Origin of the sequence: Olivibacter domesticus, from assembly GCF_900109575.1 — a bacterium.
Lineage (GTDB): Bacteria > Bacteroidota > Bacteroidia > Sphingobacteriales > Sphingobacteriaceae > Olivibacter > Olivibacter domesticus.
Window position 1 is genome coordinate 230,686 of sequence record NZ_FOAF01000001.1, and the last position, 57,671, is coordinate 288,356.

The following is a 57,671-nucleotide window of genomic DNA, read 5'->3' on the forward strand; positions in this document are numbered from 1 at the left end:
AACAGAATTCGGCCATTATTAATATGACCATCTACCCTGAACCTTAATAATAAATTTATGCACCTAAGATTTCTACTCACATTCGCGCTTTTAGCGAGTTTACTTATTGCTTGTAAAAAAGAAGCAGGTCCCGACGAGATTATATTGAAAAGCTACGGGACGATCAAATATCATTTAACAGATAACGAGGGTAAGCCTGTTACTGATGCAACCGTCAAGCTTTTTCAGCGCTTTGGTAACGAAAATATGCAGCTTTATGAAAAGAGAACGGATGCGAACGGCTTGGTGGATTTTGATAAGCTGAACCATGGAACTTATGGCGTATCAACTGAAAAAGCAATGGTGGGAGCCGCCGAATATGTAGTTAACCATACGTTTCAAGTTAACTCAGGTGTGGACACAACCATGACGACGGATATCACAAGCTTTGGTAACGATATTACGATCTTCGCATACGAGACTGATTATTGGAATACAGATCGCCGTGACCCATTGGCTAACTATGGTGTGGTAACAATTCAATCTTACCTAGGCGGATTTAATGAATACCAAGTAACGCCTGAACTGGAGAGGTTGGCATTTGCAATCGGTTACACAGATAATAATGGAAAATTGTTAATTAAAAGAGTGCCTGCTGCTTTTCCATACACCTTTTATATCTTCGATAGATCGACGAAAAAAATCATTGGTTCTTCAATTATCTCAACCGGTGGATGGGGTCATAATATAGACTTGGATTTACCTATTTATAAAAATTAATCTTACTGAATATGATATACAACTACCTTTCTAAGATAAGACTTGGATGTTTATTATTTCTCTTTTCGCTGATGCTCGCTTCCTGTTCTAAGGATGAATTGACGGAGGTATACCTTAAAACGAGTGGAAACTTGCAGTTGAAAGTAATTGCTCCGGATGGTAAAGGCCTGCCTCAGGTGCCTGTTAAATTTGTACAGTATTATGAGGGTGGGATGACCCCAGGTTTACGCAACGATACAACTAATGCGGAGGGCCTAATTGAATATGGAGAGGTGAATGCGGCAACATATGGCTTTTCAACGCCAGAATTTACTTACGGAAAAAAAAGGTATATAATTGACGGAAATGCACAGGTGGTGGGCGGTATTGATAAGGTAGCAGAATTAAAGTTAGCAGATTATACGACGAGGCTCACGGTGAAAGTGCAGCAATCGTACAGTGACACAACAGGGGTTGCAAACCAAGATGTATTAGTAGGTGCCAATGCTTGGCAATTTGCTAATGATGTACAGGCTATGATGGACGCGACTGCGATGGTAGGTAAAACAAATGAGAAAGGTCTGATCGAGTTTGATGTGCCTACAAGAATATACCATTGGATTGTGCTTTTTGATGCCACCAATTTATACATTAGAAATCATTACGAGATGACTTTTGGCATAGAATCGAAAAAGGAGTATGTCACTTTTGTTGCTGATCCATATTGGAATTAGGAGTTTTTGTCCGGGTCATATAGCTATGGAAGGGTAGGATACCTTGCTTAACCGCGAGTTCGTTGTACTTGTTCTGATTTCCTGTTTGGCCGCATTTCCTATCGCATGGTGGGTGATGAACGACTGGTCGCAAGACCTAACGCCGTATCTGGGTATATTTAACATATTGTGGCGAAATTGAAGAAAGGTAATGTGCCCTATCAAATCAATTCTTAGTCTTAAAATTATGTAAGCTTTTCCTAAAACTACATAATATTATACTTCGATTATGGCGTAGCTTAACTGGTATCTTTTCGGGAAAAATCTCAAATGCAACGCTTTCTGCAGTTGGGCTATCTAATAATATACGTACTGTAACGGACTTTGCAAATGCTTTTCTCCTATAATCTATAATTTTCTAAAGGCAAATAATTTGTAATTGATACCTGGTTGCGGTAAACAAAAAGTCATTTTTCTTCAAATCATGTTTTATCCATCTGTTAATTGTATAAGTCTGGAGCGAGTCTGTGGTGTTTTTCTTAAATTCGTGTAATTTCAATAAATACAGCGAAACATGGAATATAGATTTTTAGGCGGGTCGGGACTTCAAGTGCCGGTTTTAAGTTTTGGAACAGCTACTTTTGGTGGCGGTAATGATTTTTTTAAGGCTTGGGGAAGTACGCAGGTGGAAGAAGCCAAACGGCTGATCGAGATATGCCTTGACGCGGGTGTGAATTTGTTTGATACCGCTGATATCTATTCGGACGGACTTGCCGAAGAAGTGCTTGGGAATGCCATTGCCGGGAAACAACGCGATCAATACCTGTTGTCTACAAAAACTACTTTTACTTTTGGAAAGAGTCCTAATAACCAAGGCTCTTCGAGATTTCATATCTTAAGACAGATAGAAGGTAGCTTAAAGCGACTGAAGACGGATTATATCGATATTTATCATATGCATGGCTTTGATGGGGTGACACCAGTAGAAGAGACCTTAAGGACATTGGACGATTTGGTGCAGAGTGGAAAAGTGCGTTACCTGGCGGCCTCTAATTTTTCGGGTTGGCATTTGATGAAATCATTGGGGATTTCTGAAAAATATGGTTGGAATAAATATGTGGCACATCAGGTATACTATTCGCTAGCAAACCGCGAGTATGAGTGGGAATTGATGCCTTTGGGGTTAGATCAGAAAGTCGGCGCCATTGTTTGGTCACCTTTGTCTGCGGGCAGGTTGGGTGGCAAATATGGTCGGAACAAACCGATCCCAAAGGATAGCCGGGTGTCGCAGGGGGGAAGTCCGGTACCGGAAATGGTGCTGAACGAAGAAGTTTTCTATAATACCATCGATGCCTTGCAGGAGATTGCCGAAGAAACCGGAAAAAGTGTTGCACAGGTAGCCTTGAATTGGTTGTTACAGCGTCCTACGGTTTCTAGCATTATTGTTGGAGCCAGAAATGAAAAACAATTAAAGGAAAATCTCGGTGCCATTGGTTGGAACTTGTCCAGCGACCAGGTGAAAAAATTGGATGCGGTGAGTGTTGTGCCGCCTATTTATCCATATTGGCATCAATGGCAGAATAAAACTTTAAATCCGACGCCGGATTTTTACCGGAATGCTTAGCGAGGCACTTATTTTCTCTTTATTGGCGATTTGTATTTCTTGCCTCGGTTTATTTGGGATTGCTTTCTATGTCGCTGAAACACGTGTCAAGGAAATTGGTATACGTAAGGTATTGGGCGCGTCTGTTGCAGGGATCAGCGCCATGCTGTCCAAAGATTTCATTAAACTGGTTGTTATTGCCATTTTATTGGCCTCACCGAGGTCTTGATAACAAGATCAGACGAGGGAGTGCGGAGATTATTGCTTTTATTTCCCGCATAATTTGCGGAGAATGTATATATATCAGTTTCATGCCTGGCCCAATTTTATCTGGGATACGGATGAGCTGTCAGCAATAGCGCATCTTTGGTTTGTAACCTTACATCCCTTTGAAGATGGTAATGGTCGAATATCTCGTGCGATAGCAGATATGCAATTGGCTAGAGCTGATGGAGTTCCGGAACGTTTTTATAGCATGTCTGCTCAAATTAGGAAGGAGCGTAATAAATACTATACCATATTGGAGCGAACACAATCTGGCGATTTGGATATTACCGAGTGGCTAAAATGGTTTATTGAATGTCTGGGGCGTGCAATAGACGCTTCGGATATTGTCTTAAATTCCGTGAAGAGAAAGGCTAAGTTGTGGATGTTGCCCGTGTCTCAAACATTTAATGATAGGCAGCGGATGATGTTAAACAAATTGTTGGAAGGATTTGAGGGAAAACTGACTTCTTCCAAATGGGCAAAAATTGCTAAATGTTCACAAGATACTGCTACGCGGGATATACAAGATCTCATAGCAAAGGGTATTCTGGTTAAGGATGAAGCAGGGGGAAGGAGTACAAATAAATTACCTTTTAGCATTTTGATCATACGTCTCCTGACCTTGGAATCGTTCTCACTGGAACAGCCTAACATATCATGCATCGATCTACTACACTTTCAACGAAGTAGAAGCCATTCAATTTGCTTATCGGCCATAAGGAGGCAATGTTGTAAAGATAGACGATACATCATGGTTCATCTTTGTGAATATAAAAATGAATTACCTCGTACTCTGTAGTAAATAAATGGCTAAAGCGATCGCCAAAATTATCAGGGCAATCGTAATATAGAGGAATATCCTGGATGAAGGTTTAAACTGACCGGCCAACAGCTGTGATTGGGTAGTTTTGAACCGATAATAAGCAAGCACAGCCATAATCATACCGGCAACAACTAACGCTATACCAATAATGGCTGAATACCCGTGGTTTGGAATGCGCACATCTGTATCAATTATCAGCGCAAGCTGCTTGATAAATAAGGAGAATTTTACCACAACGAAACCTAAGCCAATAGTGGCAATGCAGGTGCGTATCCAGGCTAAAAAGGTTCGTTCATTGGCCAGATGATCATTCGGAATAGGCTTTCTTTCATTTTCCATGTATAGAAGTTTTTTAGAAAACAGATTAAGAGGCGAGCTGTTTGAAAAAAACAGCTCGCAGTAATAGACAATGTTTTTATTCGACGGTGCTGCCTTCCTTTACCTCGTCGTTTGCATGTAATAAGATCCGGTCATTAGCCTTTAGGTTACCGAAAACTTCTACCGAATCGTTGGCGGCGATGCCTTCTTTTACATCTACAAAGATGGCTTTCTGGTCGGTTACCTTGACAATATACTGCCTTTCTGTTGAACGTACCACACTGTGATTGGGCACCAGCAGGGAGCTTGCTCCTGATAATAAGGGGATGCTTACTTCACAATACATGCCGGGTTTGAGGCGCTGATCTGTATTGATGACGTCTATTTCAATGGCTTCTGACTGCGTTGAACCGAGCATATTGGCCGAGCGACTGATCTTACCTTGGTAGCGCTTACCTGGCTGGCTATTGAAGATGTAGGATACAGGTTTGCTGAGATCAACTTTATCTACATAGTTCTCCGGGATATGGACCTCGAGTCGCAGCTTGGCGATATCTTGTAGAATGAACATGGGCTGTTCGTTGCTTTTTCCTGGGCCTACCAGCGCTCCGGAAGAGACATTCCGTTGCACCACCATGCCGCTAAAAGGGGCGTGGATGCTGAGATAAGATTGTACCATCTTCATGGCTTCTACATTCGATTTTTCTGACATGGCAACGGCCTCATCACCTTTCATTTTTGATAGGGCATTGTCTAAATCGAGCGGCGATACAGCCCCTTCTTCCAAAGAGGCTTCCTTAAGCCGTCGGTATTTTTCCCTGCTGGCATTGGCGGCTTCGTTTGCTTGGATATAACGCGAGTTGGCTGATTGTAGCTGTGATAACATTTCCGGTGCTTCTAACACTACCATCAATTGACCTTTTTCTACGATGCTGCCACGGTCTACAAAAATCTGATTGACAAAACTATTGACTTTGGCGAATATGTTGACTTCGTTGAAGGGTTTAAGCTGTCCGGGAAGACGCACGGAACTGGCGAGCGACTTTTCGGTTACTTGCCCTATTTCATAACCGCTTTTTGTTTGCTGTCCTTCTTTTTGAGCCGAGAGGTTAACAGGTTTATTTTGACCTCCACATGCCGCTGCGAGCAGAGCAAAGGAAAGGATATAAAGTTGTTTGTTCATCGTTAATTGTTATGAATGATGTTTGTTACTAATGGATTACTTGGTTTATGTGCATTGTCAATTGCGTTGGGAAGCAAGGAAGGAGATTGAAATCCGGCCTTCCCTTTAGCCCAGGCAAATACGAGCGGAAGAATAAAGAGTACCGCAAAGGTGGATGCAAAGAGCCCCCCAATGACGGCGCGTCCTAAAGGCGCTGCTTGCTCTCCGGCCTCACCCATACCCATTGCCATGGGGATCATGCCTGCAATCATGGCCAAACTGGTCATCATAATCGGCCGAAGGCGTGTAGAAGCACTAAACAGGGCAGCCGTTTCTGCATGTTGATGATGCAAACGGAGTTGTTCTGCATTAGAAACAATAAGTATTGCGTTGGCTACCGAAACACCCGTTGACATGATCATGCCCATATAGGATTGAAGGTTAAGGGTAGATCCGCTCAGGAGTAGAAATACCAGTGAACCGAGCACCACTGCCGGAATAGTGGCAAGGGCGGTGAGCGAAAGTTTTGCCGACTGGTAATTGGCCGCGAGTAACAGGAAGATAACCAGAATGGCAAACCCTAAGCCTAATTGTAAACTTTGAAGGGTTTCGTTCAACAGTGTTGCCATCCCCTTCAATTCTACGGTTACGCCCCGCGGTGGTGCTTCGAACTGATCGAGTACCTGCTGTACCTGTGCGGTGGCCGATCCTAAATCGATACGGTGCAGATTAGCCATAACGGTGAGGTACCGGCGCGGGCCCTGCCGGTCGAATTCCCCCGCTTCATAGGACGTGTTAAAGGAGGCAATATCTCCTAAGGTGGGCGACCGCTGGCCTTTTACCAACGAAATTTCACGCAGCTCATCCATGGTATTCATTACATATTCGGGAACTTGTACCTGCACTTGATAGGTGTAAGTGTTTTTCTCATCAAGCCATTGTATTTTCTCGGTAAAACGGCTCGATGAGGTACTGGCGGTAACGGAACGGGCAATATCAGTCATTTTGAGCCCGAGCTGGGCAGCTTTCAGCCGATCGATGTGGATGGAAACAGTTGGTATCTTCAGGGGCTGTGCAATTTGGACATCCCGGAGGTCGTTAATTTGTTTCATGCCTGCTTCTACCTTGCGTGCGTAAGCTTTCAACTGATCCATATCTTTTCCGGCTATTCTTACCTCAATGGGTGTGGCAGCTCCTTGGCTCATAATCTTCTCCGTCATATCGATTGGTTCAAAATTGACCCGTAGATTGGGAAGTTTATAAGCTATGTTTTGCCGAAGGGCGTCTTTTAACTCGTCAGTATTGATGTGGTATCCTTTTTTCAGGTTCACTTGAATGACGGCTTCATGTGTGCCGGTATTGAAGACGTACAGGTTGCTGACGCCGTAGCTGCTGGGCACTATACCTACGTAGGCTGACGTGATGGCTACCTGCCCGTTTACAGTACTGTCGATAATGGCGAGTACTTGCTTTACTTTTTCTTCGGTTCGCTCCAAACGGGTACCGTCGGGCTCTTTGATCCGTAGCTGAAATTGACCATTATTTAATTTTGGCATCATGTCTTTGCCGATATACATAAAAGCGAAAGCCGTGAGCAGTATCGTGCTGGTGAGATAAACGAAGGTAGTAATACGCTTTCTTTTCATCAGACCTCTTAAAATGTGGAGATACTTTTTCTGTATCCTCTCAAAGAGCGATGTATGCGTGGATGCTGTTTTGATATGGTCTTTTAATAACCAGTTGGCTAATATGGGCACCAGTGTTTGTGCCATGATGTAAGAGGCTATCATGGTCAGCCCAATGGCTAACGACAGCGGCAGGAACATGGCCTTCGGGATGCCTTCCATAAGAAAGGATGGTGCAAAGACCGCCAGAATACACAGCAAGATGAGAAATAGAGGAAGCGCAATTTCCTTGCACGCATCGTAGATTGCTAAGCGCTTTGGCTTGCCTGCCTCTTGATGCTGGTGGATACTTTCTATCGTGACCGTGGCTTGATCAACCAATATACCGATAGCTAAGGCTAACCCGCTTAAGGTCATGATATTGATGGTTTGATTAAAGAGGCTAAGCAAGAGCACGCCAATGAGCACCGAGACCGGAATGGTTATGACGACAATTAGACTGCTTCGCCAGTCTTTCAAAAAGAGCAACACCATGAGGCCGGTTAAGAGCGCACCGAGCCCGCCTTCGGTAAGTAGGCTCTCTACCGAATTCATCACTGCTACGGATTGATCAAATTCGTAAGAAATGGTAACGTCCTCCGGTAGGAGGCTCTGTATCTCGGGTATTTTCTCTTTCAGGCCTTTTACAACCGACCAGGTAGAAGCATCGGCGGTTTTTACAGCCGGTATGTACACAGAACGGCGACCGTTAATAAGGGCATAGCTCACGGTTACATCGGACGCGTCTGCCACGCGTGCCACATCTTTGATATAAATAGGGACACCGTCTTTGGTAACCACAGGAATATTACCGAATTCGTCTACATCTTTTATGAGAGAATTGATGGTGGTAACATACATATTGTTGTCCATGCGCAGGTTTCCCGAAGGGGACATGACGTTAAATGCGGCGAGCGCCTGTACCACCTCATCGGGTGTTAGGTTGTAACTGCGCAATTTGTTGGGGTTCACGCTGATGGTAATGGTTCTGGAGTTGGCACCAAATGGAGGAGGAGCGGAAAGTCCGGAAACAGCGGAGAAGCTTGGTCTTACCAGGGTGCTGGCCATATCGTAGATTTCTTTTAGACTACGATTTTTTGACGAGAGCACGAGTTGCCCTACAGGCAGCGATGATGCATCGAAGCGCACTACTTGCGGAGGCAAAGCACCAGGTGGAAAGAATTTCATAGCACGGTTTACCTGCAGCGCTACCTGGGCAGAGGCTTCGGCCATGTCGGTTTGTTCGTAGAAACTGAGCTTGAGCAAGGTAAGGCCCTGAATATTTTTGGCGCTGATGTTTTTGATACCGGTAACATACAGAAACTGGTCTTGAAGACGGGAGGAAAAGAAACCCTCCATCTGCTTCGGCGACATCCCGCCGTACGACTCGATGACATAAATAGTAGGCGAGTTGAGCCTCGGGAAAATATCGATGGGGATTTTGGTGGCCGCTATGATGGAGAATATCAATAGACTGACGGTAAAGATAATAACCGAAATAGGCCTTTTTAATGCGTTTGTTACTAATGACATGCGATAGATCAATTAAAGAGGTGAAGAAATGGGTCGACGTTGTTCTGCGCAATAACCTGGTGAAACAGTGCTAGGTAGTAATTGTATTTCGCTGTTACGTAGTCGGTTTCAGCTCGATAAAGCATGTTTTGCGCAACATTCAGCTCTACAATATCTGTTAGCCCGTTTTTATACAAAGAAAACTTCTGCCGATAGGCAGCATTAGCTGCTTTTACCTGTCGCGGTATTTCACCCAAACGCTCTTCGGAAGCACTTACTTCGGCCTTCGCCTGTAGAATGTTGGTTTGCATGTTCACCTGTTCTTCGGCTAGCTTTTTGTTGGCACGCACTGTTTGCCTTTCGGTAAGGGCTAGATCGAGCCGCTGCCGGCGCCTGTCAAACAAATTGTAGCTGATACCTAAGCCTACCAGGTAGTTGCTGCGCTGCATGCCGATACCTCGGTTAAGTGGAAGGAATTCATCGACACTGTTAACGCTGCTGGCACGTCCCCATACAGCTGCCGACAGAAAAAGCTTTGGAAGATAACTTTTACGTACCAGCTCTTCTTTGAGCTTTTGATTGTCAACAATGGATCGATAGTAGCTAATGAGCGGATGCTGATTTGTTTGCTGTAGCTTTGAAGGTAAGGTGGTGATTTGCTCGAACAGCACATGTTCGGCTGCGGTATCGGGAATAACCTGCTGTGCCTGGAGTCCACTCACTGCAGCGATCCTTATTTTAAGCTGGTTCTCTTGGTTCTTAAGATCAATTTGCTGTAGCCTGGCCCGTGAAAGCTCCGCTTCTGCCATACTGGTATCAACACCGGCACGAATACCACTCTTGGCTAATGCTAAGATAGAACGATGTATTTCAATATTCCGTTCGATGTTTCGCTGTTGTATAACTGATAAGTCATTTAGCTTCAGGAGTTGAAGGTAACTGTAAATGGTAAATGATTGCAAATCGAATTGCGCTTGGGTGAACTTGTTGGCTTCTACGGTTAAGTCCCCTTCCGCAAGGGCGCGTTGTGCCCGATAGGCACCAAAATTGGCGAATTCCCACTGAAAGGCAGCAATGCCCAAACTGGAGCTGACGGCGTGGTATTCGCTGTTTTCACGTACACCGCGATTATTGGTGGGCACGATACCAAAGCCAAAATATGGGCCTGCAACGTTGTTGTTAGATCCTAGATCTGTTTGGTAAGATAAGTGGAGATCTGGTGAGCGGTTATTCGCTGTTTTCTTTATCTGACTCTCCCGAATGGCTAAAGTTGCCGCATCTGTTTGTAAGGAGGGGGCATGTTGTTTCACGAGCTGCAATAGCTGGTGAAGTGTAATGGGGGCAGGCTTCTCCTGGCCATAGCAAAGCAGTATGCTACATAGCATGCTATAGCCAAGCAATGAAAAATGCTTGAGCATATGTACGTTGTTTTAGTATGAATGAGAGATGTTAAGGTGATTGCCCTGACGGAGGCTTCACCTACTGAAAAAATAAAGTGGAATGGGGGCGCATCATAGCGCTAACTGCTCGAAAATGAGGTATTGTTTAGTGGGCCAAAACCGATAGATTGAACATTGCCGTAACTGAACTAGCCAGTTGGCTAGCTGGTCTGTATAGCGTTTAAGGTATTGTAAAAGATAACCAAAGAGTAGGGGTAGTAAGCTAGTTTTTCCGCTTTGCATTGCAATATCATTCTCGCAAAGCATATCATCAAAATACTCTTGCTTGCGCTTACTGAATGATTTTATAATAGTAATTAGCTCATTAGAAGATAGGGGTTGTGCTTTAGCATACAGATGAAAACCAACTATTGGCTTCACTGAAAATAATAATGCTATCGTTAGCAAAAGAAGTTTTGAAAAGATGTTCTTTGGCATGTTGATCGGCGCTAATACTATTTGCTACGGCCAAAGATAAGTATCCTGAAATAAATTGCGTAATATATTAGAAAAATATAATATCAAATTTCCTATCGCATGGTGGGTGATGGATGACTGGCTAGGTAATTATGAGTACCGTACGGAGCTGCGCTGGTGGGTATTTGCTTTGGTCGGGTTAGGCGCATCGATCATAGCACTTTTTACCGTGAGTTCACAGGCTATTAAAACTGCCCTTGTGAATCCGACAAAGAGTCTTCGAGAAGACTGACCAACAGTAAAGTAGCCCCTTAAGGGTACGTAACTTTTGTTGGCAAATCCATGTTGGAGCAATTGGCTTACACCTGAGAGCCGATAACCAGGGTCAAGTGGATGTTCCTGATGCTCTTCTTTGGTACCAGTTCTCTAATTGGATTTCTTCCAATTTGTTGAAATGTTTAGTATTGTCAGTTACTAATATCAATCCATACTCAATTGCTGTTACACCAATAAGTAGGTCAAAATCATCGTGATGAGGTGTCCCTAATTTGCGAAGTCGAACTTTTTCTTTTGCATAACGATTGATAGCTCCGAATATTGGAACGATTGACAGCCCATTAATGAAGTCGTCAACTGCTTTATGTGATTTTTTTTGGATTGTTGCTATTTTCGGCACCATAACGTAGCTCGGCTACAGTTACTTCGGAGATGAAAAAATTGCTTCTGCCTTTTTCTCTAATAATTCGAGCTAAATCCAGTTTTCCACGTAAATAGAAAACGCATATACTCGTGTCTAACAGGTACTGCATTAGAAACTAATGTCTTTTTTGCGAAATTTCCTTGCTGATCTGATTTCGTCGACTAAAGTCTCCGCCTCTTCACTAGCAGAAAATGCACCAAACGATTTGTAAAAAGCCGTTTCTTTTGTGTCTTTGTTTTTTCTTATTGATTTAGTAAGGCTTTCTATCAGCTCCAACTTAGTAACAGCATCTAAACCATCAAACAGATTGGAATAACTCTTTACGATATGCTTGGAAACAGTGGACATATATACTTTTTTAACTAAATCAAAGATAATGAAAAGTATTCATTACACGAAATGCTGGTAAATAAGACCAAAACAAAAGCGTTAAAGTAATTTTTGACACGAAGGTTTTTTCCATCCCTATTTTGATAGCTATGTTGGGCTTCCAAAAACCTAAACTTTTTCCTGTCTCATACCCTTAAGAATACGGGCCCTATGTTGGATGCCCCATTCGGCAATGACTTGCGTTAATTGCTTTAATGACTCTCCGTACTCCGTAATCTCGTAGGCTACGGAAACAGGCGACGTGGCTAAAACATTTCGTTTGATCAATCCGTTAACTTCGAGCTCTTTTAACTCGCGGCTCAACATTTTGCCGGAGATGCCTCGAACCTTTTTCAATAGCTCGGAATAGCGCATGGGGTGGTAGCACAGGCAGGCGATAATAAGCACCTTCCACTTGCCGCCTAAGATTTCCATAGTATCATAGATGGCCAATACGGTCTGGCTACATTCTTCTATTAGTTGATCTTCTGATTTCATTGTCGTCCCTTGGTTACCCAAATGTCACTGTTACTTTTTGTCACTTGGTGTCAAATTTAAATATTTCTCCTATACCTTTGCATCACAAAACATAAAAAATTATACAATGGAACTGATTAATCATTTAAAATGGCGTTACGCCACCAAAAAATATAATACAGAAAAAGTTAGCGAAGAGAAAGTTAATCAAATTTTAGAAGCCATCAACCTAACCGCTTCATCATGCGGAATACAGCCCTATCGGGTTTTGGTGATTTCCAACCCGGAGATAAGGGCTCAATTGGGTGCAGGTTCTTTTAACGGGCAGATTGTAAATTCTTCTCATTTATTGGTGTTTGCAGCTTTCAATGAGATCTCTATAACATATATTGAAGAATATATAAAAATGGCTGAAAAACAACGGAATTTACCCGAAGGTGGAATGGATGAATTCAGCAAAAAACTGACTGGCTATTTCAGTGCGAATACACAGGAAGCAAATGCGATTTGGGCTAATAAACAGGCTTATATCGGATTGGGTACGGCTTTGGCTGCGGCTGCGGAGTTGAAAATAGATACTACACCAATGGAGGGCTTTGATGCACAGCAATTTGATGAGATTTTAGGGTTAAAGGCGAAGGGATTGCATGCAGTAGTGCTGCTCTCCTTGGGCTATCGTGATACCGAAAATGACTACTTTGCCAATCTGGCAAAAGTAAGGTTACCAATCGAAGAATTCTCAGCTTTTGTGGGATAAAAAAATCAATGTGATGTTTTGAGTTTGTATTGAAGAGGGGATTGCCTCAATACGCTATAGCTATAGTATCCTAATAAAAAAACTTTTTACCATATGGTAAGCGGATTCCCCGTAATAAGTTCGAAATTTAACATATGAAAGAGTTTATCAATTACGTATTGCAGTTTGGGAATTTGAACAAGCAGCAAACTGATTTCATTCTGAGCAAAGCAAAAACACTGGAGCTTCATAAGGACGACTATTTTTCTGAAGCCGGAAAGATCCCCAAGCACGTCGGATTTCTTCTTGAAGGTGTTATTCGTTTCTGCTACTACAACAACAAAGGCGAAGAGATCACGCATTCATTCATTGACGAGAACAATTTTGTTTCGGATCAACAAAAGTTTGAGGCACAAATGGTAGCTTCCGACTATGTACAAGCAGTTACCCATTGTAAATTGCTTGTCTTTTCAAAGAAAGATTGGGACGAGATCGGAAATACAATTGTTGGCTGGGACGCTATTATAGGTCTGATCACAAAAAATTGTTTGTTAAAAGCAATTGAAAGAAGGAGCCCGCTGGTTTCAGAAGATGCTACCACACGTTATTTATCGTTCATTGAACAGTTTCCCGGCCTTGTTAATCGTGTGCCGCTTTCTCATGTAGCTTCTTATCTGGGAATCACCCAACAATCATTAAGCAGAATAAGAAGAAATATCCGTTGAGATTACGAGTTTGTTTAAACTTTTTACCAAATGGTAAATGCATCCCATTTCTGGATACCGACCTTTGTATCATTAATTAAATAGATAAAAAAATGAGCAAAAAAGTCGTATTAATTACGGGAACAAATAGTGGATTTGGATGGCTTACAGCTAATAGCTTAGCTGCTTCGGGGCATAAAGTGTATGCTACCATGAGAGACATTAATGGAAAGAATGCTGATAGGGCAAAAGCCCTATCACAGGTAGCAAATGTAACCGTTTTAGATGTCACATTAACAGATGAAACAAGTGTTAAGAACGCTTTTGACACGGTTATAACGAAGGAAGGGACCATCGATGTGTTGGTAAACAATGCAGGTGTTGCAATGTTCGGTGTGGCTGAAACTGCTACCCCGACCGATGTGCAATGGATGTTTGATGTCAATGTGATCGCCCCTTGGAGATTGATGAAATTGGCTCTACCTTTTATGCGTAAACAATCGGAAGGGTTGATCATCAATGTTTCGAGCGGGTGGGGTAGATTCTCTCCTCCTTTTTCTGCAGTATATGGTGCTTCAAAATTCGCGTTGGAAGGTTTAAGCGAAGGTTTGCATTATGAAGTAAAACCCTTAGGCATCGATGTAGCCATTATTCAACCCGGCGCTTTTCCTACTGAGATGTCCCAAAAGATTCAATCTGGTTCTGACGCATCAGTTATTGATGATTATAAAGTGATTGCTGATATTCCCAATAAAATGTTTACCGCCATTGGTCAAATGTTTGAAACTGCAAATCCAAATCCACAAGAGATTGCAGACGCAGTAGTAAAACTGATCAATTTGCCTAAAGGACAGCGGCCATTAAGAACAGTGGTTGACCCAAGTACAGGGGAAATTATCAAAGCGGCTAACGATGCTGTAAGAGTTGAATATACAAAGGTTTTAGCAGCATTTGGAATGAAAGAGCTGTTGGGTTCGCAAGTATAAAAGCTTGATGTTTGCAGCGGAAGCTTTTATGGACCTCACCGATCGCGAGTAGGCAAACAGTGCGCAACGTAAAGTCTAATTCTGTGAATAGTATACGGAATGAGTGATAGCGAATTCCTATCTTAGCACATATGGAAGAAATGCTTCGGCGACATATAGAGCAGGTAGTACGCCTGAGCGATGAGGAATATGCCTTTGTGCGGCAGCACTTCAGCATAAAATATGGTAAGAAAGGTGGATTGCTGATTGACAAGAGCGAACCGGTGCGCTATGTATACTTGGTCATATCCGGTTTGCTTAAGCTGGTCTATCATGACAAAACGGGCCGCGAACATATCATTTCTTTCGCAATGGAAGACTGGTGGGAGACCGATTATCCGGCTTGGTTTTCCCGGCAGCCAGCGTCACTGAGCTTACAGTGTATTGAAGATACACAGGTATACTGCCTTTCATTGGACAGCTACCAAACCATTTGTGCCAAGTTACAAAAAATGGAGCATTTTTTCCTGCAGAAAGCGAACAGGGGGCACATGGCTTCTCAGGAGCGCATCCTTTCATTCCTCACGGCTACCCCACGTGAAAGGTATGAGCAGGTGTTGCGCAAACAGCCTACATTGCTACAACGCGTGCCTAAGGTGCTACTGGCTGCTTATCTAGGTGTATCTCGTGAAACCCTTAGCAGGCTATGGCGTAATAATAATAGAACGGCTGGCTAATCTGTCAAATGTGATCCAAGTCACACCTCATCGCATACAATTTTCTCATTTTTGTCAGGACAGAAAACAAAAAAATCATGGAAAAAAGAGTGATCAATCCCTGGACTTGGCAGGACGAACTTAGCTACGTACAGGCCGTAGAAGTGAAAAAGACAGAAGGAACATTGTACGTTGCCGGGCAGGCAGCGGTACATGCCGATGGCACATCCAGCAATGCGGATATGCGTACTCAGCTTGGGTTGGCGATACAGAACCTTGAAACCGTAATCAGTGAAGCAGGTTATGAGTGCCGTAATATCGTTAGGCTGACGGTTTACACAACTTCCTCTGAAGAGTTTATCAAAAATTGTTTTGACATATTCAAAGATTTCGTAGCAAGACACGGAATGAAACAGGCGGTTACGTTGCTGCAAGTGGTTGCGCTGAACGAGACGTTGAATGTAGAGCTGGAAGCCACCGTGGTAAAATAGGAGTGATCGCTCCTTTTTTGAAGACATCATCGAAACCGCCTTGTATGTGTTAGACTGACCGAGGAATGATCTCCGTTTTGGCTTCAAAGAAACAAGGGATAAAATCAACGTTTATCCCTTGTTTGTTATGTCTACAAATTGACACCCTGCATGCCGGTTGCGTCATACCGCGCGCCTGTTTCGACTCCTAATGGTATGATGGTTTCCAGTCTGGCAAGGCCTTCTGCTGTAAGTACTACTTAGGTAGCGGCACCGGTACCGAATTATTAGCTGCGTTAAGTAAATCCCTATCATATATCCCATGTTTTAGTATTTTTTCTGAACCGTCTGAAGTAATTCATGCGGATATTCCAGCGCTATCTTGCTAGCATCGTCCAGCTCGCTGAGGTGGTTTTGCAACAGCTTCAAATGGATAGATGCTAACGATGGAAGGAGTTGTTCGGTGGTTCTGGCTCCCAGAATAGGAAATACATTTTTGCTCAATACCCAGGCAAGTGCCACCTGAGATAGGCTCGAGTCGGTTTCCACTGCGATTGTTTCGAGTATATCAATGGTCACATTTGTCCGATCATCGTCGTCGCTTTCGCCAATAGATGCACTTAAACGGCCGGGCGAACCCTTACGATATTTACCTGTTAATAATCCTCCGGCCAGTGGAGAATAAGCCATGACTCCCAAACCGAAATGTTTAGCCATTGGAGCAAGCTCTCGTTCTGAGGCCCTTTGTGTGAGGTTATATTCGTACTGGAGCGCTGTTAATCGAATCTCTTTGGCGATGATGGCAACTTTCCAAGCAGGGAAATTAGCCAATCCGGCATAGAGAATTTTACCCGATTTGACTAGGTCTTCCAAACCGCGGGCAATTTCCTCAAGCGGTGTAATGCCATCATCATAGTGCGGCATGTAAATATCAATGAAATCGGTTCCAAGACGCTTAAGACTGCCTTCTATAGCTTGATGCATAGATTTACGGTGATTTCCGAAGTTGGCCACCGCGGGCTCTTTCAGTGCAGATCTGGTGTATTTCGTGCATAAGATAAAGTCGTGCCGCTTTTTGCTAACGAATTTTCCTACAATCTCTTCGGCTTCGCCCTGCTGATACAAATCTGCTATATCGATAAAGTTACCACCGGCATTGACATAGGTGGAAAGCATTGCGATCGCATCTGTATATGTTGATCCATAGCCTGAGCGGTTTCCGAGCATTGCTCCACCCATAATCAATTGACTCACGGGTAATCCACTTTGTGTTCCAAATAATTGATATTTCATCTGTTTGCTTTTTTGCTTGTTATCCGCCAAAGTAAACTACAGACAAAATTTAAATCAAGTAGGGCTAAATTTAGCCGTATTGGCTTTGACATGGAGATGACTTATATTTGTCAAATGTATGAACGTAAACTCCCTGTTCGATTAGAATGCGGGCTTCATCTTTTCATGGAAATCATGAGCGGAAAATGGAAGATTAACCTGATATGGTGCATACATCAGGGAATTAATCGACCAGGAGAGCTGCATCGCACTTTGCCCAATGCTTCACGCAGACTTTTAGATGATCAGCTGGCGCAACTGGTGGCGCATGGGATGCTCGTCAAGAAGGTGTTTGATGTGAAACCGTTTAAAGTGGAATATGCGCTGACTCCTTTGGGACAAACCTTGATTCCTGTGATCGAAAATACGGCTAGATGGGGTGAATCATATCGTAGTGAATTGGAAGAAAAAATACAGAAAAATCCCAGTTTTAGGGGAGAAAGAAGTTAAGAAAGTAAAAAAGCTGTAACAGCTTTCAAGCCTTTAATCATCCCAATAGTCTTCATCATTTATCATCCTTTTCGTGACGTTGTGCAGCTTGCAGCAAAACTTCTTTCTTTTCGTATTTGTTTAAAATAAATTTGAAGATGTGTTACCGTAAAAATGTAGCTTTACGGGTTACCTTAAAAGCAAGAAAAGGACATCTTTTAAAAGATAATTTATAATGAGGAAATGTAAAGAATTTATGAAGATAAAACTAATCGTTGCTATTTCTGTCCTGATGATATTCGCATCCTGTACATCACAACGGGCGGTTGATTTAAGGGATGAAATTACGGCCAATGACGAACAGCTGAAAAATATCATGGTCAGCAAAGGGAGTGCAGAAGAAGAAAAATTGAATTGTTTGATAAATAAGGATTTTGAGGGGGCATTAGGGGCGATTGATAAACAGGAACAGCAATTTGACTCCTTGATAAAAAAGACTGCAGCCTTTTCAGTAGAAGGGGTGAAAGGGGGAGATTCGTTAAAGGTAGCGGCCATTAATTATTACCAAGCGCTAAAGATTTTACATATGGCCGACCGTGAGGAAATTGCTCAACAAGTAATCACCTATAACGATGATACCGCAATGGTCAGGAGAGCGCAGGACAAAATGCTGGAGTTATCAAAGCAAAAACAGACTTTATTCCAGCAAGTATATGACAAAGACGAAAAAATGCAAACGGCACTCGGTCGTTTCGATAAGGAAAATGGTTTGTAAAGGCATAACGAAGTCTGTGCAGCTTGATATTTGCTTCGGTTTATTCATTATTGCCTGTTCAAAAGGTATTCATCAGCTCGGCGCAGAACGCCCCGGTTGGATCCAAGCGAAAGCGACAATAAAATACTTTAAACCGTTAAATACTGACTTAAATACCTTGCTGTTGCAGCAGTTTTATTTTTCAGTAGTTCCTGCACGGTTCCTTCAAACACAATTTCACCACCGTATTTTCCGGCTCCAGGCCCTATATCAATGATCCAGTCTGCTTGGGCAATAATGTCGAGGTTATGCTCAATTACAATAAGTGTATTGTGTTGATCAACCAGACGGTTCAGAAATGTTAGTAATTTTTGGGTATCGCTAGGATGTAAACCCGTGCTGGGTTCATCCAAAATGAGGATATGGCCGGAACCACCTAACTCTTTGGTTAATTTCAACCGTTGTCTTTCTCCACCAGAGAACGTATCCAGCCGTTGACCAAGTGTAAGGTATTCCAATCCCAACTGGATTAACAGGTCAAAAGCTCTTGAAAACAGTACTTCCGGAAAAAATGAAATGGCTTCGGTGATGGTCAGCTTCATGATGTCTGCAATGGTAAGCTTATGGTAGGTATATTGTAAAACGCTGGGATCATACCCTGAGCCGTCACATACTTCACAGGGCTGTTCTATGTCGTCTATAAAAGCAAGATCAAGCTTTTCTACTCCTAAACCTTTGCAATTCTTGCAGGCGCCTTCACTGTTCCTGCTAAACAGTTTTTCTGATACCTCATTTGCTTCCGCGAAAAGCTTTCTAACGGTATCTGATAAGTGAAGATAGGTTAATACATTCGATCTCACGCTGCTTACAAACGCGGATTGATCGATGATGGTAGCTTGGGGATAAAAATTGGGAAGCACGCCGTGGATCAAGGTGCTTTTTCCGGATCCTGCTACACCTGTAACAACTGTGAACACACCTTCTGGTATGCGCACAGAGATGTTTTTTAAATTATTTTTGACAGCGTTTTTAACTTCCAGGTACCCCCTAGCGGAGCGTGGATTTTTATTGAAAGAAGGATGCTGTGCAAAATACCCACCTGTTTTCCCTTGCGATTGTTTGAGACCAGAAAAGCTACCTTGGTAGATGATTTCTCCACCGTTGCGGCCTGATCCCGGGCCCATATCCACTACCCAGTCGGCTATTTTGATCAAATCGGGGTCGTGTTCTACGATCAGAACGGTGTTTCCTTTGTCTTTTATCCGATGGATAATTGAAGCGATGTGCTGCACATCTTTCGGGTGCAAACCAATACTGGGCTCATCAAAGATATAAAGCAAATCAACCAAGCTGCTTCCGAGATATTTTACCATTTTAATTCGCTGCGACTCGCCACCTGATAAGGTATCTGTTCGCCTGTCTAACGTTAAATATTGTAAACCGATATCGCGGATGTTCTGCAGTTTTTTTGATATTTCTTGAAGAATGACGGCATAGGGTTCGGATGGTAGACCATCAATAAAAGACAATAACTCATCAATAGCTAATGCGGTACAGTCTGCTATGTTTTTTCCTTCTATTTTGCAGGAGAGTACCTTATCGTTCAGTCGTTGCCCTTTACATGAAGGGCAGGTTTGCGTGGTGACCACTTGCTTTAGGGCGTTTTTGCGTGTCTTATATTCCTTCGCATCTTTTCGTAAAAAGGCTTGCTCAATGCGCGGAATCACACCTTCATATTTTACCGTCTTGCCCCAATTTTTATCGGGGTGGGGTGGTTTATGCTCGGAAGCATAAAGTAAGGTGTTCCACTCGTCTTTGGTATAGTCTTTCAGCTTTTTATCGTTGTCAAAATAACCGGCATGTACATAACGCGTCCAGCGCCAGCCACCGGGCTGAAAGGTCGGAAACAAAATGGCGCCTTCGTTCAAGGATCGTTCTTTGTCGAAGAGCGCGTCGATATTGATGGTCTGGACAAAACCTAGTCCTTCACATTGTGGGCACATCCCTTGCGGATTATTAAAAGAAAAAACATTGGAATAGCCTACAAAGGGCTCGCCCATCCGTGAGAAAAGCAGCCGCAATGGAGCATATACGTCTGTTGCTGTGCCAACTGTAGAGCGAGCATTGCCCCCTAATCTTTTTTGATTGATAATGACCGGTACATTAAGGTTTTCGATCTGGTCTACGTCTGCAATACCGTAATGTTGTAGGCGGTTTCGGATAAAACTGTTCTGTGTTTCATTGATCTGCCGCTGTGCTTCGGCACCTATTGTTTCAAATACTAAAGACGATTTGCCTGAACCGGATACACCTGTAAAAACAGTGATGCTTTTTTTGGGGATCTCGAGCGAAATATTTTTAAGGTTGTTCTGCCGCGCATGAATGATATTGATAGAAGACATGTTTTTTATTAACTTTGTTAATAGTTAACTAAGTTAATCAATTTTTGTTTTATGACAAAAGCACAAAAAGGGTTTTTTGAGGTTTTTACAGATTTCCAGTGTTATATATTGGCCAATATGAACAAAGGTGAGGTTAATGGTGTCACTGCAACGCACTATAACTTGGTGGAGTATATATACCGAAGAGGGAAGACAACAGGAAAGAAACTGGCGACTGATTTTGGTATCAGTGCACCGGCGATATCCCGACAGGTACGGTTTTTATTGGAAAATGATTTGCTGTCTCAGGAGCAGAGTGATGAAGACCGGCGGGTTTTTTACCTGAAGGCAACCGATAAAGGGAAACTGCTAATAGATACTTCTGAGAGCTTTCGCGAACAGGTTACCAAACAGGCAAGTGCTATACTTACTAAAAAGGAATTGGAAGATTTAGCTAGTTTATTGGGTAAAGTACTGACTAAAATTAAGGTACATGTCATGTAGTAGTCTATGGAGTATAAAGAGATAAAACCTCATATAACATTAGTACCCTATATTCATTCTTTTTGGGAACTTAAAGGGGATGAAAACGATGGACAATGGGAACGGATCTTTCCTGATGGATGCCCGGGCTTAGTTATTAATTTGGGTGAAACTTGTTTAACGGACAATGGTTCGGTTGCGATGGATTTCGGACAAACGTTTGTGGTAGGTGCGATGACTTCGTTTAAAGACAGCTTCGTTAATGCCAACACCCATTTGGTAGGTGTGTGTCTGAAACCGGCAGCTTTTTCCAACTTTTACAGTTATGCACCGCAAAATGAATTGATAAATAGCACCATTGCCTTTGATAAAAGGCTATCATTTGACATCGAAAAAATCAGTAAAGACACATTTGCTTATCTCAACAAATTCTTTTCGGACAGAATTAGAGATACTTACGGACAATTATATGCAGTTTTAGAAGATATTCATCATGCATATGGCCAGTTAAGTGTCTACGAAATTGCCAAAAGGAATTGTACGACGGTAAGGCAATTAGAGCGGCATTTTAAAACTCAAATTGGTGTTACACCCAAAGAATATTCAAATATCATCCGTTTTCAGCGCGCTTTATCTTTAATTAAAAATACTGGTGGGAGTAGAAGTCTGTTGGATATTGCTTTTGAATCTGGTTTTTATGACCATGCACACCTTGCTAATGAAATCAAGAGAAACACCGGACTTACGCCTTCGGAACTTTAGACAGGCTCTTAATTTTGTCGCATTTTTCCAAAGTATAAACGACGCATAGCTTTAATTTTGCAAGAAATATAAAACAATGAAACCATCATGATTTGCCAATCACACAGTGAAATGAACTAAGCGTAGCGCTCTCTTGAACGCCGCTGAAAAACATACAAAAAGTGAAAAATAAATCATGATAGCTTCATCGCCTTAAAAAAAACAAACCGAGTGTAACGAGCTCATTTATGCCAATGAGAAACTTCACTCATAAATAATTATATACGGATGAAAAAAATAATTTTAAATCTTGCTGTTACGCTAGACGGCTTTATCGAAGGACCAAATGGAGAAATTGATTGGTGTATAATGGATGATGATATGGATTTTGATGCTTTTATAGCAAGCATTGACACCATATTCTACGGAAGGATAAGCTATGATGCCTGGGGAAACTTCCAACCGGAGGAAAATACGAGTGCAGCAGAAAAATCGATGTGGCAAGGGATACACGCTAAAAATAAATTTGTCTTTTCCAGCCAGAAAAGACAAGATGATAATGCTAGGTTCATAACGGCTGATATAGCCAAAGAAGTGGCTGCAATAAAGAATCAAGATGGTCAGGATATTTGGTTATATGGAGGAGCCAAGCTCATAAAGACCTTTATAAATTTGGGGCTTATTGATATATATAAAATGTCTGTTCATCCAATTGTTTTAGGAAGTGGGAAGCCTTTGTTCGAAGATTTAAAAGAACGAATTGGATTAACATTAATAGGCAGTAAAGTTTTTAAGTCGGGAGTTGTAGAGCTTACTTACGAAGCTGAAAAGACAACTGGACGTTAAAAAACCTATGAGGGCCCAGCGCGCTATTTTCTTATTACAACTGCTTCATAATCCGATAGCTTTGGTACCGTGAAGCGCACGCTGCCGTCTTTCCAGGAGAAATCAAGGGGCTGATTCTCTTTTAATAAGTGTAGTTCGCTTGGTTCTTCGGGTAAAGGGCATTCAACAGTAATATTGTGCAAATCGTTCGCTTTAAAATAGGTATTCCCACTGAAGCCTGTTAGATTGATAAGGTGGAGGATATGCCCCTTTGCTTGAAAATTGACAGAACGATTTGCTGTATCATTGAGCGCATATTGTTTCAATATCAGTTCTACCCGTTCGGGGGCATCTGTTCTTAATAGATCTTGGGCTTCAGGGTAAATTGCCGATAGGGTGTTCAGAAACAGTTCTTTGTGTTGCTCATAACCTTTCAAATAATAAAGACGCCCAATAGCTGGGGTCAAGAGAGCATGTTTATTTTTCCCGGTGTTGTTGATGGCCATTCCCTGATAACCTGTGGGTTCATGCCCGCCCACAATTTCAGGCGGACCGGGCCTGCCTTTGCTGAGTAGGGGTAGGTAGCTGCTCACCGAAGGCTTGAAGGTATAAAGGCCCATTGGATAGGCTAAAAAGATCATTTGCTGACCTTCCAGTGTTCGAAAAACGGTGGTATCATTAACCTGCAGGTAATTTCCGGCAGCGTCATGATTTTCGGCTATGACAGATGCACCAAACTGCGTCTCCAGAAAGGAAGGATGTTGGGTAAAAGCAGAACTGGTAGCTAATAATCGAGTGCCGTTTTTCGCAGCTGCGGATAAGGCTTTTAAATCTAGGCTATCAAAGGAAGGGGTACCGGGAATGATGATGACCTCATACCGGCCAAGTCGTTCCTCTTGTGTATGTGGGCGACGGTACTCCATCACATCAAAAGGAATATGGGCTTCTTTCAACATCAGCTGAATGCCTCTGTATTCTTCTCCTTCCATGCCATGAGCCCACAGTCCGGGTGAAAGTACCAGCACCTTGGCAATCGACTGATAATTTCCATAATAGGCTTCATGCTTTTTGTGGAACTGGTAAACATCACGAATGACCTGGAAGTTTCGGGAGTCTGCATTATGATTAAATTCACCCATCATACTTATATCTAATCCGGAACCATTGGCTATATTCTCATATAGCCTGATGCGGACCTCTTCGGGCCCTACACTGTTGAAGCGCGATTGAAAGGAAACCTGTTGAATAGACCCATTGCTGATAATATGCGAAGGGTAGGAGCCCATGGCATTACTCACATTATCAGACGCATTGTAAGGCCAATAGGGTAAACTGGTGTTGCTCTGCGATTCATGTCGGATAATGTCAACATATTGATCAGTATAGGTGCAAATGGCGATCGCTGGATTTTTCGTTTTGACCAGTTTATGTAATTTCCCTGCCCACTCGTCTAAAGTCATCTGCTTAAATGCTTGATATTTATTAAATACTGGATCTTTGGTGTCTTCCTTTTCGGGTAAAGCCATACCGTCACTGAAGGATTTAAAACGTTTTTGGTCGTAGGGATTGTGATCTATGCCATAGTATTTTCCAATATAAGCATTGTTGGTTTGGTAGCCCGGCATATTCAGGAAGATGCCATCGATAGGGTAGCGATCCATGATTTCGCTGACGATTTCAAATGACTTTTCTTGCACATAGGGTGCATTGATAGATACTACATAGATATCATCGTTGAACATCCGTTCGCCCTTGGCGGATAGGTAACACCACTCTGGATGTTGTTCAAAAATGGTTTTGTGCAGGCGACTGAAATCTACCCGTACAATGACGCGTATGCCTTGTGCATGACACCGCTGTATGATCTCGCCCAACATCGCATCTGCTGCGTAGGGGTTTCGGTAATGATAGGGAAGGGATGTAGGGTAAAAGGCCATGATCCCACCGGCATTGATGATCAGCGTGTTGGCTGATGCTGCTACCAATTGTTCCACAAAAGCCTTCGGCTCGATATGTTCGGCGGTGAAGGCGGGAAGGTTGGTCTGAATGACGCGCAGATTATTGTGTTTCCACCATGCCGGGTCTTCGGTCTGACCTGAGGCATGATAAGGGTTCAGAAATACTAGTAAAAGAAAGATAAAATTGTATGGTTTGCTTAACGTGTCTATAACTGCTCTCATAATGTTGGTTTACAGGCCTAATATAATAAAAACCTGTTTTTTGGATTTAGATTTATTGCTAGATCGTTAAAGATAATAAATTTGAAAGTCTTCATACAGGTAATTTGCAATCTTGATACGAAATGCTAAACTTAGCGGCATAAATCTAACACTTTGCAAGGCACTTAAGGATAATGTAAAGGAATCTTTTAATGAGATTGTGGGATGAGACTAAAGAGCTCTGCAAGGGGTATACATTGAACATATATATAAATAAGCGTGAAATTGAATAGATTATTTGCTAGAAAGCTGATTATTTTTAGTTGCTTATGGATCGCTACGGGGCAAATCTCGATCGCACAGACAGCATCAGACAGTTATCCCTTAACAAAGGCCAAACGGATTCTTTTTTTAGGTAATAGTATCACGTATGCAGGTGATTATGTGTCTTTGTTTGAGCGTTTTTATATCAGCCATTATCCCAAGCCCTGGGCAGAGGTGATCAATGTGGGCCTGCCGAGCGAAACGGTATCAGGATTAAGCGAGCCAAATCATGCGGATGGTGCTTTTCCTCGACCTTGGCTCTTCACGCGTTTGGCTAATGTATTAAAGAAAACGAAAGCGGATGTTGTATTTGCTTGTTATGGTATGAATGATGGTATTTACCTGCCTTTTGATCAAGCACGATTTGAGGCCTTTCAGAAAGGAATAGAACGTTTAAGAAAAATGCTGGAAGAAGCTGGTATAAAGCGTATTATCTTCCTAACACCTCCTGTTCATGATGATCCAAAAAAAGGAGTCGACGGATATAATCTTGTTTTGGATCGATACGCCCAATGGTTACTGGACCAGCGCGGGAAACGTGGATGGGAAGTGATTGATATACATTTTCCCATGCGTAGCTTTTTATTGGAGAAGCGCAAATCGGACCCGTCATTTCGTTTGGCAGCAGATGGCGTGCATCCCGGCGAAGAGGGGCATTGGTTAATGGCACGGGAGCTGATGAGCTACCTTGACCCTAATTTTGATAAGTCGATGACCTTAGATACCTATCTCAACAGCATGCCTTCGGGCGCTAAATTATATGAGCTGGTCCGCAAAAGGCAGGCTATTATGAAAGACGCATGGCTCACCTACACGGGCCACAACAGACCTGGCATGGCCGTGGGACTTCCTATGGAGCAGGCGAGTAAGAAATATGAACAGATGGAAAGACAGATAGAGCAAGCAATTTCGTCCTTTTGACTTCAACAATGTGCCTTTTGACTACATATCTTTTCTGATGATGCCTGAACTTTGCTGAAACAAAATAACAGCAAAATGGATTTACAGAACAATACCATTTTAATTACAGGCGGAACGGGAGGTTTTGGCTATGCCTTTGCTTCCAAACTGATTGCAATGGGAAATACGGTCATCATTACGGGTAGAAATGAATCAAAACTTCAGGAGGTGAAACGTAAACTCCCTGCAGTGCATATCATACAGAGCGATGTGACCCAAGTAGAGGCTATCAGCAAGTTATATCAGCAGGTTTCACAGCAATTTCCTGCGCTGAACATCCTTATCAATAATGCCGGTGAAATGCGTAAAATAAGCCTGCAGCAGGAGCAGGACTTAACCGACATCACGCGTGAAGTAGAAATTAACCTGATGGGGCCGATCAGAATGGTGCAGGCTTTTTTGCCGCTGCTGAAAAAGCAGGAGAAGGCCCTTATTCTCAATGTAACGTCAGGTATTGCACTCGCGCCTTTCGCCATATCACCCATTTACAGTGCGAGTAAATCTGGATTGCGTTCGTATACACAGGCGTTAAGAGTGCAACTGAAAAATACGGCTATTAAAGTAATAGAGTTAGTGGCTCCTGGTTCTTCGACTCCCTTGAATGATAAATTTATCAACGAGGATGGCTTTAACCCGAAAATGCTGATGGCGCCCGAAAAAATTGTGGATGCTGCCATCAAGGGATTGCAAAAGAATAAGAACGAAATTTTTCCCGGTCTTGCTAAAGTGATGCGTATCATGAGCAGGCTTGCACCGAAGTTGATGATTGCTCAGGCAGGGAAAATGGGAGCGTCATTTATGTCTGGAACTAATCACGAAAAAAAATGAAGAAATTACTTTTTGCAACTATGATGTTCTTTATAACATTTGTATCGTCTGCACAAAATTTATCCGCTGATCAAATAACAGGTATTTGGTTGAGTGAAGATTCGGATGTAAAGCTTAAATTTGAGTTTTATAAATCAGGAAATGAATACTTCGGAAAGTTATTGTGGGCTTCGACTATGTTTGAAGCAGATGGCAAAACACCGAAAAAGGACCCGAAGAATCCGGATAAGCAATTACGCAACAGGTCGAGACAGCATATCGTCAATGTTACGCATCTGAGGTATGTTGATGGTGAATACGTGGATGGAAAATTATATAATCCGGATGATGGACGAACGTATAGTGTGAAAGCAACCCTAAAAACCGCCAATCAATTGGAATTTAGGGGCTATGTCGGGATTTCGTTGTTGGGTAGAACGATGCAACTAAAAAGAATTCAATAAACTTAATTGATTTAAAAATGATAAAGCATATTATATCGCTCATACTACTATTGATCGCTGTTTTTCTGTCATTTAAACACGGGTGGGATTCTTTACACGTAAACGATCACCCGGAATCTGCGAAGATGATGGCCGACTTGGGTATCAAAAAGTCATATGTTCCAGTATTTGGAATAGCTGTAATTCTTATAGGGTTTTTACTCTTGTTTCCGAGAACATTCTTCCTTGGAAATTTACTGAATGCTATATCCATCCTTTTAATCATGGCTTTGGCATTAAATGCCGGAAACATAAAGATGGCGCTGATAGAGATTCCGTTTTTGATCATGCCTTTGGTGATGATTTGGTTGAAGTATCCGTTTAAGAACTAAAAAAATAAATGGTAGTATGACCAATGCAACACCATATAGAATAAAATCAATTACAGAAGGGCATCGATTGGCCGGACTCGAAAAGCCGCACCATCCGCTTATCAGCCTAGTGGATGTAGCTAAATTCAAAAATCATTCGGATATCAATGCGGTAATCTTTGACTTTTATGTCGTTTCACTGAAAAGGGGCTGTAACAATCTTCTTTATGGGCAGCAGAAATACGATTTTGATGAGGGCTTGATGGCTTTTATGTCACCCGGACAAATATTGCGGGGTGAGGAGGGGGGGATCCCGCCAAATCTTGAAGGTTGGATGTTATTTATCCATCCCGATTTTTTATGGAATACACCGCTCGCCAAAAAAATAAAGCAGTACGAATACTTTGGTTACGCTACCAACGAAGCCTTGTTTCTTTCTGATAAGGAAGAAACTCTTATCAACGGTATTATTGATCATATCAAGCAGGAATATCAGGCGAATATTGATAAATTTAGTCAAGATGTTATCATCGCTCAGTTAGAATTGTTATTTACGTATGCAGAACGGTTTTACGAAAGGCAATTTATTACCCGAAAAATCACCAATCACAAAATTTTAGGTCGTTTGGAAGATGCATTGACGGATTATTTCAATAATGAAGATCTACTTTCAAAAGGACTGCCCACCGTTCAATACATGGCAGATACGCTACATATTTCAACCAAATATTTGAGTAATTTGCTGAAACAACTAACCGGTCAGACTACACAGCAGCACATCCATGATAGACTGATTGAAAAAGCGAAAGAAAGACTATCTACCACTCATTTGTCTGTCAGTGAAATCGCTTATGCATTAGGCTTTGAACATGCACAATCTTTCAGTAAATTGTTTAAAGCAAAGACCAAACAAAGTCCCCTGGAGTTTCGACAGTCTTTCAACTGATATAGCGAAATACCTTAGAGATACCGTTCTGAGGCGTTAATTTTCATATCGTTGATGCTGGCATATCGTTTTCGCATTAGCCCATATTCATCGAATTCCCACATTTCATTTCCGTAACTTCGGTACCATTGTTCCGCTGCGTCATGCCATTCGTATTCAAAACGTACGGCAATATGGTTTTCATGAAAGCTCCAAAGCTCTTTTTTAAGCTTATAGTTCAGCTCTCTTTCCCACTTTTTGCCGAGAAATTTTTTTACTTCTTCGCGTCCATTAATAAATTCCGTTCGATTGCGCCATTCGGTATCGATGGTGTAGGCAAGGCTTACCTCTTCAGGGTCTCGTGTGTTCCAGGCATCTTCTGCCAGTTGTACTTTTTGAAGGGCACTCTCGTAAGTAAACGGAGGCAAGGGGTGTTTTGGTTCCATAGATATAAATTTAAGAAATGGATGTCTTGTATCAATTATTGGGGCAGGGTCTCCATAAAGGCCAGAATGTCTGTACCGATCTCGCTCACATGGGTTTCCAGCGCAAAATGACCCGTATCGTAAAATTTCACGATGGCATCGGGGATATCTTTTTTGTAAGCTTCTGCACCGGGAGGTAAAAAGAAAGGATCTTTGTTACCCCAAACGGCTAAAAGCTTTGGTTGATGAATTCTGAAATATTCCTGGAACTGTGGATATAGGGCGACATTACTTTTATAATCTCTTAAGAGATCAAGCTGTATTTCATCAGATGCTGGGCGGTCAAGAAAATGCTGGTCGAGGGTGTACGATTCAGGGGCAATTAACGTACTATCGGACACACCGCTGAAATACTGAAACTTCGTTCCCTCCAGCGTAACAAATCCCCTGAGTGCGTTCCTATTTTCTTGGGTGTCTTCTTTCCAGTACTTTTGGATGGGGCCCCAGTCCGAACCCAAACCTTCTACGTAGGCATTGCCATTTTGCGAAATAATACCTGTAATTTTTTCAGGGTTGGCAAGTGCTAAACGATAACCGGTGGGTGCGCCATAATCAAATACATAGATCGCAAATCTTTTGAGACCTAAGGTATCGATGAATGACTGCATTGTTCTAGCTAAGTTGTCAAAGGTGTAAGTAAATTCGGCCCTGCTGGGAGCATCGGAATAACCAAAGCCAGGAAGATCCGGTGCAATGATATGGTATTCCGTACTTAAGATCGGAATGAGATTACGAAACATGTGTGATGAGGTTGGATAACCGTGCAACAATAAGATGGTTGGCGCTTCTATAGGACCGGCCTCGCGATAAAAGATATTGATGCCATTGGCATTTAATGTATGGTAATGAATCGAATTTGTTTCCATTTTTTATTGTTTTGTCTGTTCAAAATTATTTCAGATATTTGATTATTAAAAACGATTTATAATGATATTATAAATCACTATTTATGATTTATGAATAGCAACGATTTGAGAATATTTGAAGCGGTGGCCTTGCATAGCAATTTTACACGGGCGGCAGAAGCCATGTTTACGGTGCAATCGAATGTAACAGCACGCATTCGCAGTCTGGAGGAAGAATTTGGCGCCTCACTTTTTGAGCGAAATGCGAAGCGGGTGTCACTAACTCCAGCTGGCGAAGTGCTTATGCATTATTCTAAACAAATTTCGCACCTGCTGGAGGAAGCGAAAAACGAAATCAAAAACATTGATGTCTTGGCCGGATCGCTAAAAATCGGATGTATTGAAACAACTATGGCGCTCCGGGTTCCGCAGATTCTCCATGATTTTGGTGCCGCTTACCCGCATGTTGAATTGGAATTTAAATCTGCTATGCGGCCCGAGCTGGTGCAGGATGTGCTGGACTATAAGCTGGATGCTGCTTTTGTTACCGGTCCTATCAGTATTGCTGGTCTACAGCAGGAACCCATCAATGAAGAGCAACTGGTTATCCTGACACATGGGAATGCTGCTTCTTTATCATCTACATTAAACCGGCAAACGGCTCCTAAGATCATTGTGTTTGATCAGGGTTGTGTTTTCCGGGAACGATTGGAATCGCTGTTAAGTGCAAAGGGGATTGTGCAGTATAAGCCTATTGTGGTGAATTCCATCGAGGGTATTATAAATTTCGTGGAGTCAGGCCTGGGTATCAGTATCTTGCCTCAGCAAATAATTACGGCTTTTTATGCTTCAAGAAATATTAAAACCTTTTCGTTAAGCAAGTCGCTCGGAACGATGACGACGGTCTTGATCTCACGTAGTAACCGGCGTCCATCTAAGCTGATGCAAGTATTTATTGATATGTATAAAAGTCAACCAGGGAATGTAAGCTCAGAGGGGTAAATAATGGCCTGCTAACGATATAATAAATAAGGGTTTCTGATTTATTCTTTTACCTTGGCATATTCTGAGGGAGTTTCTCCGTACCATTTTTTAAACTCGCGACTGAAATATTTACTGTTATCATAGCCAATCATAAAGGCAATTTCATAAACTGTATACCGATTTTCTTTTAAGAGTTCAGAGGCTTTGATCATACGTTGTGATTTGACAAAATCATTGGCAGACAACCCGGTAATGGCCTTGATTTTTTTGAACAATACGGGCTGGCTCATACCGATTTCGTCGGCAAGCCAGGCGACACCGAATGCAGGATGATCAAGATGATCTCGTGTTAAGGTACTTAGTTTTTTCAGAAAAGCAGCATCTAAAGGATGCATCTTATTATCAAGCTCCTGGTTCATCATCGATGTGGAAGCATCGTTTGTTTCGTGATTTGTCTTTAAGAGGTTTTGATATCGCTCTTGGAGAAGCTGACGTGTTTTTAGCAGGTTATGAAGCTGTAGGCGTAATATTTGCGGACTGAAAGGTTTGGAGATATACGCATCTGCACCCGTTTGCAATCCAGTTATCTGATGTATGGTGGCACTTTTTGCGGTCAATAGTATCAGGGGAATATGGCTGGTGCGTGGGTCGGTCTTCATGCGTTCACAGAAAGCGAAACCATCCATTTCCGGCATCATCACATCGCTTATAATAATGTCCGGCAGGTGATCAAAGGCTTGTTGCAGTCCTTCCAGGCCGGTTTGAGAAGTGATAATATGGTAATCCTCTTCGAGAATAGAAACGAGGTAACCACGCATGGCGGCATTGTCTTCCACCAACAAAAGCTGCTGCTTTGCCGAATCATAAACTTGATTAGAAGGAAGGGGCCCGGCCATGTTGATGTTTGACACCAGTGTTGGAGGATTGATAATATTTTCGGTATCGGATAAATAGAGTTCTGATGAAGAAAAGTGCTTATGTCCTTTTAATAATGTGATATGGAAGGTTATTTTGCTGTCAGCACGATGAGCTAACGTTTCGCTGCTGGCAGATATGCTGCCATGGTGTAAATCGATGATACTTTTAGAAAGCGCTAAGCCAATACCCGAACCACCATGCGTGGATAAACTTGTATCCTGAAAATAAGGGGCAAATATTTTATCAAGATTAGATGCTGGTATTCCTTTTCCAATATTGCTGACAATTAGGTGTACATCTGTTGATTCTTCAACTATGCTTATTTCAATTACCTCCCCGGGTTCTGAAAATTTAATGGCGTTTGCAATCAGATTCATTAATACTTTCTCGAGTTGTTCTTTATCAAAATAAAGAAATAGGGGAGCTTCGCGGTAAATAAACTCTATCGGATTGTTTTTGTTATGGCTGTCAAAGGCACTGATTACTAAGCGGATGAAAGCGATAAGATTGTAATTGGATACTTTTAAAGGTTGCATGCCGACCTCAATCTTTCGAAAATCCAGCAGCTCGTTGACTAACTTTAGGAGGCTATCGGAGTTGTTTTTTATCACATTCAATTTCTCGAGCTCGATTGGACTGCTAGCTTGCCGATCGATGAGATCTTCCGTAGGGCCGGTGATGAGCGTTAGATGTGTCCGGATTTCATGCGAAATATGGGTGAAGAAGTTCAGTTTAAATTGGGTTACTTCTTGATTTTTTCGCAAAAGAGCCTTTAAAAAGAAATGTCTGATGACTAGAAAAATCAAGCCTGCAATACCTAAAACATACAAACAATACGCATAGGGGGTCTTCCATATAGGGGGGAGTATACGAATATGCAGATAGGTGTCTTTACTCCAAATGTTGTCATTATTGCCTGCCTTGACATGAAGCGTGTAATTACCCGGGTTCAGGTTACTATAGGTAATGGAAGGTATATCTGTAAACCGCCATGCTTTGTCGTATCCAGCTAATTGATATTGGTAGCGATTCTTTTCAGGTTTAACGTAATTTAATGCTGCTATCTGTGCAGCAAAAGTATTCTGATTATAGGTTAAGGTCACTTCCTTTTTTTGCAATTCCCGGTAGATTGCTTGATTTTTCTTTTGCGTATTTGCTTCGTCGCCCAGAATCCTGAACGAGGTGATATAGGTTGCCGGGGCATTTTTATTTACGCTGATATGGCCGGGAATAAAAGCGGTCAATCCCTTGTATCCGCCAAAGAAAAGCTCACCCGATTTTGTTTTGAAATAAGCGTTGTTATTGAATACATTACCTGCCAAGCCATCGGATTCATTATAGGTATTAAACGTTTTCTTCTGGAGATCAAATCGCGAAAGGCCATTAGCCGTGCTGATCCATAAAAGCTGATTGTTCTCGGCGAGTACGCCGAGAACATGATTGCTGCTGAGCCCGTCACGTTTGGTAAAGGCTGCTTTTATATTTCCTTGCCTGTCACATTGTATAAGGCCATGGTCGGTTGTTGCCAACCAGACGTTTCCCGTCGCATCTTGAAAAAAACTATTGATACAGAAGGGGGTATCCTTGGCCCATAGGTGAGGCATTTGTATGTTATTTCCCCGAACAATCTTGAACAAATTGGGGCCGCCTATCCAAATTTGTCCGCCAGTGCTTTCGAAAATTGAAAGAATCGCTTGTCGCTGCGTGGCGCCTATAATAGGGTGCTTCGTGAGCGGAATTAAGGAGGTGTCTTGTAATTTGAAAAGTTGTATGCCGGCGGTTTCGGTACCTACCCAAAATTGCCCATTACGGTCGTGAAGAAGGGAAGTGATCTCAGAACCTATGGTGGCATGATCTTTCCACATAAAACGGCTAAAGTTCTTTGAGTCTGGGTTGAACACGTTCAGACCGCCACCATGTGTACCAACCCAGATGCGTTTATTCCGGTCGCGATAAACAATCTTAACCAAATTTGAACCCAAACTTCGTGCATCGCTTTGCTTATGAGTATAGTGCGTAAATTGCTTGTTTGCTCTTTGCCAATAGTTAAGCCCGCCACCTTCGGTACCTATCCACAGGTTTTGCCACTCGTCTTCTACAATGGAACTAATTACATTGTCACTAAGACCATTACGAAATGTACGGTTATTATACACATAAAAGGGTGTTTGATAGATATGATAGGCGTTCACACCCCCGAAAAAGGTTCCTGCCCAGACCGTTCCGGCTCTATCCTGAAATAGACTATGTACGGAGTTTTGACTTAAGCTTTCCGGATTCCAAGGTTCATTTGCGCAGTTTGAAAGATGCATGCGTGTGCTGTCCAAAAGGGATAGACCTTCTTGAGTCGCAATCCAGAGTTGGTTATTGGCATCGAGTAAGAGCTTTCGGATATTATTGCTGAGCAAGTTGTTGCCCGTTTTTTTTAACAGATTGAACGGTTCTATTTTGCTCTTTGCTGCGTGGTATCGAAAAAGACCGCCTGTCGAGCTGCCTAACCAGATATCACCTAGATCATCTTCAACGATGCTACTGATTTGGTATGTATCGATCAGCCCATGATCGAGTGGTAATCTGTGGAATGCATTTTTATTTAGTGGCTGCAGGCGGGTGATGCCATTGGCAAGTGCTACCCACGTAATTCCCTTTTTATCGGAAAAGAGTGCTCGGATATAGTTTTTTTCGTTCGATAGCTGAATACGGCGAATGGAGGGCATTCCTTCGATTTTGCTATAAAGATAAAGCGCCTCTTTGGTACCTATCCATAGTTGTCCGCGTGCGTCTTCACTGAGGCAAGTTATATAGAAAGCAGTTTGTGTGTATTTATTCGGCACGGGTAAGGTGATCGGCTGAAATTTGTCATTTGTCTCGTCGTAGAGGTTGAGTCCCTTTCCAGTACCAACCCAGAGATGTCCCTTTCGATCGCAGAGTAAAGCGGTAATGTAATTGTCTGATAGTGAATGTGGATCGTGCGGGTCGTTTTTGTAGATGTTAAAGCGATGTGCGTCATATCGATTGAGACCGGCACGTGTACCAAACCATAAAAAGCCTCGTTTATCCTGTGCAATGGATAACACGCCGCTTTGAGATAATCCGTCTTCAATACTCACATTGGTAAATCGGATTTCCTGGCAATAGCTGGAACAAAAGGTAAAGAAAAAAAAACCTATATAGCTTACTAATAATTTCATCTCTGTTTCATAATCTAAGCATTGGTACGATTAGCCAATGGGATAACGGTCGACCCATCAAGGTAGTTATTTTCTTTAAAATAGGCAATATTTTAAAAAAGTGCCCTAAATATTCGATTTTTTCACCCCCTGTTTCCCCTTAAAAAATCCAGTTTTGCCTAGCGAAAAAAATGCACGCTTGAAGATTGCATTGAATACCGCTAATAAACTAACCATTTATGCCAAAATTAATCAACTTACGAAACCGTATAATACGGATCTTAAAGAAAATGGCCATCACCTTATGGCTTATTAACCTTTCTTTTACTGTACTTGCACAGGTGTCTGTGGGTGGGCTGGTATTAGATTCGGATGGACGACCCATCCCGATGCTTACCGTGCAGGTGAAGGGAACCGCTAACCGCGTACAAACAAATATTACGGGAAATTTCACGATTCGGGCGAAAGTAGGAGACGTGCTACTCTTTTCCGGAGTGGGTTATGAAACACGGGAGCTAACCTTGAGTGAACAGCAAAAATACACCGTCACGATGCGAAATAAAGTAAACGATCTGGAAGAAGTGATGGTGATCGGTTATGGCACTACTACACGGGCAGATGTGACGGGTGCGGTAGCTAGTGCATCAGTAGAGAGTATGCAGAAAGCACCGGTTCGATCTTTCGATGAAGCATTGGCAGGGCGTGTAGCAGGTGTAAACGTGTCCTCCGTAGATGGACAACCCGGTTCGGCCGTTAATATAACCGTACGTGGAGCGAATTCCGTTACACAAGACAACGCACCACTCTACGTTATTGATGGTTTCCCGATTGAAGATCCCAACAATAATTTTATCAATCCACAGGATATTGCGTCATTGGAGGTATTGAAGGATGCTTCTGCAACCGCTATTTACGGCTCGCGTGGAGCAAATGGGGTCATCATGATTACCACCAAGCGAGGTGCTATGGGAGCTCCTACGATTACACTTAGCACTAGCTATGGTATTCAGAAGGATGTGAACCGCATGGAATTAATGAGCCCCTATGAATTTGTACGCTATCAGTTGGAACGCAATCCGTCGGATGCGGCGACGATTTATCTTGCAGATGGCAAAAACTTGGATTTTTATAAAGGGGTGCCGGCGATCGATTGGCAAGATCAGCTTTTCCGTACAGCAGGTATGCATAATACCTCGCTTGCTATTCGTGGGGGAAACGAGGCTACGAAATACTATGTATCGGGTAACGTACTGGGGCAAGACGGTATTATGATCAATTCGGCTTATAAAAGATATCAAGGCTCCATTTCCTTGGATCAAAACTTCGGTAAAAAATTAAAAGGCGGCGTTTATGTAAACTATGCTTATAACAAACAAAATGGTATGTCACCCTCCGCTCCTGCGAGTAATAGTGCTTCGGCTTACACGCTGTTCAGTGTTTATGGATACCGTAATTTTTCAATGGATGGTAGTACGGATTTAAGCGATGAACTGTTCGACCAATTTATTGACCCAACGGTTGATATGCGTGTTAACCCCATACTAAATCAGGAACACATGCTTCGGGAAACAATGGGACATAATACCATTGTGAATAGTTACCTGACGTATGATATCAATCCTGATTTGCGTTTAAAGATAACGGGAGGGATCAATACAACCGTTTCAAGAAATAACCAGTTCAATGATACCTTAACAGTTTATGGTAACCCGCGTACCTTGCAAGGTTCTGTAAATGGGGTAAACGGGGCAGTGTATTTTAGCGAGAATACCACCTGGATCAATGAAAATACGCTTACTTATGATCATACGTTTGAACGGGATCATCACCTTACGATTGTAGGAGGGGTGACGGAATCGGGGAGAAGTTCCTCGAGTCATGGCAGTGCTGCTACCAAACTTCCGAACGCCCAATTGGGGGTGAATGGATTGGATGAGGGTACGCCCCAAACTGTGCGAGCGCTTTCTGCTTCTTGGGGCTTGATGTCTTTTTTAGGGCGTGTAGACTATAAGTATCGAAATAAATATTTACTCACCTTATCCTATCGGGCGGATGGATCTTCCAAATTTGCAAAAGGCAATCGTTGGGGTTACTTCCCTTCAGGTGCTTTCGCTTGGAAGTTCAATGAAGAGAAATTCTTTAAAAATATTGATTTTATCTCGGAAGGAAAGTTAAGAACTAGTTATGGCTTAACGGGAAATAATCGTATCGGTGAATTTGATTACCTATCGGTTATTGCCTTGGCTTTCAATCCACAAGGTTATCCTTTCGGAAATGGAACGGTATCGGGAGCAATTCCGGAGCGGGTAGGGAATAGGGAATTGAAGTGGGAAACCACTGAGCAGGCAGATATTGGTCTGGATTTAGGTTTTTTTGCCAACCGGATCAGTTTAACGGCTGATATCTATCGGAAAACAACACGTGATTTGTTATTGAATGCCAATATTCCCTTATCACTGGGTTATGCGACTGCGAACCGAAACATTGGTAAGGTGCGAAACCAAGGTTTGGAACTTACCTTAAGTACGGTTAATATTAAGCATGCGGATTTTAGCTGGGAGTCGAGCTTTAACATTTCTTTCAACAAAAGCGAAATTCTGCAGTTGACGGAGAACCAGGAAGCAATTCTTTCTGCTGCACCTTTTGATGGTTATTTCAGAACGATTCCTTCTTTTATTTCAAAGGTCGGTAACCAACTAGGTATGATGTACGGCTATATTTGGGATGGCTTGTATCAATACAATGATTTTGATGTTTCGACTACCGGAAATTATGTGCTGAAAGATCATATACCGACGAATGGCAATGCCAGAAATGCCATACAACCGGGCGATATCAAATTCAAAGATATCAATGGCGATTTGGCCATCGATGCGAAAGATTACGCCATGATTGGTCGTGGCTTACCCATTCATACGGGTGGTTTTAATAATAACTTTAGGTATAAGAATTTTGACCTGAATCTCTTTTTTCAATGGTCTTATGGTAATGATATTCTCAATGCCAATCGGTATATTTTTGAAGGCAATATTCTGGGGCGATCGAACTTAAACCAATATGCCAGTTATCAAGACCGATGGTCGCCAGAAAACACAAGCTCCTTAAATCACCGGGGTGGTTTTGGTGGGGCAGGGCCATCCACCCCAACGGGAACCAATTCAAGGGTGATTGAAGATGGTTCTTATCTTCGCCTCAAAACGGTACAGCTCGGTTATACTTTTCCTGCTGAACTTGTACAACGACTGCATTTTAAAACGCTTAAAATCTATTGTTCGGCACAGAATCTCTTGACGTGGACCAGCTACTCCGGGGTAGATCCGGAGGTAAGCATATTCAATTCGGTGCTGACACCCGGTGTGGATTACTCGGCTTACCCAAGACCAAAGATTATAACATTCGGATTAAATCTAACGCTCTAAACCTACTGATGATGAAAAGATTAGCTATATATGTTTATGCCCTTGGACTATTGGGCATTTTCCTTTCTTCCTGCCAAAAAATTCTGGATAAAGAACCAAGTGATTTTGTGCAGCCCGAAAATTATTACAATAGTGAGAATGATCTGAATTTTGCATTGGCGGGTGTGTATGACCCGCTGGGCTCCGAGTACCTTTACGCGAGTGGCTTGTGGTTTCAGTTTGGGGATTGTACCGACGAATCGTTTTACCCAAATAGCTCGAATTCGTTCTCAGCACCGATGTTCTATCAATATGACTATACCAATCCTTTTGTTGGCGGCCTTTGGCAAGAATGCTACAAAGGAATCGAGCGCGCAAATTTATTACTGGAACATATCGACAAACCAGCGATGGATGAACGGAAACGACAGGCGATAGCGGGTGAGGCCCTGTTTTTACGGGCGTACTATCACTTTTTGCTGGTCAGCAATTTCGGTGCGGTGCCTTTAAAAATGGCCTCCACCACGAACGTGAGCTCGGTAGATATCCCCGCTACACCTGCTAAGGAGGTGTATGAACAATTGTTGCAGGACATGAGGGAGGCGGAAACAAAGGTTCTGAAAGCAACGGAGATCGGAAATGCCAGTCATGTCTCACAAACAACGGTACAGGGCATATTAGCTAGGGTGTGCCTATATATGGCGGGTTATCCGCTAAAGGACGAGACGAAATACGGGGAAGCGTTGGAATGGGCAAAAAAGGTGGTAGAATCGGGCGAACATCGCTTGCTCGAAAGCTATGATACCGGCTTAACCAATTCGGCTTACAGCCAGATTTTTATTAATCATGCCCAAGATAAGTATGATATAGGCGAGTGCCTTTGGGAGGCCGATTTTAATATGAATGAGGGTAATTCGGCCTATGCGGAGGGAGGACGACTGGGTACTTATCAGATTTCTTGTGTCAATGTGGATACAGGTTATGCTTCTGGAGGCATCCGTACAACCATAAAATTATATAATCTGTATGGTGAAGGGGATTTGCGAAGAGATTGGGCGATTACTCCTTTTACTTTTGAAAGTACACAAACGACCGCCGTGCGGGTGCCACAACCTGCGAATAATATCATCAATCGGGAGAGTGGTAAATGGCGACGCTATTTTGAACCCAATTCGTTTATTAAACAACAATATCGAACGGGTCAGAATTTTCCGATTTTACGTTATGCTGATGTGCTACTGATGCTAGCGGAGGCAGAAAATGAAGTGAACGGGCCTACGGCTATCGCTTATGAGGCGATCAATCAGGTGAGAAGGAGGGGCTATGGACTACCCGTGCAGGCGTATAGCGAGCTGGCCGATGCCGCACCCGGACTTGCACAAAGTGATTTTCGTCAGCTTATTATGGATGAACGTGCGCGTGAGCTTTGTTTTGAAGCGCTTCGTAAACCGGATCTTATCCGCTGGGGAACATTTACGGATGTATTATCGGCAACAGCAGAGGAAATTATGACATCGAATGCCAGTACGACCAACAAGTCGCGATGGGTACTGGGGTATAATACGGCGATCTCCTCACCGAGGTATCTGTTGCTACCGATACCGGCACTTGAAATTAATGTCAATAAAGCAATTAAACAAAATCCGGGATGGTAAGGCATAAACATAAAAGCATCATGAATATATATAGATTATTGTTATGTGCAGCTGTACTTACCTGCGCTTGTAAAAAGGACTTGAGTTTGGGCGCTACAGACTTTACCGTTGCGGTAGAAAATGCGGATCTTTCCCTGGGGGATACTGCTCGCTTTCAACTGGGGGCCAACCCTGATGTACTGACATTCTATTCGGGTGAGGTAGGGCATCGCTATGTGTTTAAAGATCGGGTAGAAGCAGCTGGCCAAGCAATACTGACTTTTCGAACCGCCCGTGAAAATGGTACGCAGGTGCAATCGCTGAAACTTAGGGTGTCGAGCGATTTTAATGGGGTAGTAAAGGGTGATACGGCCGCTACCTTAAGGAACTTGAGTGCTGCTGCTTGGGATGATATTTCGGATAGGGCCTTATGGGCTTCGGAAGGGGAGAAGGACATCAATTCGGGAGATATTGATCTGTCTGATTATGCGGCTGCTGCCAAGCCGATCTTTATCGCTTTCCAATACCAAGTGGCGGCGGGCAGTGTGCAGGATAAATGGACCATCAACTCATTCTTGCTAAAGAATAAACTCGAAGATGGTACTGCCTACACAATAGCGAATATGAATACTTCTACTGCACCTTTCATGAATTATGGGGTAAGCTCTTTTAGTCCGGGTTTTGCTGGCTATACAATTCAAAACACCTATCAGTGGGCAATTTCTTCCAGTCAGCTCGTGATTACTGGCGCCACGTCGACGGCTTGGGCAACGGATTCGGCAGAAGCGTGGGTATTCATTGGGCCTATTAATCTGCGGAAGGTGACGCCAGATATCGGTACGGCGATTAAAGGCGCGGATGAAAATATCAATGGCTCGATCTTTAGTTATCTGTACCGCAGTAAAGGGGTGTTTGAAGCCATATTTACAGGAGGTAGCGTTGATGTTGAGCGAGAAACCAAGGTTTCGAAAAGTATCCGCATGCATATCAGATAAATAGATTAATTGGATAATAAATTTATGATAAACTTAAAACAAAGTGTACTTATTATTGGCCTCGTAGGATTTCTTGGCTTTTCGTTTCGTGACAATAAAGATGAACTGGATTTTGTGGAGCAGAATTTAGCTTATGCTAATGCACAATCTGACGTATTGCTAAAGGCGGCTAACAAGGTGGATACGCTTTATCCGCGTACATTGGAGAAAGATGGTACCTTGAAACTGACCAATCGTTATGAATGGACTTCTGGTTTTTTTCCTGGACTGCTATGGAACGTCTATGAGGGAGATCATCGGGAGCAGTTAAAGCAGGATGCCGCCCGTTGGACCGAAAAGTTAAGCGAGCTACAATATTTTACGGATCATCACGATCTGGGTTTTATGTTATATTGCAGTTATGGTAATGGTTTTCGTTTAACAGGTAAAAATCAGTATAAAGAAGTATTGGTACAAGGCGCTAAATCACTCGCGACAAGGTTCAGTGCAAGCACCGGCTCCATCAAATCATGGAATGGTTTTGGTTCCTGGGATGGTAAACACCGTTATAAATTTCCCGTCATCATCGATAATATGATGAATTTAGAGCTCCTTTTCTTTGCCTCAAAAGTTACCGGTGATTCAAGTTATAAGCAGATCGCAATTAAGCATGCGGAAACCGTTATGAAGAATCAGCTGCGACCCGACTTTAGTTGCTATCATATTGTTTGTTATGACCCACAGAACGGCGCTGTTTTAAGTAAAGAGACAGGACAGGGTTATGCGAACAACTCCACCTGGGCACGGGGTCAGGCTTGGGGAATATATGGGTTTACCATGGCTTATCGCGAAACAGGCGATCCACGTTTTCTAGCTACCGCCAATGGGATGGCTGATTTCTATATCAATCACCCGAATTTACCATCTGATAGGGTACCTTATTGGGATTTCAATGCCAATCAGCTTGGTTACACACCGGGGCCTAAATCGAAAGCAAAAGCAACACCTACGAATTACCGTGATGTATCGGCTGCGGCGGTGGCCGCGGCGGCTTTTCTGGAATTGAGCACGTTGAATACAGGCGCTTTGGCCGAAAGGTATCGCGAAACAGCATCGACCATTTTACATGCCTTGGCATCGCCTATCTATCGGGCGCCGGTAGGAAGTAACGGTGGTTTTCTTTTGAAGCATAGTGTGGGCAGTATTGCGCATGGGGTGGAGATAGATGTTCCCTTGGTTTATGCTGATTATTATTTTGTGGAGGCATTGAACAGGTATAAACAAATACTGGCGAAAAAATAATTAACTGGGTATCTTGCCAAAAAAGGAGTACTATGAAATATTTAATCGTTCGAGGTAGATGGACAAGTTTCTGCGGAGCATGGTTACTGCTACTGCTGTTGAACTATGTGGCTTATGGACAACAGCCTGCGGATAAGCTAAAGGATCACCCGCGAATTTTGCTTTTAGCGGGAGGCGAAACAAAAATACACGCGTTGGTTAACGAAAATGCTGCCTGGATGAACCTTCATCAAAGCATTTTGGAGGCATGTGATAGTATGTTGACGATAAAACCGGTGGAGCGCACTCTTATTGGTCGACGTTTATTGCAAGTGTCGCGGGAGGCCTTGCGAAGGATTTTTTACCTTTCTTATGCCTGGCGCATGACGGGTGATGAAAAGTATATAAAGCGGGGAGAGCAGGAGTTGCTGGCGGTGTCGCAATTTAGTGATTGGAATCCAACGCATTTTTTGGATGTGGCCGAAATGACAACAGCCGTAGCCATTGGCTATGATTGGATGTACAATAAGCTTCCTACTTCGTCTAAATTGCTTATCAAAAATGCCATTCGGGAGAAAGGAATAACACCCGCCTTGGATGAAGAAAAATGCTGGTGGCTACGGGCAACAAACAATTGGAACCAGGTTTGTAATGGTGGCATTACCTTGGGGGCTTTGGCCATCATGGAAGATGAACCGGCACTGGCACAGAAACTGGTGGATAGGGCCGTTAAAAGTGTGCAATCTTCTATGGCAGAATATGCACCGGATGGTGCTTATAATGAAGGCTATAGCTACTGGGGTTACGGTACATCGTATAATGTTTTGCTGATAAGCGCTTTGGAAGCCGCTTTCGATACAGACTTTGCCTTAAGCCAACAACCAGGTTTCTTGCAAACAGCTCAATTTTATGCAAACTTGATCGGTCCGTCAGGATTACCTTTCAGCTATGGTGATTGCGGAGTGATAGAGGGGGTGCAACCGGCCATGTATTGGTTTGCCGGAAAACTGAACGATCCTTCCTTACTCGCCATCGAGAAACGTTACTTATTGGCACCTAAATTCAATGTAAAAACAAACCGTCTGCTACCGGCGGCGCTGCTATGGGCCAACGGACTAAAACCGGAAATGATCGGCGATTCGGTAAAAACGCTTTGGTATGGTAAAGGAAAAAATGAGGTGGCTATGTTAAGATCGTCTGCCAATTCAGGAGAAGGTCTATATGTTGGACTAAAAGCGGGAACGCCGGGGCTGAGTCATGGACATATGGATATCGGTTCTTTTGTGATGGATGCTAAAGGGGTCCGGTGGTCGATGGATTTTGGGATGCAGCAATACAATTCGCTGGAGTCTGCGGGTCTTGATATATGGAATATGGAACAAAATTCACAGCGATGGGATGTTTTTCGTTATGTAAATTTTTCCCATAGTACGTTAACCGTTAACGGTCATAAACAGGACGTGAAAGGGAGCGCGCAGATCATTCGTACTGCTGAGAGACCATCCGGAGCCTTGGCCGTAATGGAGATGACATCGGTTTATAAACGAGATTTACGTGCTGCAAAACGGGGAATAGCCCTGGTGAACAATCAATTTGTGCAGGTAAGAGATGAAGTGGAAAGTGGGGATAGCAGTGTAATCATTCAATGGAAAATGCTGACGCCTGCGCGCGTGAAAAACCTATCGAAGGATCAGATGGTCTTGTCGAGTCAGGATCAGGAGCTGACTTTATATGTAAGAGGTGCGCCGGAAGCGAGGCTTAAAACCTGGCCGACTACGCCTCCACATGCTTATGATGTACCGAATCCGGGTACGCAACTGGTAGGATTTGAATTGGAGCTGCCACCGCACACGACAAAGTCGATAGATGTATTACTAGTTCCGAAAGGGGATAAGGTGCCAGATGAATTTACCGTGTTAGGGCGTCTCGAAGCTTGGTAGGCTAGGCTCATTAAATTCGATAAATTATAAACCAATAAAATAAATTATGAAAACTCGCTTATTGTTAACAGGTCTTTTAGGACTCGCTTTCGGCTGCAGTAAATCGAAGGTCGATCTGGAGCAGGCAGACAAACTGGCTGCCATAGGTGATGGCATGAAAAATACGTCCCTGCTTTCCAGTAATCAATACAGCTTTTTACGGGGTGCGGATGTGGGCTTTTTGACCGAGATGGAAGATAAAGGTCGGGTGTTTTTCAATACGACTGATCAGCAAGATCTGTTCGTTATTTTGAAAGAACGGGGTATCAATACCATCCGCTTACGTGTTTGGGTGAACCCCACCAGTGCCAACTTGTACAATGGGATTGCGGATGTAGTGGAAAAGGCGGTTCGTGCTAAAAATGCGGGAATGAAGCTGTTTATTGATTTTCATTATAGCGATAGTTGGGCCGACCCGAAGAAGCAAAATATACCGGTGGCATGGACCGGTTATACGTTAACGCAATTGGCCGACGCGGTACGGAACCATACGACTGAATGTTTGGAAGAATTAATTGCCAATGGGGTTGTACCCGCTTATGTGCAGGTAGGCAATGAAACGGATTATGGAATGTTATGGCCGGTAGGTCACATCCCTTCGGGCAATATGGCTAATTATGCGGTCTTACACCAAGCAGGTTATGAGGCGGTTAAAGCGGTGAATAGCTCGATGAAGGTGGTGATACACTTTTCCAGGGGATATGATAATGCTAACTGTGAATATGTGTTGGACGGACTGCTGGCAAATGGTGCTCATTTTGATGTGATCGGTTTGTCGGTATATCCCGGTCTGGAAACTTTTGATGCGGTGTTAACTAATTCAAATAGCAATATGCAGGCACTGGTGAGTAAGTATGACAAAGAGTTGATGGTGGCTGAATGTGGTTATTATCAGTATGAACCGGAAGCGGCGCGGGAGATGATTGCCAGACTCTTACAGGATGTTTCCAGCTTACCGAATGGGAGAGGACTTGGGGTTTATTATTGGGAGCCGGAGGCTTATGATCATCCCGCGGTTAACAAGAGTATTTTTGATGCTACAACGAAAAGTCCAACGGTGGGAATGGATGGATTCTCTTATGTTTCCAACCCAGGTTTTGAAGTGGATACAGTGGCATCTACATCTCCCACAGGTTGGCTTACAGCAGGGGCTAATCCGGATGCGAATTATACTGAAGCCGGTGGCCATATGGGTGGCTTCCGTTTAACCCATTTTAAGAACAGTGCCTATAATGTTTCAACGAATCAGACCATCACGGGCTTAAGCAATGGAACTTATACGTTTCAGGCTTGGGTACGGGGTTCTGTGGGTGCTACTGGTCATTCTCTTTTCGTGAAAGACCACGGTGGTGCGCAGATCAATAAGGATATTGTGCCACAATCAGCTTGGCAAAAAATCCAGATTGCCAATATTCAGGTTAGCAACGGACAGTGTACCATTGGCTTGCAAAGTCTTGGAAACAATACCTACTGCAGCTTGGATGATGTGGAGTTTTTTAGACAGTAAAGAACTGCGGCTAAAGATGCCGTCCAATTGCTATGATAGCCCTTTCGGGGTACCGTTTCCGCAGGAGACAACTTATTATTCTCCGCATAATTTGCGGAGAATATATATCAGTTAATAATAGAACTAATAGAATAATTCTTCACATACAAAACCATTGGTCTGTAAGATATGGATTATTTCCCCCGCATCGTTAGTTGGAGCATCAATCCGTAGGATTTTGTCGCAATCTTCTAGGTCAAAATTCCATTTTGCCCATGGCTTTATTTTGTCCAAATGGGGCTTTAATTGCTGAATATCTTCTTCGCACTGCACGGAAGTTTGAAATATAAAAATCATCAGGTAAATTTTTTATTTATAATCCTTTTTTCCCTTCAAGCCAATAACCATGTGAAACTATTTTACCCTGGTTGCTGGCTTTTAAAACCTTCCGGAACGTTCGGACTGATTTTGCATTTCCGGTTAGAATAAAGGTTGATTGCCGCCATTCGGGCGATTGAATAATCGGCAATTCGTTCACCCATTTTTCATTACTGAAGGAGCCGTTTTTTTTAAATATGACACAGTTTTTCAATTGTAGAAGTGTGGCGATGTTTTCATTCTCTTCGTCTAGTTCTAAATAGAATTGAAATTGGTGCCGATTTTCTCGAAGAACAGGTAAGAAAGAACAGGCAAGACCTAAGGAGGTTTCATCGCCGAAAATAACATATTTTTCTACCGATGGATCGTAATACTTATATGCTCTTGGCGGGTTGATATCAACCTTGTCGCCCATACTCAGTTTGCCCATGAAACAACTTCCGGGGGCTTCGCCATGGAGGTGGACGATTAATTCCAATAGGCTACGAGTAGCATCCACATAAGAAACGGTATATCGCCTCGCCTCAGTATCACTGACACGGAAATCTATAAAGCTTCCCACGCCAACATTTAAGTCTTGAAAATTTCCTTTAAATTGGATTCTTTTTACTGTATTTGATAGGTATTCCACTTCGGTAACCACCATTGATGACGACTTTGCGGATAAAAGACGATCGAAAACATCGAATACCCATTTCGGAGCGCTTGGCATAATCTTGTTTTTTTGAACAAAGAAACCCAGAATAAGCAGCTCAAAAAAGGCTAAAACGTGGTAAGTATTGGACTAATCAAGGTTTTTCTTCCGGAAGGATAAAGCGGTCATGCCAACAGTTTTGGTAAACAACCTGGAAAAATAGGGATAATCGTCATAACCTAATTCGAACGCTATTTCTTTTACCGATTTGTTAGAATGGTACAGTAAACGTTTGGCTTCGAGTATGATGCGTTGCTGAATATGATAGCTTAGGGGTTGGCCGGTGGTCTTTTTGACACATTCGTTCAAATAAACCGTCGATATCTTTAGCTTTTCGGCATAGTCAGCTGGCCTTTTTGTAAGTACGAAATCACGTTCCAATATAGATTTGAATGCTTTCGTGATTATTTCAAAACGGGACAGGTTTTCTGTCGGTTTAGCGAGTGCTAAATACTGCGAGGTAATCAATGCTGCCAATGCATTGCAACTTGCTTTTAATATGGACTGGTATAACGTTTCCTGTTTTCTTTCGAAAAATTTAAAGCACAGCGAAATGGCTTCGGAGACTAGGTCAAAAGTCTCTTTGCTTAATTTTAGTGGTTTCACTGGCGCAATTTCTTGCAGTATGCGGAGGATGTCAGCATTCAGGTTGTCATGACTGATGATCAGTACACGGAGATTTACTTTTTCAAGGTTTATTACGCGATGGACCTGATTGGGTTGTATATAGATAACGGCAGCTCCCGCTACTTGATGCCTTTGAAAATCGATTTCAAAAGTAGTCGTTCCTTTTTCCTGAACGCAAAATAAATGATAATCGTCGCGATGGGCTTGTGTTGCCTGCTCATATAATTCCAGTTCTTTCAATGAGGCCGTTTCTAAGAAAATACCAGTTCCGAACGTATCGGCCATCGTATTTAAGGGGATGGAATTAGGGTTTCCGCTCATGATTGTTCTACTCAATTTTACGTATTTGTTTGCCGGGCAATTTAATAGATTTTCTTTAATGACAAAATCTCTTAGCAATAGCTATATGTTAGGGATTGCTTTTATGCATCATTTTCTCTATTTTGGCCCATCAAATTTTAAGCATGGTTAACTCAGAACCTTACGCATCCTTCAAATATCCGGAATTTAATCGTTTTCTCCTTGTACGCTTTGCCATCGTATTTGCATGGTCAATGCAATTTGTGGTAATCGAATGGGAGGTTTATAGTATCACAAAATCGCCTTTGGCTTTGGGTTATATAGGGCTTTTAGAGGTGATCCCGGCGGTACTTATGGCCTTATTTGCCGGACATGTGGCCGATAGAAAAGACAACAGAACACTTTTGATGAATTGTATCACTGGTTTTTCGGCGATTAGTCTCGGCTTGTTTTTGTTAACATGGCCGCGTGTTGTTGCGGGCATGTCATCCCATACGGTGCTGCTGGGTATCTATGTTTTGGTCTTTCTAGGTGGATTTGTGAGAGCTTTTATAGGACCTACCGTTTTCTCGCTGATGGCTTTCATTTTGCCAAGGAGGTTGTATCCTAACGGAGCTACCTGGAACAGTACGGTAGGGCAACTGGCCCGTGTGTTGGGGCCAGCATTGGGTGGTTTTACCATCGGTATGATTGGTGTACATTGGTCTATGTGTGTCATCTTTGGCTTCTCTCTATTGGCTTTAATTACCTTAACGGGTATCAGCAAGAAGCCGATCATGAATAAGGAAACCGATCAATCGGTATGGAACAGTCTCAGCGAAGGTCTACGTTTTGTATTTCGCGAAAAATCGGTTTTAGGGGCGATTACCTTGGATATGGTGGCCGTGTTGTTTGGGGGCGCTGTAGCCATTTTACCCGTGTTTGCGCAAGATATTTTAAAGGTGGGCTCGGAGGGTTTCGGTATCTTGCGGGCGGCGCCTGCTGTAGGCACTTCCTTGATCATGATTGTATCGGCCTACTTTCCATTGTATAAAAACGCTGGGATGAAGTTATTGTCTGTTGTTTTTGGATTTGGCTTAAGCATCTTGGTCTTCGGCCTGTCTACCAGTTTTTGGCTGTCGGTTATAGCGTTGTTTTTCAGTGGGGTGACGGATGGTGTCTCCATGATCATTCGGGATACAATTTTACAACTGCGAACACCAGATGCTATGCGGGGTAGGGTGGCTTCCGTTAATGCCATCTTTGTAGGATCGTCCAATGAATTGGGTGCCTTTGAAAGCGGGTTGACCGCACGTTTGATGGGGACGGTCACCTCAGTTGTTTTTGGGGGTACAATGACTTTACTCACTGTTGTTACCACTGGTTTAGCTTTACCTGCTTTCAGAAAATTAGATTTGGAAAAGGATCTGAAGAAGCATTTGTCTGATTGAGATTTATAGTATTGTGCGGAAGCCGCCATTGGATCCGTCTCCTATCAGTAGGGCGACTCTGTTACACACTAAACCCGTGACCTTGTTCGTAGCGGGTTTAGTGTGTAATGACGCGCGTATCATTTGCGTCAGATGGATATGTTAAGACTCCTTTGCATGAAAATAATCAAGGCCGCTTTGGAGGAACATGCTAAAGTCTTTTTTAGACATGTATCCTGAAACCGGTGGGTTGATTACCTTCCCATCGGGTGTTATGAGTACATAATGAGGCTGAGAATTATTGTTGAAGTTTAACTGCTGAAACAGTGACCATTTATCACCTACTGTCCTGATTTTTTTTCTTCTTCCATTGCCAATATCGATAGACTGTTGTTGATCATGTGCCAGTTCCTCTCGATCGTCTACATAAAGGGAAGCGAGTATGACCTCTTTCTTAAGCAAGGGTAAGATAGCTGGTTCACTCCAAACAAACTCCTCCATTTTACGACAGTTCTCGCAGCCGTAGCCGGTGAAATCTATTAGTACGGGCTTACCCTCTTTTTGTGCTAGGGTAATGGCCTTGAAGTAATCGTGCTGCGGATGAAGACCTAAAACACCCTCTTCCGGTGAGGCGTAAAAGCTGACATTCAGTGGTGGGAGGATTCCGCTCAGTAAAGCAAGTCTGGGTTGAGTGGAAGGTACAAGCCCTTGCGCTAAATAGAAGGCGAAGAGCATCATCACGGTGGCAAATAACTTCCTTAATGGAGATATTTTTTCATTTCTGCTGTCATAAGGAAATTTCAATTTCCCGAAAAGGTAAAATGCCAGTGCAATCGCGATAAGCATCCATAAGCCAATGAACACCTCCCTTTTAAATAGGAATGTTTTAGAAACCAGATCTGCTTTGGAAAGAAATTTCAGTGCCAGGGCTAATTCAATAAATCCTAATACCACTTTCAGGGTATTCATCCAGCTACCAGACTTGGGAAGTGAAGCTAGCAGCTGCGGAAAAAGTGCCAAGGCCCCAAATATTAGTGCCCAAGCTAGACCGAAACCACCCAAAGCGAAAGTGAGCAGCAAAGGGACATTCCTGGACGCCGAAGCAACTCCTCCCAGCAAACTTCCAAGTATAGGGCCGGTACAGGAAAATGAAACGATAACGAGTGTAAAGGCCATAAAAAAGATGCCCACTATTCCGCCTGCGTCCTCTGCTTTGGATGATCTGTTAACTAGCCAGCTTGGCAAGCTGATGTTATAGTAGCCAAAAAAACTAAGGGCAAAAAATACGAAGACCACGAAAAAAAGGAGGTTCAGCCATATACTGGTGGCAATTTCATTAAAGATATTGCCACTGATACCATCAATCAGATGGAAGGGTAGGCTTAGCGCCAGAAAAATAGCAAGAATAAAAAAGCTGTATGTTAAGGCGTTTCTTCTACCTTTCTTTTTATCGGAAGTACTTTTTGTAAAGAAAGAAACGGTCAACGGAATCATGGGAAACACACAGGGCGTCAATAATGCAATCAGTCCACCTAAAAAACCCAGCACGAAGACTAATCCGTTCCCGTCATTTGTCCTTTCCTGTGCGGCTCCGCTATTTGTTAAGGGATGATCGGGGTCAAGCGTTTTTACTTTGATCACATCATTACCCGCCGTGCCTGCAGCGTTATTGCCGGCATCTTTGGCAATGTCCATTGTTCCGACATCGGCTATATCACCCATGCTGATGGCCTGCGTAAACTCCAGCGTATTCGGTGCTAGACATATCCGATCATCGCAGGCTTGGAAGGTAATCTGTAGGCGGACCTCCGCATCACTTCCCTGGTTCTCTAACCGAAAACGCTGGATGAATTTTGCTGAATCTGCATAATATACGATGCGGGCACCAAAGGCTTCACTGAACTCGGATTTTTTCTTACCCACTTCTATTACATCTCCGATAGGCCGAATATTTTCGGTACTGATTTCAAGGTTGGTGGGTATTCCTGTTTCAGGCGGCAGGTCTTTGGAATAAAGATGCCAGCCTTTGTCGATGGTCGCACTTAATACAGCCTCGTACTCTTCATTGTTAATCTTATTGACTTGGTACTTCCAGTCAACAACCTCTTTAATCTGGGCAAAAAGCGGCTGCACCTGGCACAGCAGTAGCAGCCATAGTAATTTTTTCATGAGAATAATTTATTTTTCTTCGCTTTTATTGCCGGTCTGGTTCGAAATCCAGACAGACGGAATTCATGCAGTAACGTTTGTGAGTTGGCGGAGGGCCATCGTCAAATATATGTCCTAAATGCGAATCGCAACGGGAGCATCTTACTTCAATACGATGCATGTTATAGGAGTCATCATTTTTGTAATACACACTTCCTTTGCGGGCAGGCTCAAAGAAGCTCGGCCAGCCACAGCTGCTGGCAAATTTGGCATCTGATCGGAAAAGCCTGTTGCCGCAGACGGCACAATAATAAGTTCCTCTTGTTTCGCTATCCCAGTATTTTCCCGTGAAAGCTTGTTCCGTTCCCTGTTTTCGAGCTACCTGATAGAGATCGTCTGGAAGGATTTTCTTCCATTCTCTGTCGGATACCTTTAGGTGCATAGTATCCGTACGTGAATAGTAAGGATTTTGATGTTTTTCTTTAGGATCCATTGTATTGCTTTGGCGGGCATTGCTGTGGCAGCTTATCAAAAGAAGAAGACCAATATGCAATGCAAAAAAGTGCCATTTTTCTAGTTTATTATTCATCTTACATACCCTTTCCATGTTTCAGTTTCTCCTGAAAAACTTTGCGAAACTTATCCAATTTTGGTTTGATGACCATCTGACAATAAGGGGCATTCATGTTATTGGCATAATAGTCCTGATGATAGTCTTCCGCTTTATAGAATGTACCATAAGGTACAACTTGCGTCACAATGGTGGCGTTATAAGCTTTCTCCTTATTCAGGCGTTTGATATAATAAGTAGCCAATTCTTTCTGTTCGGCATTGTGGTAAAAAATTGCCGAACGGTATTGTGTTCCCTCATCATTACCCTGTCTGTTCAATTGGGTGGGATCATGGGCTACGAAAAATGCTTCCAGTAATTGCTCATAGGAAATTTTTGAGGGATCGTATACAATATTGCATGCTTCGGCATGTCCAGTTGTTCCTGTGCAAACCTCTTTGTAAGACGGATTAGGTACGGTTCCACCGGTATAACCTGAGGTTACGCTTTCCACTCCGTTTAATTGCTTGAACTGTTCTTCCACACACCAGAAGCAACCCGCAGCAAAGGTTGCAGTAGCCGTCTTGTTTGCGGTAGCTGTTTTCATTATCGTGGTGTCGGTTGAGCCGTTTGAATGGCCATTATTCTTTTGCTGCCAGCCACAGGCCACTATAGGGCTGAGCAGCAACAACAGGGCGAGGCATCTTACGATTGCTACTCCTGGGCGATTATCTTTCTTTACAGTCATCGTTATTCTCTTTATCAAGTGCTGGTGCCAAGGGAAAATCAATGGGCACTTTTAGTGTTTTTGCCGTTAGGTTACTAATATAATTTTCACCTATGGTATGAAGGAGGTCTATTAGCTGTTCATTGGTGTACCCGCTATCAAAGAAGCTGTCTAATTCGACTGCTATATGATGGCCCCTTTTTTCTGCCATTGCTTTGACGAGCTGTGCCAGTGCGTTGAGCTTGGGGTCAAAATCAGCCTTCCCCTGTCTTAGCTGCATGACCTCTTTATCACTAAATCCATTGAGTTTGGCTATCATGGTGTGTGCACTGAGGCAGTAGAGCGAGCCATTGCATTGTGCTAGCACCAGGCTCACCACTTCTCGCTCTCTTAAGCTGAGGGAGGTCTTGCGGCCTTGAAAGTGGTGATAATTGCCAAATGCATGCGTTGAGTGCATCATGGATAGAAAAAGGTTCGGTATATGCCCGAGTCGTTTCTCGAAATATGCAACATAGTTTTTGTTTGCTTCACTTACAGCCTCCAAAAGGGGCATTTCTATTGCTACCATCACTGTATTGTTTAATCGTTCTGCTCTGTAGTTTTGAATTCGGAAGTGTTGCTTCCGGTCTGTTGTTTAAAGAAGCGGCTAAAATGTGCGGGGCTCTCAAATCCTAGTTCATAAGCGATCTCTTTGGCCGATTTATCTGTATAGTGTAGGTATCGCTTAGCCTCCAGGATAATTCGGTTGCGGATGAGCACGGATGGTGCCGGTTGCTTTAAAAGGGCAAACGTGTTGCTCAGCGTTTTGGGTGATTTGTTCAGCGCAGCGGCATAGAACTTCACCTCATGTTCCTTTTTGAAATTTCCTTCGAGTATCAGCGAAAATTTCCGGATCAAATCCATCTTTTCATCTGGAAATAACTGATAGCTTTCGCATTGCTGTTTGGCTATACGTGTTGTCTTGATGATTACTCTTTTGAGCAGGGTTCTCAGCATCTCACCTTGGAAATTATCTCTCACCTGCATTTCGCTGGAGAACACTTGCAATAGATGCTGCATTTCATCCGTTTCTGCAGGTTCCAATTTGATGAACATGGGGTGGTGGATTCCATAGAATAGGAAGCCAACGCACCCTACTTCTGCATCGTGGTTCAGGATACAATAAAATTCGCGGTTGAACTGCCACGCTACCAGCTCTCCGGGACGTTCGAACTGAAAGTGCTGGTTGGAAACTAATGGTAGGATGCTGGCTTCGGGCATGAGGTAGGTAACCTCATCAATTTTTACCTGTTGTGCAGCACCTTTATTATAAATAAAAGTGTTGATCGGTTCAGGATCATTTTTCCGTAAACCACTGCCCGACAGTAATTTATTATTGTGGTGCATTACAAAACGTCCGAGCGTTCCTTTTTCATTGTATTCGCTGATCATATACGTATCGTTATTTAAAGCTACGGCCTATTCTTGTACTAATATACCTGTTTTTTTTGAGCGCTGCTGACCGCTTATTTCTTTGTCTTTGCTTGCTTTCCGAAGGCCACTAGTCTGTCTCCATTCACAAAACCTACTTGCCGCATAAGCAGTTTCCCGTCTGGACTGAAGAATAGCAACGTTGGGTAGGCTGTTACTTCCCATTGTTCTGCAAGTTCGATGCCCTCACCCTTTTCCATATCTATAGTATAGTTGATAAAATGGTCATTGAAATAGGCAGCCGCTCCATCCTCCATGAATGTTTTCGATTTCAGCAATTTACAGGGGCCACACCAGCTTGTGTAGGCATCCACAAAAATATATTTGCCGCTTTTTTTTGCCTTGGTGGAGATATCTTTCCATTGGCCATCCGTGAAATGGATGCCTTTGGCCATGGTAGATTGCTCTTTCATCTGCGCTTCGGCCGCACTGCTAAGAAACAATGCAAGGCAACAGCATATAATGCGCAGTGCTTTTGGATAGTTGTTCACACTTTTCATCTTACAGGTCTTTATAGATCGTCGTCGCCACCGCTTTCAATAAGTCGGGACTAAGACGTTGTTTGAAATCCGGGTTAATGTATTCATAATGTATTTTGCCAGCCCTATCCAGAATAAATACTGAGGGAACGGGCAGCAATAGCTCCTTATCTATACCTCCAGTGGTTTTGGGCAGCATTTCCCAATAACCTTTGGGCGCTTTGAACGCAAGGCCAAATTTTTTGGATACCTGTAGGTCGGCATCTGAAAGCAATGTATAACCTAATTGCTCCTTCGAGGCCGATTGGATCAATCCTTCAGGGCTATCGGTACTAATGGCGAGTAGTTGATAACCGATTTTTTCCAGCTCCGGCATCAGCTCCTGTAAACCGGAAAGCTGTTTGGAGCAATATGGGCACCATCCACCTCTGTAAAAAATTAGGACGGTTGGTTTGCTTGCTATTGCTTTATTCAGATCAAATTCCTTTCCGGAGGCATCTTTGAGCCTTACTGTTGGAATCGATTCACCGATGAGCAAAGGGCTGATATCTGTTGGATTTTGCGGTATCATATACATGGGTTCATCCGTATTCATTCTGGACGACATCTCCATCTTGTTTTCTTTACCCATTTTATCCTGTGCCTTCGTTATATTCAGTGTCAGGAAGATAGTTATTGTTATTATTGCCATCGCTACATGAATTGCTTGATGACTCATCGTTTTTATATTTCTCATGGATCGGATCTTTAAAAATTGCCTATTATGCTATTTCTTTTGCCAATGGAAAATCCACGGGCACTTGTGTGACTGCATGTAATAGGTTACTAATGGTCCTGTCGCCAATCAACATGATCAGGTCGACCAAATTTTCTTTCGTGTATCCCGAATCGAAAAATGAAGTGATCAGCGCTCCATCAATATGAGGATGGTTTTCGGTGATTGCCTTTGTTAACTTCACAAGGCTGTTCAATTTCTCGTCGGAAGAAACGCTACCTGCCCTGATCTCCAATGCCAAGTCCCCGCTAATGCCTGTCGTCTTTGCGATGACAGTATGAGCGCTTAGGCAATAAATACAATTATTGACCTGACTTACTACCAGGTTAACAGCTTCTACTTCTTTGGCCGTTAGAGAGGAGGGACTGTCCTCTAATTGCAGGTAGGCTTCTAAAGCATGTTCTGAGTACGCTATCACGTTATATAGGTTTGGTACTTTGCCAAATGATTGCTCCATCTTTTCGAAAAGTTTGCGGTTCTTTTCTGATATTTCTTCCTTTTTTAAGAGGCTGAATATTTTTTCCATGTCGATTTTTTTGAGGAAGAAGCGCACTTTCGTGACTTCTTCCAGGGGTGTTATTGATTTATTCTAGTGTTACTTTGATGATGTTTTGGATAGCTGGTAGGGTAGTGAAAGCGTTGGGGTTCGGTACCTCTCTAATAGCTTCGCTTTCTTCTAAAGGTGTACCTGCTAAGTTAAACTGTGTAATGCCGGCACCTGGGAACTGATTCACTGCGGTACCGTTATCAAATAAACCGATAGCCGTAGATATATCGCCCTTCTGCGTGGCGTCTACACCGTTATCTTTCGATGCAAAAAACCAGTCGTTGGAAAAGCCATACATGGTGGCAATAGCCAATCGGTCGCCTTCGGCAACATTCAATTGCTGTGATACGCTGCCTCCGGCCTGTTCACCTATTTTCGGCAACAGGATCGTCGAGCTTGCCGCAGGCAATACGTACACTTCTTTTACACCTTCCACAGTTTTCAGGTGGTCGGCCAGTAAGGAGGCATCTCCCTTTTGGGCCAGTTCCTTTAAGCCTTCTCCACGGTCATTCTCTCCTGTTTTGTAAATAGGATTTTCGTTGCCTTGATAAACAACAACCAGTATCGGAGAAAGGGGAGTGAAGATTCCGGTTTGCCCCTGGATATATTCTCCCAATACACTGTTATCTCCCATTTCTGCAATATTGGTGAGGCCGTTCGCGGTGGGTTTGCCCGCTTCATATAAGGGGTTCGGACTTAAGAGATCGCCCCCGGCTATATAAGAAATGGTCCATACACCCGGACTGAACGGAGTTGCATTGCTTGTATTGCCGGAGGTGTTTTCGATGGTCAATGTAAAAGTCGAATTGCCTTCATAGTGTAGGCTGGCCTTCATCAGCGATGAGGCCGTTGCATAACTGTTGCCTTGCGCGTCGGTGCCTGTGACTTCGGTGATGTTTTGCCCGCTAGCTTCAGCTGTACCTGGATGACTTACATTTGCTCCTGGAACCTGGTTGATACGAGTGCCGTTGTCCCATAACTTGATCTGGGAAGAAACATCTCCCTCAATCGGAGCACCATCTTCCGTATATAAGGTTATACCCGGGTTGGCCGGAGCGAAGAATAGGTCGTTCGACCAGCCGTACATAGTGGCAAAGGAAAGTGCCTGACCTTTGGCAGCCGAGAACTGAAAGGAAATCGATTCACCAGGCATAATCACTGGTGCACTTCCCTCATTTTTAAAGGTTCCCGATTGTACTAATGGCCTAGAATCAAGTACATTTTCCACTCTAATGGTAGAAGCCATATCCATTTGTTGACCATTGTCGTCATCTTTATTACAGGCTGCAAATAAGAAGGGCAGTGTTGCGAGGGATAACCAAACTGATTTTCTGTGTTCCATAATCTATGTCTTTTTCTTTGTTAATTTTGTTAAGACAAAGGTAGATTGGATAAGCCCCACTGGAGATATCCGTATTTCCCGACTTGATGACCGTTCTTCCCGAATAGCTCATTTTAACCTTCGGGAAAAAGAGATCTTTTGATCCGGCCTTACCTCGAATGAGTGTTCTCAAGCACACAATCTCTCATTCAAGGCGTAATTGATAATGATGGTTTAAGGATATTTTTTTACTTTTGTGCCCAAAGAATTTTACTTGTTAAGACACTCTCCCTCTAAACTTATAAGTAATATAAAGGCTTTTTAAGCATGAGAACACGTACAAAAAGGAAATATCATAATTTTCT

58 protein-coding genes (2 of these 58 only partly in view) are annotated in these 57,671 nt (G+C 43.0%); 31 read left to right on the forward strand and 27 right to left on the reverse strand.

Annotation, left to right across the window (positions count from 1 at the left end):
• The 6 genes from BMY50_RS00955 to BMY50_RS00980 form a co-directional block, all read left to right on the forward strand.
• On the forward strand, nt 1-47 hold the end of the coding sequence (locus BMY50_RS00955) for a DOMON domain-containing protein (protein ID WP_139202161.1). Its footprint begins 349 nt before the window's first position; the window shows 47 of its 396 coding nt (coding positions 350-396); its start codon lies off the left edge, out of view; the stop codon is at nt 45-47.
• A 10-nt stretch (nt 48-57) separates the two neighbouring features.
• Entirely contained in the window at nt 58-759 is a 702-nt protein-coding gene (locus tag BMY50_RS00960; protein ID WP_093316890.1) for a SpaA isopeptide-forming pilin-related protein, read from the forward strand.
• Between the two features lie 11 nt (nt 760-770).
• Entirely contained in the window at nt 771-1,472 is a 702-nt protein-coding gene (locus BMY50_RS00965; RefSeq protein ID WP_139202162.1) for a hypothetical protein, read from the forward strand.
• A gap of 553 nt (nt 1,473-2,025) precedes the next feature.
• A complete protein-coding gene (locus BMY50_RS00970) occupies nt 2,026-3,075 on the forward strand; it encodes an aldo/keto reductase (protein ID WP_093316896.1) in 1,050 nt (349 codons plus the stop codon).
• Entirely contained in the window at nt 3,068-3,283 is a 216-nt protein-coding gene (locus tag BMY50_RS28280) for an ABC transporter permease (protein WP_202907714.1), read from the forward strand. Before BMY50_RS00970 ends, BMY50_RS28280 begins: the two co-directional genes overlap by 8 nt.
• Before the next feature lie 63 nt (nt 3,284-3,346).
• Nucleotides 3,347-4,120 carry a Fic family protein gene (locus tag BMY50_RS00980; RefSeq protein WP_093316899.1) on the forward strand — a complete coding sequence of 258 codons (774 nt, stop codon included), beginning with the start codon at nt 3,347-3,349 and terminating at the stop codon, nt 4,118-4,120.
• Here BMY50_RS00980 and BMY50_RS00985 read toward each other — a convergent pair.
• The 5 genes from BMY50_RS00985 to BMY50_RS01005 all read right to left on the reverse strand — a co-directional run bounded on the left by BMY50_RS00985 (nt 4,103) and on the right by BMY50_RS01005 (nt 10,677).
• Entirely contained in the window at nt 4,103-4,483 is a 381-nt protein-coding gene (locus tag BMY50_RS00985; RefSeq protein ID WP_093316902.1) for a YidH family protein, read from the reverse strand. The genes BMY50_RS00980 and BMY50_RS00985 overlap by 18 nt on opposite strands.
• Before the next feature lie 76 nt (nt 4,484-4,559).
• Nucleotides 4,560-5,645, reverse strand: a complete 1,086-nt coding sequence (locus tag BMY50_RS00990) for an efflux RND transporter periplasmic adaptor subunit (RefSeq protein WP_093316905.1) — start codon at nt 5,643-5,645, stop codon at nt 4,560-4,562.
• A gap of 2 nt (nt 5,646-5,647) precedes the next feature.
• Nucleotides 5,648-8,821: an efflux RND transporter permease subunit gene (locus BMY50_RS00995; RefSeq protein ID WP_093316910.1), complete on the reverse strand. Its 3,174-nt coding sequence runs from the start codon at nt 8,819-8,821 to the stop codon at nt 5,648-5,650.
• A gap of 8 nt (nt 8,822-8,829) precedes the next feature.
• Nucleotides 8,830-10,218, reverse strand: a complete 1,389-nt coding sequence (locus tag BMY50_RS01000; RefSeq protein WP_093316915.1) for a TolC family protein — start codon at nt 10,216-10,218, stop codon at nt 8,830-8,832.
• Nucleotides 10,219-10,311: 93 nt separating this feature from the next.
• Nucleotides 10,312-10,677, reverse strand: a complete 366-nt coding sequence (locus tag BMY50_RS01005) for a hypothetical protein (protein ID WP_093316920.1) — start codon at nt 10,675-10,677, stop codon at nt 10,312-10,314.
• 55 nt (nt 10,678-10,732) lie between these two features.
• Between BMY50_RS01005 and BMY50_RS01010 the strand changes: the two genes are divergently transcribed.
• Entirely contained in the window at nt 10,733-10,948 is a 216-nt protein-coding gene (locus BMY50_RS01010) for a hypothetical protein (protein ID WP_093316925.1), read from the forward strand.
• 93 nt (nt 10,949-11,041) lie between these two features.
• Here BMY50_RS01010 and BMY50_RS01015 read toward each other — a convergent pair whose 3' ends face one another.
• From BMY50_RS01015 to BMY50_RS01025, 4 genes are all read right to left on the reverse strand, one after another.
• Nucleotides 11,042-11,335 carry a PIN domain-containing protein gene (locus BMY50_RS01015; RefSeq protein WP_202907715.1) on the reverse strand — a complete coding sequence of 98 codons (294 nt, stop codon included), beginning with the start codon at nt 11,333-11,335 and terminating at the stop codon, nt 11,042-11,044.
• Nucleotides 11,295-11,465, reverse strand: a complete 171-nt coding sequence (locus BMY50_RS28695) for a PIN domain-containing protein (RefSeq protein ID WP_202907716.1) — start codon at nt 11,463-11,465, stop codon at nt 11,295-11,297. Before BMY50_RS28695 ends, BMY50_RS01015 begins: the two co-directional genes overlap by 41 nt.
• On the reverse strand, nt 11,465-11,704 hold the full coding sequence (locus BMY50_RS01020) for a hypothetical protein (RefSeq protein WP_093316929.1): 240 nt from the start codon (nt 11,702-11,704) through the stop codon (nt 11,465-11,467). The genes BMY50_RS28695 and BMY50_RS01020 overlap by 1 nt, the downstream gene beginning before the upstream one ends.
• A 150-nt stretch (nt 11,705-11,854) precedes the next feature.
• Nucleotides 11,855-12,223, reverse strand: a complete 369-nt coding sequence (locus BMY50_RS01025) for a winged helix-turn-helix transcriptional regulator (RefSeq protein WP_202907717.1) — start codon at nt 12,221-12,223, stop codon at nt 11,855-11,857.
• Between the two features lie 106 nt (nt 12,224-12,329).
• Here BMY50_RS01025 and BMY50_RS01030 point away from each other — a divergent pair, with 106 nt between their 5' ends.
• The 5 genes from BMY50_RS01030 (at nt 12,330) to BMY50_RS01050 (ending at nt 15,814) form a co-directional block, all read left to right on the forward strand.
• On the forward strand, nt 12,330-12,959 hold the full coding sequence (locus BMY50_RS01030) for a nitroreductase family protein (protein WP_093316939.1): 630 nt from the start codon (nt 12,330-12,332) through the stop codon (nt 12,957-12,959).
• Nucleotides 12,960-13,093: 134 nt separating this feature from the next.
• Nucleotides 13,094-13,663: a Crp/Fnr family transcriptional regulator gene (locus BMY50_RS01035; protein ID WP_093316944.1), complete on the forward strand. Its 570-nt coding sequence runs from the start codon at nt 13,094-13,096 to the stop codon at nt 13,661-13,663.
• Between the two features lie 92 nt (nt 13,664-13,755).
• Nucleotides 13,756-14,628, forward strand: coding sequence for an SDR family oxidoreductase (locus BMY50_RS01040; RefSeq protein WP_093316949.1), 873 nt, complete (start codon nt 13,756-13,758; stop codon nt 14,626-14,628).
• A gap of 140 nt (nt 14,629-14,768) precedes the next feature.
• Complete coding sequence (locus BMY50_RS01045; RefSeq protein ID WP_238383630.1) at nt 14,769-15,344, forward strand: Crp/Fnr family transcriptional regulator; 576 nt, start codon at nt 14,769-14,771, stop codon at nt 15,342-15,344.
• A 77-nt stretch (nt 15,345-15,421) separates the two neighbouring features.
• Nucleotides 15,422-15,814 carry a RidA family protein gene (locus BMY50_RS01050; RefSeq protein WP_093316957.1) on the forward strand — a complete coding sequence of 131 codons (393 nt, stop codon included), beginning with the start codon at nt 15,422-15,424 and terminating at the stop codon, nt 15,812-15,814.
• Between the two features lie 306 nt (nt 15,815-16,120).
• On the opposite strand, the gene BMY50_RS01055 is transcribed toward BMY50_RS01050, so the two are convergent.
• Nucleotides 16,121-17,116: an aldo/keto reductase gene (locus tag BMY50_RS01055; RefSeq protein WP_238383631.1), complete on the reverse strand. Its 996-nt coding sequence runs from the start codon at nt 17,114-17,116 to the stop codon at nt 16,121-16,123.
• A 66-nt stretch (nt 17,117-17,182) separates the two neighbouring features.
• Between BMY50_RS01055 and BMY50_RS01060 the strand changes: the two genes are divergently transcribed.
• Nucleotides 17,183-17,575 carry a winged helix-turn-helix transcriptional regulator gene (locus BMY50_RS01060; protein WP_238383632.1) on the forward strand — a complete coding sequence of 131 codons (393 nt, stop codon included), beginning with the start codon at nt 17,183-17,185 and terminating at the stop codon, nt 17,573-17,575.
• A 235-nt stretch (nt 17,576-17,810) separates the two neighbouring features.
• Complete coding sequence (locus BMY50_RS01065; protein WP_093316963.1) at nt 17,811-18,329, forward strand: hypothetical protein; 519 nt, start codon at nt 17,811-17,813, stop codon at nt 18,327-18,329.
• Nucleotides 18,330-18,457: 128 nt separating this feature from the next.
• On the opposite strand, the gene BMY50_RS01070 is transcribed toward BMY50_RS01065, so the two are convergent.
• Nucleotides 18,458-20,710 carry an ATP-binding cassette domain-containing protein gene (locus BMY50_RS01070; protein ID WP_093316967.1) on the reverse strand — a complete coding sequence of 751 codons (2,253 nt, stop codon included), beginning with the start codon at nt 20,708-20,710 and terminating at the stop codon, nt 18,458-18,460.
• A gap of 51 nt (nt 20,711-20,761) precedes the next feature.
• Here BMY50_RS01070 and BMY50_RS01075 point away from each other — a divergent pair, with 51 nt between their 5' ends.
• The 3 genes from BMY50_RS01075 to BMY50_RS01085 all read left to right on the forward strand — a co-directional run bounded on the left by BMY50_RS01075 (nt 20,762) and on the right by BMY50_RS01085 (nt 22,759).
• Nucleotides 20,762-21,193: a MarR family winged helix-turn-helix transcriptional regulator gene (locus BMY50_RS01075; RefSeq protein WP_093316970.1), complete on the forward strand. Its 432-nt coding sequence runs from the start codon at nt 20,762-20,764 to the stop codon at nt 21,191-21,193.
• A 6-nt stretch (nt 21,194-21,199) separates the two neighbouring features.
• Nucleotides 21,200-21,934: a helix-turn-helix domain-containing protein gene (locus tag BMY50_RS01080; RefSeq protein WP_093316974.1), complete on the forward strand. Its 735-nt coding sequence runs from the start codon at nt 21,200-21,202 to the stop codon at nt 21,932-21,934.
• A gap of 267 nt (nt 21,935-22,201) precedes the next feature.
• Nucleotides 22,202-22,759 (forward strand): dihydrofolate reductase family protein, encoded by a 558-nt coding sequence (locus BMY50_RS01085; RefSeq protein WP_093316979.1) that lies wholly within the window; start codon nt 22,202-22,204, stop codon nt 22,757-22,759.
• 23 nt (nt 22,760-22,782) lie between these two features.
• On the opposite strand, the gene BMY50_RS01090 is transcribed toward BMY50_RS01085, so the two are convergent.
• A complete protein-coding gene (locus tag BMY50_RS01090) occupies nt 22,783-24,918 on the reverse strand; it encodes a beta-galactosidase (RefSeq protein ID WP_093316984.1) in 2,136 nt (711 codons plus the stop codon).
• 264 nt (nt 24,919-25,182) lie between these two features.
• On the opposite strand from BMY50_RS01090, the gene BMY50_RS01095 reads away from it, so the two are divergent.
• The 5 genes from BMY50_RS01095 to BMY50_RS01115 all read left to right on the forward strand — a co-directional run bounded on the left by BMY50_RS01095 (nt 25,183) and on the right by BMY50_RS01115 (nt 28,748).
• The gene (locus tag BMY50_RS01095; protein WP_093323419.1) at nt 25,183-26,142 is read left to right on the forward strand and encodes an SGNH/GDSL hydrolase family protein; all 960 of its coding nucleotides are present in this window, start codon (nt 25,183-25,185) and stop codon (nt 26,140-26,142) included.
• A gap of 75 nt (nt 26,143-26,217) precedes the next feature.
• Nucleotides 26,218-27,009 carry an SDR family oxidoreductase gene (locus tag BMY50_RS01100; protein WP_093316987.1) on the forward strand — a complete coding sequence of 264 codons (792 nt, stop codon included), beginning with the start codon at nt 26,218-26,220 and terminating at the stop codon, nt 27,007-27,009.
• On the forward strand, nt 27,006-27,452 hold the full coding sequence (locus tag BMY50_RS01105; protein ID WP_093316996.1) for a DUF2147 domain-containing protein: 447 nt from the start codon (nt 27,006-27,008) through the stop codon (nt 27,450-27,452). The genes BMY50_RS01100 and BMY50_RS01105 overlap by 4 nt, the downstream gene beginning before the upstream one ends.
• Nucleotides 27,453-27,469: 17 nt before the next feature.
• On the forward strand, nt 27,470-27,823 hold the full coding sequence (locus BMY50_RS01110) for a hypothetical protein (protein WP_093316999.1): 354 nt from the start codon (nt 27,470-27,472) through the stop codon (nt 27,821-27,823).
• Nucleotides 27,824-27,839: 16 nt separating this feature from the next.
• Nucleotides 27,840-28,748, forward strand: a complete 909-nt coding sequence (locus BMY50_RS01115) for a helix-turn-helix domain-containing protein (RefSeq protein ID WP_093317004.1) — start codon at nt 27,840-27,842, stop codon at nt 28,746-28,748.
• A 14-nt stretch (nt 28,749-28,762) separates the two neighbouring features.
• Here BMY50_RS01115 and BMY50_RS01120 read toward each other — a convergent pair whose 3' ends face one another.
• Both BMY50_RS01120 and BMY50_RS01125 read right to left on the reverse strand, forming a co-directional pair.
• Complete coding sequence (locus BMY50_RS01120; protein WP_093317007.1) at nt 28,763-29,173, reverse strand: nuclear transport factor 2 family protein; 411 nt, start codon at nt 29,171-29,173, stop codon at nt 28,763-28,765.
• Between the two features lie 35 nt (nt 29,174-29,208).
• Nucleotides 29,209-30,078, reverse strand: a complete 870-nt coding sequence (locus tag BMY50_RS01125) for an alpha/beta fold hydrolase (RefSeq protein ID WP_093317010.1) — start codon at nt 30,076-30,078, stop codon at nt 29,209-29,211.
• Nucleotides 30,079-30,168: 90 nt separating this feature from the next.
• On the opposite strand from BMY50_RS01125, the gene BMY50_RS01130 reads away from it, so the two are divergent.
• Nucleotides 30,169-31,059 carry a LysR family transcriptional regulator gene (locus tag BMY50_RS01130; protein ID WP_093317014.1) on the forward strand — a complete coding sequence of 297 codons (891 nt, stop codon included), beginning with the start codon at nt 30,169-30,171 and terminating at the stop codon, nt 31,057-31,059.
• 41 nt (nt 31,060-31,100) lie between these two features.
• Here BMY50_RS01130 and BMY50_RS01135 read toward each other — a convergent pair whose 3' ends face one another.
• Nucleotides 31,101-35,150 (reverse strand): hybrid sensor histidine kinase/response regulator transcription factor, encoded by a 4,050-nt coding sequence (locus BMY50_RS01135; protein WP_093317019.1) that lies wholly within the window; start codon nt 35,148-35,150, stop codon nt 31,101-31,103.
• Between the two features lie 218 nt (nt 35,151-35,368).
• Here BMY50_RS01135 and BMY50_RS01140 point away from each other — a divergent pair, with 218 nt between their 5' ends.
• From BMY50_RS01140 to BMY50_RS01165, 6 genes are read left to right on the forward strand one after another with little or no spacing between them, the layout of a single operon-like run.
• Nucleotides 35,369-38,548, forward strand: coding sequence for a SusC/RagA family TonB-linked outer membrane protein (locus tag BMY50_RS01140; RefSeq protein WP_238383633.1), 3,180 nt, complete (start codon nt 35,369-35,371; stop codon nt 38,546-38,548).
• Between the two features lie 8 nt (nt 38,549-38,556).
• On the forward strand, nt 38,557-40,182 hold the full coding sequence (locus BMY50_RS01145) for a RagB/SusD family nutrient uptake outer membrane protein (protein WP_238383634.1): 1,626 nt from the start codon (nt 38,557-38,559) through the stop codon (nt 40,180-40,182).
• A gap of 20 nt (nt 40,183-40,202) precedes the next feature.
• Nucleotides 40,203-41,156, forward strand: coding sequence for a DUF5017 domain-containing protein (locus tag BMY50_RS01150; RefSeq protein WP_162276503.1), 954 nt, complete (start codon nt 40,203-40,205; stop codon nt 41,154-41,156).
• Between the two features lie 24 nt (nt 41,157-41,180).
• Nucleotides 41,181-42,437, forward strand: a complete 1,257-nt coding sequence (locus tag BMY50_RS01155) for a glycoside hydrolase family 88 protein (protein WP_093317028.1) — start codon at nt 41,181-41,183, stop codon at nt 42,435-42,437.
• Between the two features lie 32 nt (nt 42,438-42,469).
• Nucleotides 42,470-44,356 (forward strand): heparinase II/III domain-containing protein, encoded by a 1,887-nt coding sequence (locus tag BMY50_RS01160; protein ID WP_093317031.1) that lies wholly within the window; start codon nt 42,470-42,472, stop codon nt 44,354-44,356.
• A gap of 46 nt (nt 44,357-44,402) precedes the next feature.
• Nucleotides 44,403-45,902 (forward strand): glycoside hydrolase family 53 protein, encoded by a 1,500-nt coding sequence (locus tag BMY50_RS01165; RefSeq protein ID WP_093317034.1) that lies wholly within the window; start codon nt 44,403-44,405, stop codon nt 45,900-45,902.
• Between the two features lie 123 nt (nt 45,903-46,025).
• On the opposite strand, the gene BMY50_RS01170 is transcribed toward BMY50_RS01165, so the two are convergent.
• From BMY50_RS01170 to BMY50_RS01180, 3 genes are all read right to left on the reverse strand, one after another.
• Nucleotides 46,026-46,238: a hypothetical protein gene (locus tag BMY50_RS01170; protein WP_093317037.1), complete on the reverse strand. Its 213-nt coding sequence runs from the start codon at nt 46,236-46,238 to the stop codon at nt 46,026-46,028.
• Between the two features lie 16 nt (nt 46,239-46,254).
• Nucleotides 46,255-46,971: an FAD-binding oxidoreductase gene (locus tag BMY50_RS01175; RefSeq protein ID WP_093317040.1), complete on the reverse strand. Its 717-nt coding sequence runs from the start codon at nt 46,969-46,971 to the stop codon at nt 46,255-46,257.
• A gap of 72 nt (nt 46,972-47,043) precedes the next feature.
• Nucleotides 47,044-47,916: a helix-turn-helix domain-containing protein gene (locus BMY50_RS01180; protein WP_238383635.1), complete on the reverse strand. Its 873-nt coding sequence runs from the start codon at nt 47,914-47,916 to the stop codon at nt 47,044-47,046.
• Between the two features lie 128 nt (nt 47,917-48,044).
• Between BMY50_RS01180 and BMY50_RS01185 the strand changes: the two genes are divergently transcribed.
• Nucleotides 48,045-49,310, forward strand: coding sequence for an MFS transporter (locus tag BMY50_RS01185; RefSeq protein WP_093317046.1), 1,266 nt, complete (start codon nt 48,045-48,047; stop codon nt 49,308-49,310).
• 141 nt (nt 49,311-49,451) lie between these two features.
• Here the strand turns inward: BMY50_RS01185 and BMY50_RS01190 are convergent, their stop codons facing one another.
• The 9 genes from BMY50_RS01190 to BMY50_RS01230 all read right to left on the reverse strand — a co-directional run bounded on the left by BMY50_RS01190 (nt 49,452) and on the right by BMY50_RS01230 (nt 57,327).
• Complete coding sequence (locus tag BMY50_RS01190; protein WP_093317049.1) at nt 49,452-51,458, reverse strand: protein-disulfide reductase DsbD family protein; 2,007 nt, start codon at nt 51,456-51,458, stop codon at nt 49,452-49,454.
• 25 nt (nt 51,459-51,483) lie between these two features.
• The gene (gene msrB, locus BMY50_RS01195) at nt 51,484-52,044 is read right to left on the reverse strand and encodes a peptide-methionine (R)-S-oxide reductase MsrB (protein ID WP_238383636.1); all 561 of its coding nucleotides are present in this window, start codon (nt 52,042-52,044) and stop codon (nt 51,484-51,486) included.
• Nucleotides 52,028-52,735, reverse strand: coding sequence for a peptide-methionine (S)-S-oxide reductase MsrA (gene msrA / locus BMY50_RS01200; protein ID WP_093317055.1), 708 nt, complete (start codon nt 52,733-52,735; stop codon nt 52,028-52,030). The genes msrB and msrA overlap by 17 nt, the downstream gene beginning before the upstream one ends.
• Nucleotides 52,716-53,282, reverse strand: coding sequence for a carboxymuconolactone decarboxylase family protein (locus BMY50_RS01205; RefSeq protein ID WP_093317058.1), 567 nt, complete (start codon nt 53,280-53,282; stop codon nt 52,716-52,718). Before BMY50_RS01205 ends, msrA begins: the two co-directional genes overlap by 20 nt.
• A gap of 11 nt (nt 53,283-53,293) precedes the next feature.
• Nucleotides 53,294-54,145, reverse strand: a complete 852-nt coding sequence (locus tag BMY50_RS01210) for an AraC family transcriptional regulator (protein ID WP_093317061.1) — start codon at nt 54,143-54,145, stop codon at nt 53,294-53,296.
• Between the two features lie 74 nt (nt 54,146-54,219).
• On the reverse strand, nt 54,220-54,684 hold the full coding sequence (locus BMY50_RS01215) for a thioredoxin family protein (protein ID WP_093317064.1): 465 nt from the start codon (nt 54,682-54,684) through the stop codon (nt 54,220-54,222).
• Between the two features lies 1 nt (nt 54,685).
• A complete protein-coding gene (locus BMY50_RS01220) occupies nt 54,686-55,399 on the reverse strand; it encodes a peroxiredoxin-like family protein (protein WP_238383637.1) in 714 nt (237 codons plus the stop codon).
• Between the two features lie 25 nt (nt 55,400-55,424).
• The gene (locus BMY50_RS01225; protein ID WP_093317068.1) at nt 55,425-55,964 is read right to left on the reverse strand and encodes a carboxymuconolactone decarboxylase family protein; all 540 of its coding nucleotides are present in this window, start codon (nt 55,962-55,964) and stop codon (nt 55,425-55,427) included.
• Between the two features lie 58 nt (nt 55,965-56,022).
• Nucleotides 56,023-57,327 carry a spondin domain-containing protein gene (locus BMY50_RS01230; RefSeq protein WP_093317071.1) on the reverse strand — a complete coding sequence of 435 codons (1,305 nt, stop codon included), beginning with the start codon at nt 57,325-57,327 and terminating at the stop codon, nt 56,023-56,025.
• A gap of 306 nt (nt 57,328-57,633) precedes the next feature.
• Here BMY50_RS01230 and BMY50_RS01235 point away from each other — a divergent pair, with 306 nt between their 5' ends.
• A protein-coding gene (locus BMY50_RS01235) for a chloride channel protein (RefSeq protein WP_093317074.1) crosses the window boundary here: on the forward strand, nt 57,634-57,671 show its 5' portion. It continues 1,807 nt past the right edge of the window; 38 of the gene's 1,845 nt are visible here — the first part of the coding sequence; the start codon lies at nt 57,634-57,636; the stop codon falls past the right edge of the window.

Bases quoted from the DNA above. Each gene is read 5' to 3' on its own strand.
- BMY50_RS00960 (WP_093316890.1), top strand. From the start codon at position 58: ATGCACCTAAGATTTCTACTCACATTCGCGCTTTTAGCGAGTTTACTT.
- BMY50_RS00965 (WP_139202162.1), top strand. From the start codon at position 771: ATGATATACAACTACCTTTCTAAGATAAGACTTGGATGTTTATTATTT.
- BMY50_RS00970 (WP_093316896.1), top strand. From the start codon at position 2,026: ATGGAATATAGATTTTTAGGCGGGTCGGGACTTCAAGTGCCGGTTTTA.
- BMY50_RS28280 (WP_202907714.1), top strand. From the start codon at position 3,068: ATGCTTAGCGAGGCACTTATTTTCTCTTTATTGGCGATTTGTATTTCT.
- BMY50_RS00980 (WP_093316899.1), top strand. From the start codon at position 3,347: ATGTATATATATCAGTTTCATGCCTGGCCCAATTTTATCTGGGATACG.
- BMY50_RS00985 (WP_093316902.1), bottom strand. From the start codon at position 4,483: ATGGAAAATGAAAGAAAGCCTATTCCGAATGATCATCTGGCCAATGAA.
- BMY50_RS00990 (WP_093316905.1), bottom strand. From the start codon at position 5,645: ATGAACAAACAACTTTATATCCTTTCCTTTGCTCTGCTCGCAGCGGCA.
- BMY50_RS00995 (WP_093316910.1), bottom strand. From the start codon at position 8,821: ATGTCATTAGTAACAAACGCATTAAAAAGGCCTATTTCGGTTATTATC.
- BMY50_RS01000 (WP_093316915.1), bottom strand. From the start codon at position 10,218: ATGCTCAAGCATTTTTCATTGCTTGGCTATAGCATGCTATGTAGCATA.
- BMY50_RS01005 (WP_093316920.1), bottom strand. From the start codon at position 10,677: ATGCCAAAGAACATCTTTTCAAAACTTCTTTTGCTAACGATAGCATTA.
- BMY50_RS01015 (WP_202907715.1), bottom strand. From the start codon at position 11,335: ATGGTGCCGAAAATAGCAACAATCCAAAAAAAATCACATAAAGCAGTT.
- BMY50_RS28695 (WP_202907716.1), bottom strand. From the start codon at position 11,465: ATGCAGTACCTGTTAGACACGAGTATATGCGTTTTCTATTTACGTGGA.
- BMY50_RS01020 (WP_093316929.1), bottom strand. From the start codon at position 11,704: ATGTCCACTGTTTCCAAGCATATCGTAAAGAGTTATTCCAATCTGTTT.
- BMY50_RS01025 (WP_202907717.1), bottom strand. From the start codon at position 12,223: ATGAAATCAGAAGATCAACTAATAGAAGAATGTAGCCAGACCGTATTG.
- BMY50_RS01030 (WP_093316939.1), top strand. From the start codon at position 12,330: ATGGAACTGATTAATCATTTAAAATGGCGTTACGCCACCAAAAAATAT.
- BMY50_RS01035 (WP_093316944.1), top strand. From the start codon at position 13,094: ATGAAAGAGTTTATCAATTACGTATTGCAGTTTGGGAATTTGAACAAG.
- BMY50_RS01040 (WP_093316949.1), top strand. From the start codon at position 13,756: ATGAGCAAAAAAGTCGTATTAATTACGGGAACAAATAGTGGATTTGGA.
- BMY50_RS01045 (WP_238383630.1), top strand. From the start codon at position 14,769: ATGCTTCGGCGACATATAGAGCAGGTAGTACGCCTGAGCGATGAGGAA.
- BMY50_RS01050 (WP_093316957.1), top strand. From the start codon at position 15,422: ATGGAAAAAAGAGTGATCAATCCCTGGACTTGGCAGGACGAACTTAGC.
- BMY50_RS01060 (WP_238383632.1), top strand. From the start codon at position 17,183: ATGACTTATATTTGTCAAATGTATGAACGTAAACTCCCTGTTCGATTA.
- BMY50_RS01065 (WP_093316963.1), top strand. From the start codon at position 17,811: ATGAAGATAAAACTAATCGTTGCTATTTCTGTCCTGATGATATTCGCA.
- BMY50_RS01070 (WP_093316967.1), bottom strand. From the start codon at position 20,710: ATGTCTTCTATCAATATCATTCATGCGCGGCAGAACAACCTTAAAAAT.
- BMY50_RS01075 (WP_093316970.1), top strand. From the start codon at position 20,762: ATGACAAAAGCACAAAAAGGGTTTTTTGAGGTTTTTACAGATTTCCAG.
- BMY50_RS01080 (WP_093316974.1), top strand. From the start codon at position 21,200: ATGGAGTATAAAGAGATAAAACCTCATATAACATTAGTACCCTATATT.
- BMY50_RS01085 (WP_093316979.1), top strand. From the start codon at position 22,202: ATGAAAAAAATAATTTTAAATCTTGCTGTTACGCTAGACGGCTTTATC.
- BMY50_RS01090 (WP_093316984.1), bottom strand. From the start codon at position 24,918: ATGAGAGCAGTTATAGACACGTTAAGCAAACCATACAATTTTATCTTT.
- BMY50_RS01100 (WP_093316987.1), top strand. From the start codon at position 26,218: ATGGATTTACAGAACAATACCATTTTAATTACAGGCGGAACGGGAGGT.
- BMY50_RS01105 (WP_093316996.1), top strand. From the start codon at position 27,006: ATGAAGAAATTACTTTTTGCAACTATGATGTTCTTTATAACATTTGTA.
- BMY50_RS01110 (WP_093316999.1), top strand. From the start codon at position 27,470: ATGATAAAGCATATTATATCGCTCATACTACTATTGATCGCTGTTTTT.
- BMY50_RS01115 (WP_093317004.1), top strand. From the start codon at position 27,840: ATGACCAATGCAACACCATATAGAATAAAATCAATTACAGAAGGGCAT.
- BMY50_RS01120 (WP_093317007.1), bottom strand. From the start codon at position 29,173: ATGGAACCAAAACACCCCTTGCCTCCGTTTACTTACGAGAGTGCCCTT.
- BMY50_RS01125 (WP_093317010.1), bottom strand. From the start codon at position 30,078: ATGGAAACAAATTCGATTCATTACCATACATTAAATGCCAATGGCATC.
- BMY50_RS01130 (WP_093317014.1), top strand. From the start codon at position 30,169: ATGAATAGCAACGATTTGAGAATATTTGAAGCGGTGGCCTTGCATAGC.
- BMY50_RS01135 (WP_093317019.1), bottom strand. From the start codon at position 35,150: ATGAAATTATTAGTAAGCTATATAGGTTTTTTTTTCTTTACCTTTTGT.
- BMY50_RS01140 (WP_238383633.1), top strand. From the start codon at position 35,369: ATGCCAAAATTAATCAACTTACGAAACCGTATAATACGGATCTTAAAG.
- BMY50_RS01145 (WP_238383634.1), top strand. From the start codon at position 38,557: ATGATGAAAAGATTAGCTATATATGTTTATGCCCTTGGACTATTGGGC.
- BMY50_RS01150 (WP_162276503.1), top strand. From the start codon at position 40,203: ATGAATATATATAGATTATTGTTATGTGCAGCTGTACTTACCTGCGCT.
- BMY50_RS01155 (WP_093317028.1), top strand. From the start codon at position 41,181: ATGATAAACTTAAAACAAAGTGTACTTATTATTGGCCTCGTAGGATTT.
- BMY50_RS01160 (WP_093317031.1), top strand. From the start codon at position 42,470: ATGAAATATTTAATCGTTCGAGGTAGATGGACAAGTTTCTGCGGAGCA.
- BMY50_RS01165 (WP_093317034.1), top strand. From the start codon at position 44,403: ATGAAAACTCGCTTATTGTTAACAGGTCTTTTAGGACTCGCTTTCGGC.
- BMY50_RS01170 (WP_093317037.1), bottom strand. From the start codon at position 46,238: ATGATTTTTATATTTCAAACTTCCGTGCAGTGCGAAGAAGATATTCAG.
- BMY50_RS01175 (WP_093317040.1), bottom strand. From the start codon at position 46,971: ATGCCAAGCGCTCCGAAATGGGTATTCGATGTTTTCGATCGTCTTTTA.
- BMY50_RS01185 (WP_093317046.1), top strand. From the start codon at position 48,045: ATGGTTAACTCAGAACCTTACGCATCCTTCAAATATCCGGAATTTAAT.
- BMY50_RS01190 (WP_093317049.1), bottom strand. From the start codon at position 51,458: ATGAAAAAATTACTATGGCTGCTACTGCTGTGCCAGGTGCAGCCGCTT.
- msrB (WP_238383636.1), bottom strand. From the start codon at position 52,044: ATGGAAAGGGTATGTAAGATGAATAATAAACTAGAAAAATGGCACTTT.
- msrA (WP_093317055.1), bottom strand. From the start codon at position 52,735: ATGACTGTAAAGAAAGATAATCGCCCAGGAGTAGCAATCGTAAGATGC.
- BMY50_RS01205 (WP_093317058.1), bottom strand. From the start codon at position 53,282: ATGGTAGCAATAGAAATGCCCCTTTTGGAGGCTGTAAGTGAAGCAAAC.
- BMY50_RS01210 (WP_093317061.1), bottom strand. From the start codon at position 54,145: ATGATCAGCGAATACAATGAAAAAGGAACGCTCGGACGTTTTGTAATG.
- BMY50_RS01215 (WP_093317064.1), bottom strand. From the start codon at position 54,684: ATGAAAAGTGTGAACAACTATCCAAAAGCACTGCGCATTATATGCTGT.
- BMY50_RS01220 (WP_238383637.1), bottom strand. From the start codon at position 55,399: ATGAGAAATATAAAAACGATGAGTCATCAAGCAATTCATGTAGCGATG.
- BMY50_RS01225 (WP_093317068.1), bottom strand. From the start codon at position 55,964: ATGGAAAAAATATTCAGCCTCTTAAAAAAGGAAGAAATATCAGAAAAG.
- BMY50_RS01230 (WP_093317071.1), bottom strand. From the start codon at position 57,327: ATGGAACACAGAAAATCAGTTTGGTTATCCCTCGCAACACTGCCCTTC.